Source organism: Bacillota bacterium (genome assembly GCA_013178415.1).
Taxonomy (GTDB): Bacteria; Bacillota; SHA-98; order Ch115; family Ch115; genus Ch115.
The window spans coordinates 57,672-115,342 of the sequence record JABLXA010000007.1 but is presented as its reverse complement, the minus strand read 5'-3'; the positions used below and the strand labels follow the sequence as shown (position 1 = coordinate 115,342).

Annotated in this window: 50 protein-coding genes, 2 tRNA genes, 2 pseudogenes and 1 other annotated feature (2 of these 55 cut by a window edge); of the genes and pseudogenes, 16 read left to right on the top strand and 38 right to left on the bottom strand. The window is 51.7% G+C overall.

The window, feature by feature from the left end; translation table 11 throughout:
• From HPY52_07950 to HPY52_07905, 10 genes and pseudogenes are all read left to right on the top strand, one after another.
• Window positions 1-433 carry the 3' portion of a MurR/RpiR family transcriptional regulator gene (locus HPY52_07950; GenBank protein NPV80195.1) on the top strand. Its footprint begins 449 nt before the window's first position, so 433 of the gene's 882 nt are visible here — the last part of the coding sequence; its start codon lies off the left edge, out of view; it ends in the stop codon at window positions 431-433.
• Window positions 434-606: 173 nt separating this feature from the next.
• On the top strand, window positions 607-2,493 hold the full coding sequence (locus HPY52_07945) for an ABC transporter substrate-binding protein (protein NPV80194.1): 1,887 nt from the start codon (window positions 607-609) through the stop codon (window positions 2,491-2,493).
• Between the two features lie 161 nt (window positions 2,494-2,654).
• Window positions 2,655-2,969 carry a TIGR04076 family protein gene (locus HPY52_07940; GenBank protein ID NPV80193.1) on the top strand — a complete coding sequence of 105 codons (315 nt, stop codon included), beginning with the start codon at window positions 2,655-2,657 and terminating at the stop codon, window positions 2,967-2,969.
• A complete protein-coding gene (locus HPY52_07935; protein NPV80192.1) occupies window positions 2,962-3,330 on the top strand; it encodes a hypothetical protein in 369 nt (122 codons plus the stop codon). The genes HPY52_07940 and HPY52_07935 overlap by 8 nt, the downstream gene beginning before the upstream one ends.
• A gap of 102 nt (window positions 3,331-3,432) precedes the next feature.
• Window positions 3,433-3,873: a hypothetical protein gene (locus HPY52_07930; GenBank protein NPV80191.1), complete on the top strand. Its 441-nt coding sequence runs from the start codon at window positions 3,433-3,435 to the stop codon at window positions 3,871-3,873.
• Window positions 3,874-3,899: 26 nt separating this feature from the next.
• Complete coding sequence (locus HPY52_07925) at window positions 3,900-5,366, top strand: hypothetical protein (GenBank protein NPV80190.1); 1,467 nt, start codon at window positions 3,900-3,902, stop codon at window positions 5,364-5,366.
• 17 nt (window positions 5,367-5,383) lie between these two features.
• Window positions 5,384-5,503 (top strand): hypothetical protein, encoded by a 120-nt coding sequence (locus HPY52_07920; protein NPV80189.1) that lies wholly within the window; start codon window positions 5,384-5,386, stop codon window positions 5,501-5,503.
• 409 nt (window positions 5,504-5,912) lie between these two features.
• A pseudogene (locus HPY52_07915) lies at window positions 5,913-6,148 on the top strand (ROK family protein).
• Window positions 6,149-6,356: 208 nt separating this feature from the next.
• Window positions 6,357-7,244 carry a uroporphyrinogen-III decarboxylase-like protein gene (locus HPY52_07910; protein ID NPV80188.1) on the top strand — a complete coding sequence of 296 codons (888 nt, stop codon included), beginning with the start codon at window positions 6,357-6,359 and terminating at the stop codon, window positions 7,242-7,244.
• 1,382 nt (window positions 7,245-8,626) lie between these two features.
• Window positions 8,627-8,947 (top strand): hypothetical protein, encoded by a 321-nt coding sequence (locus HPY52_07905; GenBank protein NPV80187.1) that lies wholly within the window; start codon window positions 8,627-8,629, stop codon window positions 8,945-8,947.
• A gap of 361 nt (window positions 8,948-9,308) precedes the next feature.
• Here HPY52_07905 and HPY52_07900 read toward each other — a convergent pair whose 3' ends face one another.
• From HPY52_07900 to HPY52_07815, 18 genes are all read right to left on the bottom strand, one after another.
• The gene (locus HPY52_07900; GenBank protein ID NPV80186.1) at window positions 9,309-9,698 is read right to left on the bottom strand and encodes an ImmA/IrrE family metallo-endopeptidase; all 390 of its coding nucleotides are present in this window, start codon (window positions 9,696-9,698) and stop codon (window positions 9,309-9,311) included.
• A 16-nt stretch (window positions 9,699-9,714) separates the two neighbouring features.
• Window positions 9,715-10,011, bottom strand: coding sequence for a hypothetical protein (locus HPY52_07895; protein ID NPV80185.1), 297 nt, complete (start codon window positions 10,009-10,011; stop codon window positions 9,715-9,717).
• Window positions 10,012-10,136: 125 nt separating this feature from the next.
• Window positions 10,137-10,343 carry a hypothetical protein gene (locus HPY52_07890; protein ID NPV80184.1) on the bottom strand — a complete coding sequence of 69 codons (207 nt, stop codon included), beginning with the start codon at window positions 10,341-10,343 and terminating at the stop codon, window positions 10,137-10,139.
• Between the two features lie 52 nt (window positions 10,344-10,395).
• Window positions 10,396-11,277, bottom strand: coding sequence for a hypothetical protein (locus tag HPY52_07885; protein NPV80183.1), 882 nt, complete (start codon window positions 11,275-11,277; stop codon window positions 10,396-10,398).
• Window position 11,278: 1 nt separating this feature from the next.
• A complete protein-coding gene (locus HPY52_07880) occupies window positions 11,279-11,815 on the bottom strand; it encodes a hypothetical protein (protein ID NPV80182.1) in 537 nt (178 codons plus the stop codon).
• 67 nt (window positions 11,816-11,882) lie between these two features.
• Window positions 11,883-13,553, bottom strand: a complete 1,671-nt coding sequence (locus tag HPY52_07875; protein NPV80181.1) for a phage major capsid protein — start codon at window positions 13,551-13,553, stop codon at window positions 11,883-11,885.
• Between the two features lie 10 nt (window positions 13,554-13,563).
• Window positions 13,564-15,471 (bottom strand): phage portal protein, encoded by a 1,908-nt coding sequence (locus HPY52_07870; protein ID NPV80180.1) that lies wholly within the window; start codon window positions 15,469-15,471, stop codon window positions 13,564-13,566.
• 12 nt (window positions 15,472-15,483) lie between these two features.
• Entirely contained in the window at window positions 15,484-15,804 is a 321-nt protein-coding gene (locus tag HPY52_07865; GenBank protein NPV80179.1) for a phage head closure protein, read from the bottom strand.
• Window positions 15,801-17,339: a terminase large subunit gene (locus tag HPY52_07860; GenBank protein ID NPV80178.1), complete on the bottom strand. Its 1,539-nt coding sequence runs from the start codon at window positions 17,337-17,339 to the stop codon at window positions 15,801-15,803. The genes HPY52_07865 and HPY52_07860 overlap by 4 nt, the downstream gene beginning before the upstream one ends.
• Window positions 17,329-17,793, bottom strand: a complete 465-nt coding sequence (locus HPY52_07855) for a phage terminase small subunit P27 family (GenBank protein ID NPV80177.1) — start codon at window positions 17,791-17,793, stop codon at window positions 17,329-17,331. Before HPY52_07855 ends, HPY52_07860 begins: the two co-directional genes overlap by 11 nt.
• Before the next feature lie 116 nt (window positions 17,794-17,909).
• The gene (locus tag HPY52_07850) at window positions 17,910-18,212 is read right to left on the bottom strand and encodes an HNH endonuclease (GenBank protein NPV80176.1); all 303 of its coding nucleotides are present in this window, start codon (window positions 18,210-18,212) and stop codon (window positions 17,910-17,912) included.
• 137 nt (window positions 18,213-18,349) lie between these two features.
• A complete protein-coding gene (locus HPY52_07845; protein ID NPV80175.1) occupies window positions 18,350-18,718 on the bottom strand; it encodes a hypothetical protein in 369 nt (122 codons plus the stop codon).
• Window positions 18,702-18,974 carry a hypothetical protein gene (locus tag HPY52_07840; protein ID NPV80174.1) on the bottom strand — a complete coding sequence of 91 codons (273 nt, stop codon included), beginning with the start codon at window positions 18,972-18,974 and terminating at the stop codon, window positions 18,702-18,704. The genes HPY52_07845 and HPY52_07840 overlap by 17 nt, the downstream gene beginning before the upstream one ends.
• Window positions 18,934-19,308: a hypothetical protein gene (locus HPY52_07835; protein ID NPV80173.1), complete on the bottom strand. Its 375-nt coding sequence runs from the start codon at window positions 19,306-19,308 to the stop codon at window positions 18,934-18,936. The genes HPY52_07840 and HPY52_07835 overlap by 41 nt, the downstream gene beginning before the upstream one ends.
• 14 nt (window positions 19,309-19,322) lie before the next feature.
• A complete protein-coding gene (locus HPY52_07830; GenBank protein ID NPV80172.1) occupies window positions 19,323-19,637 on the bottom strand; it encodes a hypothetical protein in 315 nt (104 codons plus the stop codon).
• On the bottom strand, window positions 19,634-21,709 hold the full coding sequence (locus HPY52_07825; protein ID NPV80171.1) for a hypothetical protein: 2,076 nt from the start codon (window positions 21,707-21,709) through the stop codon (window positions 19,634-19,636). Before HPY52_07825 ends, HPY52_07830 begins: the two co-directional genes overlap by 4 nt.
• A gap of 556 nt (window positions 21,710-22,265) precedes the next feature.
• On the bottom strand, window positions 22,266-22,484 hold the full coding sequence (locus HPY52_07820) for a helix-turn-helix domain-containing protein (protein NPV80170.1): 219 nt from the start codon (window positions 22,482-22,484) through the stop codon (window positions 22,266-22,268).
• On the bottom strand, window positions 22,481-22,681 hold the full coding sequence (locus tag HPY52_07815) for a helix-turn-helix transcriptional regulator (protein NPV80169.1): 201 nt from the start codon (window positions 22,679-22,681) through the stop codon (window positions 22,481-22,483). Before HPY52_07815 ends, HPY52_07820 begins: the two co-directional genes overlap by 4 nt.
• 62 nt (window positions 22,682-22,743) lie before the next feature.
• Between HPY52_07815 and HPY52_07810 the strand changes: the two genes are divergently transcribed.
• Together HPY52_07810 and HPY52_07805 are read left to right on the top strand one after the other, a co-directional pair.
• Window positions 22,744-23,811: a hypothetical protein gene (locus HPY52_07810; protein NPV80168.1), complete on the top strand. Its 1,068-nt coding sequence runs from the start codon at window positions 22,744-22,746 to the stop codon at window positions 23,809-23,811.
• A complete protein-coding gene (locus HPY52_07805) occupies window positions 23,795-25,036 on the top strand; it encodes a site-specific integrase (GenBank protein NPV80167.1) in 1,242 nt (413 codons plus the stop codon). The genes HPY52_07810 and HPY52_07805 overlap by 17 nt, the downstream gene beginning before the upstream one ends.
• Window positions 25,037-25,186: 150 nt before the next feature.
• Here HPY52_07805 and HPY52_07800 read toward each other — a convergent pair.
• The 5 genes from HPY52_07800 to HPY52_07780 form a co-directional block, all read right to left on the bottom strand.
• Window positions 25,187-25,262, bottom strand: a tRNA-Arg gene (locus HPY52_07800).
• 232 nt (window positions 25,263-25,494) lie between these two features.
• Complete coding sequence (locus HPY52_07795) at window positions 25,495-25,719, bottom strand: hypothetical protein (GenBank protein ID NPV80166.1); 225 nt, start codon at window positions 25,717-25,719, stop codon at window positions 25,495-25,497.
• Between the two features lie 8 nt (window positions 25,720-25,727).
• Complete coding sequence (locus HPY52_07790; GenBank protein ID NPV80165.1) at window positions 25,728-26,339, bottom strand: hypothetical protein; 612 nt, start codon at window positions 26,337-26,339, stop codon at window positions 25,728-25,730.
• A 2-nt stretch (window positions 26,340-26,341) separates the two neighbouring features.
• Complete coding sequence (locus HPY52_07785) at window positions 26,342-27,784, bottom strand: MFS transporter (GenBank protein ID NPV80164.1); 1,443 nt, start codon at window positions 27,782-27,784, stop codon at window positions 26,342-26,344.
• Window positions 27,785-28,374: 590 nt separating this feature from the next.
• Window positions 28,375-29,394, bottom strand: a complete 1,020-nt coding sequence (locus tag HPY52_07780; GenBank protein ID NPV80163.1) for a Gfo/Idh/MocA family oxidoreductase — start codon at window positions 29,392-29,394, stop codon at window positions 28,375-28,377.
• Window positions 29,395-29,687: 293 nt separating this feature from the next.
• Here HPY52_07780 and HPY52_07775 point away from each other — a divergent pair, with 293 nt between their 5' ends.
• On the top strand, window positions 29,688-29,858 hold the full coding sequence (locus tag HPY52_07775) for a hypothetical protein (protein NPV80162.1): 171 nt from the start codon (window positions 29,688-29,690) through the stop codon (window positions 29,856-29,858).
• A 27-nt stretch (window positions 29,859-29,885) separates the two neighbouring features.
• On the opposite strand, the gene HPY52_07770 is transcribed toward HPY52_07775, so the two are convergent.
• Complete coding sequence (locus tag HPY52_07770; protein NPV80161.1) at window positions 29,886-31,598, bottom strand: ABC-ATPase domain-containing protein; 1,713 nt, start codon at window positions 31,596-31,598, stop codon at window positions 29,886-29,888.
• A 12-nt stretch (window positions 31,599-31,610) separates the two neighbouring features.
• The gene (locus tag HPY52_07765) at window positions 31,611-32,093 is read right to left on the bottom strand and encodes an N-acetylmuramoyl-L-alanine amidase (protein NPV80160.1); all 483 of its coding nucleotides are present in this window, start codon (window positions 32,091-32,093) and stop codon (window positions 31,611-31,613) included.
• Between the two features lie 563 nt (window positions 32,094-32,656).
• Between HPY52_07765 and HPY52_07760 the strand changes: the two genes are divergently transcribed.
• On the top strand, window positions 32,657-33,586 hold the full coding sequence (locus HPY52_07760; GenBank protein NPV80159.1) for a prenyltransferase: 930 nt from the start codon (window positions 32,657-32,659) through the stop codon (window positions 33,584-33,586).
• A 76-nt stretch (window positions 33,587-33,662) separates the two neighbouring features.
• Here HPY52_07760 and HPY52_07755 read toward each other — a convergent pair whose 3' ends face one another.
• Entirely contained in the window at window positions 33,663-34,652 is a 990-nt protein-coding gene (locus HPY52_07755) for a hypothetical protein (protein ID NPV80158.1), read from the bottom strand.
• A 216-nt stretch (window positions 34,653-34,868) separates the two neighbouring features.
• Here HPY52_07755 and HPY52_07750 point away from each other — a divergent pair.
• Window positions 34,869-34,944, top strand: a tRNA-Arg gene (locus HPY52_07750).
• A gap of 392 nt (window positions 34,945-35,336) precedes the next feature.
• Here the strand turns inward: HPY52_07750 and HPY52_07745 are convergent.
• From HPY52_07745 to HPY52_07725, 5 genes are all read right to left on the bottom strand, one after another.
• Window positions 35,337-36,428, bottom strand: a complete 1,092-nt coding sequence (locus HPY52_07745; protein NPV80157.1) for a hypothetical protein — start codon at window positions 36,426-36,428, stop codon at window positions 35,337-35,339.
• On the bottom strand, window positions 36,425-38,224 hold the full coding sequence (locus tag HPY52_07740) for an ABC transporter ATP-binding protein (protein ID NPV80156.1): 1,800 nt from the start codon (window positions 38,222-38,224) through the stop codon (window positions 36,425-36,427). The genes HPY52_07745 and HPY52_07740 overlap by 4 nt, the downstream gene beginning before the upstream one ends.
• Before the next feature lie 879 nt (window positions 38,225-39,103).
• Window positions 39,104-40,510: a radical SAM protein gene (locus HPY52_07735; protein ID NPV80155.1), complete on the bottom strand. Its 1,407-nt coding sequence runs from the start codon at window positions 40,508-40,510 to the stop codon at window positions 39,104-39,106.
• A 942-nt stretch (window positions 40,511-41,452) separates the two neighbouring features.
• Entirely contained in the window at window positions 41,453-41,593 is a 141-nt protein-coding gene (locus tag HPY52_07730; protein NPV80154.1) for a hypothetical protein, read from the bottom strand.
• A gap of 40 nt (window positions 41,594-41,633) precedes the next feature.
• The gene (locus HPY52_07725) at window positions 41,634-41,786 is read right to left on the bottom strand and encodes a hypothetical protein (protein ID NPV80153.1); all 153 of its coding nucleotides are present in this window, start codon (window positions 41,784-41,786) and stop codon (window positions 41,634-41,636) included.
• 251 nt (window positions 41,787-42,037) lie between these two features.
• Between HPY52_07725 and HPY52_07720 the strand changes: the two are divergent.
• Window positions 42,038-43,119 (top strand): annotated as a pseudogene (locus HPY52_07720) (IS110 family transposase).
• A gap of 679 nt (window positions 43,120-43,798) precedes the next feature.
• Here HPY52_07720 and HPY52_07715 read toward each other — a convergent pair.
• From HPY52_07715 to HPY52_07685, 7 genes are all read right to left on the bottom strand, one after another.
• Window positions 43,799-48,409 (bottom strand): DEAD/DEAH box helicase, encoded by a 4,611-nt coding sequence (locus tag HPY52_07715; protein NPV80152.1) that lies wholly within the window; start codon window positions 48,407-48,409, stop codon window positions 43,799-43,801.
• Window positions 48,410-48,526: 117 nt separating this feature from the next.
• Window positions 48,527-49,828: a hypothetical protein gene (locus HPY52_07710; GenBank protein ID NPV80151.1), complete on the bottom strand. Its 1,302-nt coding sequence runs from the start codon at window positions 49,826-49,828 to the stop codon at window positions 48,527-48,529.
• A 224-nt stretch (window positions 49,829-50,052) separates the two neighbouring features.
• Window positions 50,053-50,730, bottom strand: coding sequence for an endonuclease III (locus HPY52_07705; protein NPV80150.1), 678 nt, complete (start codon window positions 50,728-50,730; stop codon window positions 50,053-50,055).
• 7 nt (window positions 50,731-50,737) lie between these two features.
• The gene (locus HPY52_07700) at window positions 50,738-53,419 is read right to left on the bottom strand and encodes a valine--tRNA ligase (protein NPV80149.1); all 2,682 of its coding nucleotides are present in this window, start codon (window positions 53,417-53,419) and stop codon (window positions 50,738-50,740) included.
• A 151-nt stretch (window positions 53,420-53,570) separates the two neighbouring features.
• Window positions 53,571-53,846 (bottom strand) — a binding site (T-box leader).
• A gap of 131 nt (window positions 53,847-53,977) precedes the next feature.
• Window positions 53,978-56,068, bottom strand: coding sequence for an elongation factor G (gene fusA, locus HPY52_07695; GenBank protein ID NPV80148.1), 2,091 nt, complete (start codon window positions 56,066-56,068; stop codon window positions 53,978-53,980).
• A 100-nt stretch (window positions 56,069-56,168) separates the two neighbouring features.
• Window positions 56,169-57,500, bottom strand: coding sequence for a GTPase (locus tag HPY52_07690; GenBank protein ID NPV80147.1), 1,332 nt, complete (start codon window positions 57,498-57,500; stop codon window positions 56,169-56,171).
• Window positions 57,439-57,671, bottom strand: the 3' portion of a protein-coding gene (locus HPY52_07685) for a hypothetical protein (protein NPV80146.1). The gene runs 46 nt beyond the window's last position; the window shows 233 of its 279 coding nt (coding positions 47-279); the start codon falls outside the window, past its right edge; its stop codon occupies window positions 57,439-57,441. Before HPY52_07685 ends, HPY52_07690 begins: the two co-directional genes overlap by 62 nt.

The following is a 57,671-nucleotide window of genomic DNA, read 5'->3' as shown; positions in this document are numbered from 1 at the left end:
AGGTGCTTCGGGTTTCACGGCAGAAGACGCCAAGTATAAATTTCTCCGAATTGGAATCTTATGCGATGCCTATAATGACTCCCACCTACAGGCCATGGCTGCTGCCACGCTTGAGCACGGAGATGTAGCAGTAGGGTTCTCTCAGACTGGTAGCACCATAGACGTCATACACTCCCTGGAAGTGGCAAAGAAGCGCGGAGCAACAATTATCTGTATCACTAGCGCTGCTAAGTCCCCCATAACCAGAGTGTCTGATATAAGACTGATCACTGCCACACGAGAAGCGCCACTCCAGAGCGGGAATCTCAAATCCAAAATTGCCCAGCTCCATGTTATGGACATCCTATTTATTGGGGTCATGATGGCAAATCATGAAAGGGCAGTCTCTACTGTGAAGGCAACAGCTGAAGCGGTATCTGATAAGCTCTACTAAATCATGGCGGGGTCTATAGATGCCATCCATGTTCGCCTGCAAGGAGGTGATAGAGCCGGTAGATACTGATGATTTGTATTGGGACTATCGGTTTGAGAGTCGACATTGGGAGAACTTGAAGATTTGAACGCTTGGGGGCCTACGAGCATATTTAGGAAAGGTAGGGAACGATAATGAGACGTTTGAATCTGGTTGCGGTTCTGCTAATATTGCTAATTTTCTCCAGTGTCGCGTTGGCCTATGGAGCGGGAAGCTATAATGATGCACCGATGCTCAAAAGCCTGGTTCAATCTGGCAAGCTACCTCCTGTAGCGCAGAGATTGCCCCAGGAACCGCTGGTGGTCGAGCCAGTCGAAGAGATAGGCGAGTATGGAGGCACCTGGCACAGAGTCTACCTGGGGCCGTCAGATCTTATGAACTTCTACACCATTACCTACGATCCGCTCTTCAGACGAAACCGAAAGGATCCATCCCAGATCGAACCCAATGTAGCAAAGGGATGGAAATTCTCAAACGATGGTAAGACGCTGATCGTGGAACTCCGTAAGGATATGAAGTGGTCCGATGGGAAGCCCTTCACAGCTGATGATATCCTCTTCTGGTATGAGGACATAATCCTCAATAACGATCTTACTCCATCCAAGCCTACCTGGCTTATGATAGATAACGCTCTCGGGAAGGTTAAAAAAATCGACAATTATACCGTATCGTTCTCCTTCGCAAAACCCCATGCTCTTATCCTAGACTATCTGTCCATGCAAACCCCCTTCGCCCCAAAGCACTATCTGATGCAGTTTCACCCGAAGTACACATCCAAAGAAAAGCTTGACAAGATGGTAAAGGAAGCAGGTTTTGAGGATTGGTATCAGCTCTTCACCGATAAGGCAACCCGCGGGACTAATCCAGAGCTCCCTGTGATCAACGCCTGGAAAGTCACTGTACCCCCAGGCCGCGGCACGAGAATGATAGTAGAGCGTAACCCCTACTATTGGAAGGTAGATCCTAAGGGCAACCAACTGCCATATATCGACCGTGTTGTATTCGACCTAGTTGAGAACACTGAGGTTGCCAATATGAAGGCCATAGCTGGGGAAGTTGATATGCAGCTGCGGCACATGCTTATCAAGAATTATCCCCTCTTTATACAGGAGAGCAAAAAGGCTGGCTACAGGGTGCTGAGATGGAAGACCGGGTCCACTCTTGGATTTATGGTAAATCTCAACAATAAGGACCTTACAATGAGGAAGATCGTCCAAGATCCGCGGTTCAGACAGGCTCTGTCCCTGGCAATAAACAGGGAGGAGATGAATGAACTTCTCTATATGGGCTTAGGTGAACCGCGGCAGGCATCCCCGTTTAATGGTAGCCCCCTCTACTCCGAAGAGTGGGAGAAGAGCTATGCCAGGTATGACCCCGAGCGGGCCAACAAACTTCTGGATGAGATGGGGCTTGACAAAAGAGGGAAAGATGGATTCAGGCTGCGTCCTGACGGCAAGACATTGACGATCACCCTTGAGAACCCCGGGTATTCCGACATAGTGGATGAGTGCGAGCTTGTGAAGAACTACTGGGAGAAGATAGGCATAAAGGCCCTGGTAAAGACAGAGGAGAGGTCCCTTTACACCACTCGCCAGCAGGCCGGGGAACAAGATATAAGCTACTGGGGTATAGGAGTAGGACTCACAAACCCCTTGCTTACACCAGATACTTGGATCCCCATGAGCCAGTCCTGTGCCTGGGCTCCCCTGTGGGGGGCGTGGTATGCGATGAAAGGAAAGGGTGGAGAAGAGCCTCCCAAGGAGATAAAAGAACTCACGGAGCTATACGAAAAGATCAGCGTTACAATTGATAAGAAAGAAAGGCAGACCCTGATAGACAAGCTGGTAGGTTTCTACGTGAAGAACATTCCCATAATAGGCGCTGTCGGAGAGTGGCCAGTAATTGGCGTAGTTAAAGATAACTTCAGGAACGTCCCGGAAGTAGCAAGGTGGGATACATCCATACTGGGAAGCCCCGGCTATACGTGTCCCGAACAGTATTTCATAAAGGGCGCGAAATAGCTGATAGGGGAGCCAAGTAGACGGGAGCGAGGTTCTCAGGGTGGCTATGACATGCTGTGGTTGCCAACTGGCCAGCCACAGCATGTTTCCTATAGGCCATGGAATGGTCTACAATTTCACTCTCGGTTCGCGAAGCGCCAAAAGGGAGGAGGCCTTTAGACATGGGACTGAAGGACCTTATGGTCGAAGTGATATCAGTTAAGGGGAAATGCCCGGTCTATTCGGTTGGTGACAGGTTTATCCTTCGGGATGGATACAGGATAGAAGCCTCTGCGAGGAAGAATATATGCGTTCACTCCTTGGGCTCCGTTATGCCCTGGGTTGTGGCCCTCAGCAGTGGTGTAAGGCCGCATGAACTCGGGCTTGCCCATCCGAATGCCTCAAGCGGCTATGTGCAGTGTTTGGATCCAAGTGCCCCCTACACGCCTGGTGAGACAGTAACCTTCTGCATAAAGGAGGTAGGGGAAAATGGGTAATTTCATGAGGGAATGTCTTCTTAAGGCAGCTCAGTGGCTGTTCAACTCTATGGATGATAGCGGGAACATCCGTATCTACAGCCAGGGCCTCAAGGATTTTATGCCCACATTGCGCGCTGATAACCAGGCTGACGTGGTCCTTGGCCTGATTGCCACCTACAGACTCACAGGCGAGGAGAGGTTTATACAACCCCTGCAGGAACTCCAGTGGTTTGAGAGTATGGAAAAGCTTCTAAGATTCGAATTCGATGAAGATCGTGCGGTCTACTTGTTCAACCAGGATTCAGATTTGATATTCATTGACGTAAAAGCCGACTTTATCTCTGGACTCTTGAAAGCTTATGAACTCCTGGGAGCCTAGAAGTTACTTGATAGGGCCGTTTCACCGGGAAATTGGCTGGTGAGCGAGCAGCTCGAGGATGGTTCCTGGTATAGACGGAAAAGCAGCCCTCATGGAGAATGGATGAAGGCGATAGAGCTTGACATGATCGGAGCCGCTACGAGCGCCCTGTTCAAGCTGCATCTTGTTACCCGGGACGGGAGGTATTTTAACGCGGCACAAAATTCCGCCAAGTTCGTCCTCAGACACCAGGACGACGGAAGCATTGTTTATATGCTCTATTCAGAGGCGCCTGCTACCCAGGCTCTCCTCTCACTTTGCCTTCTTCTGGGTGACAAAGTATTCACGGAATCATTTACCCGTAATGCAACCTGGCTAGCTCAAGTGCAGCCTCCCGCCGGAGGGTGGTGGGGAGAATATGCGCTGAGTTCCCGCGAAATGGCAGTATCAGATCCCACATACAAGGAGGGGGAGCAGATCTGGCCAGGCTGGGTCGTAGGTCCCATTATAGAAGCATTCGCCACAGCTCTCAGTTCAGCGGATGTCAAGTTAGACAGCGAATAACAAAGATTCCTAGGGAGGAACAGCGAATGAATAGAGATCATACACAGGACTGGGTGGTTATTTACGGGAGCTCCGAAGGGGTCGAGGGATATGCGTTGAGAGAAGTGAATCAGCTTGTCCAAAAGAGCCTACCCTATCTAGTCAGGGTTGTAGACGGCCGTTGCGTGACTGATGAGGTTATGCAGCACAACCTCGTTATTCTAGGAACCAGGGACACCAATCCGCTGGTGCGGCGATTTCAGGATGCTGGGATAGTCAGCACCAAAGAAGCGAAAACCGAGGCTTTCTCCGTACGCATAACAGAGAACCCAGACAGGACTGATAGACAACTGGTAATCTTAACAGGCTCCGATGAAAACGGCGTCCTTTATGCCGTCAGGGATTTCGAGCATTATATCTACGACAGATTTGCTGTGCTGAGCTCCTGCGGGGTCCCTTTGCGCCAGCCATTCATTGATAAATTCGATAAGGTCAGCCTGGAGGGAGCCCCTATCATCAAACACCGTGGGCTCTGGACCTGGGGACACGTGATCTATGATTATAAACGATATCTAGATCACCTGAGCCACTGGAAGATGAACATGGTTGTGATCTGGAATGACTTTGTTCCCCTCAATGCCCGGCAGATCATCGAATATGCTCATGAAAGAGGTATAAAGGTTATATGGGGTTACTCATGGTCGTGGGGAGAGGAAGTTGATCCAACGAAATCAGAGGAGCTCGAAAAGTGGACAGCTCGCGTTATGGAAAAATATGAGACGGAGGTTCGTGACACCCGCTGTGATGGTATCTATTTTCAAATATTTACCGAGACAGATGATATGACCATCGGATCAAGGCCAATAGCAGAGCTTGCGGCCGACTGGGTGAACCATATAGGCCGGGAGCTATTCCGAAAGTACCCAGACATCTTGGTGCAGTTCGGTGTACATGCCACATCTATAAGGGAGAATTACGTCAAGCTTGGGGCGATAGATGAGCGGATAGACCTGGTGTGGGAAAATATAGGAACTCCAGGACCTGTCTTTCCGTACTCCTACGAACCCAATGTCATCGAGGGTTATGAATCTGCGGTAGACTACACGTCGCGTGTTGCCCGTCTTAGAGGCGAAAAGGAAAAAGTAGGGATAGTGATAAAGGGTATGACAAACCTCGATTGGGCGAATTTCGAGCATCAGCCTGGGCAATTTATCCTCGGCGAAGATGATCCCGAATTCATAGCTAGGCGGGCAGAGGAGAAGATGCCCCGCTGGAGATATGTTGAAGTGGGATGGCGCAAAAACTTTAGATGTGTGCTTGAAACAATAAGAGCGATCGCGGAAGCGAAACCAGCCCGAAGCACCGTACTTGGCCTTGTGGAGGATGGAGTCTGGGAGGAGAAGATGTGGCTACCGGTCGCCCTCCTGGCCGAAGCCATGTGGAATCCATATGCCCTTTCAGGAGAGCTCTTGGAGAAGGTAGCAGCAACACATGACGCTTACAAGCTCGTGTAGGGCTACACCCAGATGGAATCCATGCCGCTTCACCTCAAAGAGCGATAAATCTGGGTGCTTACGGGGTGATAGGTGGCGGAGCCATAATGCGCCCCCAAAATATCATAAGGCGATTTGCGCAGGCGGTTGAGCTATAGATAAAACTTCATGATAAACATAACGAGAAATGCATTATAGGCGGTGGATACTGGCGGAACCAGAATAGGGGCAGGCTTTATTGCCCCTAACGGACGGGCCCTAGCCAGAGCATAGGCTGGCACCGACGCAGCCGGGGGCTCAAGAACATATCCACAAATCTTGCATTGAGCCTAAGAAAGCTTTTGGATTAACAGCCAAACATCTCCGCTAAAGGAATAGCAAGTGCGAGTCAGGTGGGCCTTAGGAACGGAACGATGATCTTCGCGACTCCGAATCTACCCGGATGGCAGGGGGTAAGCATTCCGATCTGGTCCTCGATTGTCTTGAAAGGGTCCACCAGATAGACTTGCAGATCTGGAAAAGGTCCTCAAAGAGATGCCCGGGTAATGAGGGAAGGAGCCACCTGCAATATGCACAGAGAACGATGCCAATGCCGCAGCCTTAGGGGAGCACGCCTTCGGGGCTGGACGAGGTTGTAGTGATATCGTGTGCTTTACTATAGGAACCGGGGGGTCGGCGGAGGAGTAACAACAGGGGACAGCTTGTACGAGGCGCCATTGGTGGTTCCGGGGAATTGTGGCACATGTCGATTGATTTCAATGGCCCTGTATCTAATTACGGTAACCGGGGGTGTATCGAGCTAAACCAGGAGGAGAGGAATGACAGGGTTAAAATATCGAAAGTAGTCGTGACCTTCCGAACGGCTTTCATAGACAATATGGGGGTAGTCGAATATGTCAGAGCTGAAAATCTTGGAGGATACAGTAATTAAGCCTAATCCGAACTTTGACCGCCTGCTAAAGGTCCTCAGGCGCCACGGAAGGCCCGACAGAATACCTTTCTACGAACTGTTTGGAAATCATGGAGGCAGTCACCGGGGAGAAATTCCCGGATCGCGCTTCGACGGTAAAGTTCTACTATAAGGCCGGTTATGACTATGTGCCAGCTTGGCCACGTTTGGATATGGTGAAAGGAAGTCTGATAGATACAAGGAGTGAGTATCCCATCAAGGATTGGCGGAGCTTCGAGAGTTACTCATGGCCTGCTATTACGTCCATAGACTATTCTGAGTTCGAAACGGTAATACCAATCCTCCCTGATGGCATGAAGATTATAGGGCAAATAGGAGGGATCTTTGAGACCGCTCAAAAATTGGTTGGCTATCAGCAGCTTTGCTATCTGATATTCGATGATCCGATACTTGTGGAGGCAATATTCGACCGCTTGGGGGCCCTCTATGAGGCTATGTATAAGGGCATGGCCGATATAGAGCAGGTGGGTGCTGTAGTCATAAGTGATGATATGGGCTTCAATACTCAAACCCTGATTAGTCCTGAAAGCCTGAGGAGATTCGTTCTTCCCTGGCACAAGCGGTTGGCACAGATTGCCCATGATGCAGGTAAGCCATGCATACTGCATTCTTGTGGGAATCTTGCCGCTATAATGGATGATATTATAGAAAATGTCGGCATAGATGCTAAACATTCCTACCAAGATACTATCTTACCTGTAACAGAGGCCAAGAGACAGTATGGCAATAGAATAGCTATCCTGGGGGGCTTTGATGTGGACAGGCTCTGTCGGAGCAACGAACTGGAGATAAGACATTATACACGCGTTCTAATGAATGAGATGGGGAATGAAGGGGGATATGCTTTCGGTTCGGGTAATAGCATTGCCCACTTTGTCCCGCCCGGGAACTATTTGGCCATGCTGGATGAAGCGTGGAGAATCCGTTAGCAACTCAGTTCATTCGTTCCGAAGGTAGATCTTGCGGCAATTAGGAAAGGCGTAGGGACATCCTGCGGTCACATGTGGCACATGTGCGCCGAAGGCCCCTTAGGGATATGCTCGGGAACCCCTGTTACAACTCGTGCCTTCCCCGATGGAAGAATCGTGTTTACAATAATACCCTGGTTGGATATTACAGTTTTTCACCCTCCATGATCAGAGCCCCTCTCTCGCCATGAAAACGCATGCTTCCCCCTGCTTATTTCTGCTATTTTCCATTATCTTCCTTGACAAGAGCATACTACTCCCTGAGCTGCTATGGCCCTCTTTATCTCCTTGACGTTGTCAAAATCCTGCACAAGAGAAGCTGAAACTTTACTGCAACGACCGGTAGATAATCTATCAATGGGGACGAAAGGGAAGTAAGAGACTTGAAGGGTATTAGGGCGCAGAGGTGGCTGGCGCTGTAACGGTGGTGAAGGAATGAGACACACGGATGTGGTAATGCACGGCAAATGGCCGCGGAGTTGACAGCTATGAGTCGCCCCGTATTCTCCCGCCAGCGCATCCGTAGTCAGGTGTCGATTCCGGTACAAAATGTCAGCGAGGATACCGGAATAACTGCCGATAATGGAGAAGAAAATGGTTCTCACTTAATACTGGGGACAATAGCGTCCGTATGAAGTGGAAGGGGTCTAGGGAGAAGGGGCACCGTTCTTCGGCGACTCCTTCCCCTTTTTTGTATCCGGTCGAAAGGCCAGGCTTTCCGCTGCCACCCGTTGCTTTTATCAATTAGAAAGTTAACCACCGCGATAACGAAAAAATTGACCACCCTGACAGGTGAATATTCCGATTTCAACCGTTCCCCTGGGCTCGTCGCTGGCTCTCACGAAACCGATATGATTCCCCCTTGAAGACCAGGATATGTGCACGATGCGTGTGCCAGTCTAATAAAGCCGTCGTCGATGCGGCATCGCCAGACACCTCCTCTCACCGGGAGAAGTCCAGGTTGCTCGTGATAGCCATACTCCCGGTCTCGTAACGTTCAGCCGCGAATTGAAATAAGAGGGAGACTTATGAAACTGAGGAGAAAGCCCTTAGAGAAGGTTTTATGAAACCCCACGTCATAGGAGGATGGGAATTGATATTATGGAGGCCCAGCATGTGCCGGGCCTCTTTTCATGTTTTGCTGTCATTTTGCTGTCAAACTGCGTTTTGTGATAGCTCTATAGAGCCCGGAGCCCTTGAGAATACTGACGCGCCCGGAGGGACTCGAACCCCCGCACTCAGAATGATAAATTCCGGATGTCCTGACGGCCATTGTAGGACATTCTGGTGCGTCCTGGTGGCTGCTCCTGCTGGGGCGGACGCAGGAGGCGATAGTCAGTCAAGTGAGTTGGGATCAGCGACGGGTCAGCGAAAAAGGACCGGAAATTTCAAATCTGAAAAAAGCGGTACTCGACCAATCCTCCCGTGGTCGCACCCCGGAGCAAATAGCTGAGGCGGAGGATGTCCCCGTGAAGTTGGTTGAAGTTTTGCTCCTCAATGGCAAAAGTGCGGTGCAGCAACAGACGGTAGCCGACGTGTTGAAGGATTCTACCGACTTGGGCATCTTGCCGATTTCGGTAAAGCCTCCGCCAACCACCTGGTGGACTTCGAGGCGATACAGAAAGACCCCAGCGAGTGCCGAGGCCTTTTATGTTTTGCTATAGTAATCTCTTTTGCTGTAGTCCTTTGAGCCCTGGGACCCTTGGAAATACTGGTGGGCCTGAGAGGAGTCGAACCTCCGACCAACGGTTTAGGAATGCGAAACCTACCGTTTTGTTCCATTGGTTATCATGCTGAAATGCTTGGTATTGCCAGATTTTTTCTCTCTGCCATAGGTTTCCATAGGTCGTTTTTGGGGGTAGTTTTGAATAGACTATCCCCAATTTATCCCCAATGCCATACCTGCGGTCGCCATAACCGTAGATGAAAATGAAAACAGCGTAGCGGAGAATCCGGATCCCAAACGCAAAAGAAGGCCCCGGCGTTTGCCGGGGCCTCTTCGTATCGCCTCGAAATCCACCCGCCTTAGGACCTTTTTGGAGGGAAGTAGGCCTCATCGCCCCCATAAACAGTAATAAGCCACCGCGCAAAATCATCAGCCTCAGCCTCTATCTGAACCCGCCGCTTCTTATCCTCGTCAGTCACGCTCTTTAGAAAAATATTGCCAATTTCGATATTTAGCACTTTGTCCATGAAATAATGTCCGAGCTCATGGGCAAGCACCCATACCCGCTCTCGAATCTTCAATTTCTTTTCCAGCACTATTAACCCATTTGGCCATCTATTTCTGTCACCCAGATAAAACCCATCTATGGGGCTCGGCAGAGAATATAATACCACTCTGATACCTCGGGCCTTCGCTAAGTCAAGAAAGCACCGATATAGTTCCCTGGCATTCCTGCGCCTGTATTCCATTCTCCCATTCCCCTTTCTATTCGATACGCCCTACTATGAGGGTAAGTCCCCGTCCTGTGGGAGCCAGCACGCCGCCACACGCAGGGTAAGGGCATTCATCGGGAGGCATCACATCGGCGACATCAGCCAAGATCTTTCGTCCGCACCGCTTGCAGACATATTCCAGGGCTTCTCCTGCCTTTCGTCTTGGCATATCGGCCTGCCATAGAAGGGATACCACCAGGGCATTCATAGACATGCCCGCTTTTTTCGCCAGAGAGGATAACCTGCGGGAGTCATCATCGGTGAGATAAAGCATTACCCGCTTCTTCATGGTTGCGCCTCCATACTAGTATTCTGCACTAATAGCAGTAAGATTACTAGTATCAGTATAGCATACTAGTATGAGAAGTCAACAAAAAGCCCGCAGGGGATGTAGAGTCCCCAGCGGGCTATGCGCTATTGATTCAGCGCCTGATCTTCGCCTATATAGCCTGCCGCTCTAGCTACCTTGGTAAGCAATGAGTCGCGGGCCTTCATGATCTCAAAAATATGCGCCCCTGCCGCAGTCGCGGTATCCTCTAAGGTCAGGTTGCGAAAATAATAATGGAGCAACACTACTGCCTCCAGCCAGGTTAGCTCAATTGGCCGGAGAATATCCATCAACGCCTTAGCCTTCCTAAAGTCCCGCTCATTCGCTATAACATACCGTTCTTGCTCACTGCTCGCATAAAATCGGGATTTCCTCTTCCCCGCTTGCAATACGCCGCCAGAGGTCCGCGCCCCGGCGCTCTTTCGCCTTTGCCGCAGCGCCCTTTCGAGCATAACAATCGTCCAAAGAATATCCTCTGCTCTCTCCTGCACCCGCGACGCCCGCATGTTCCCTCACCCTCTTTAACGCCGTGCATGTAACACAGCCCATGCCGATAAAGACGCTCAGCACCTCCGCTATGGTGATTCGCTCACATTTGGGAGTATGCAGACCGAAACGCAGTGATATGGCCAATTTCATCGAATGCGGCAGCCCGGCAATGATCCCTCGCAGGCGTTCAAGCTCTTCTTCGCGGGCTAGCCTGTCCAAAACCTCCGCCTCCACGTCTTCTTCAGGATCTTCAAAGAAATTACCAAAAGGTTCCTCGTCACCATCAGGGCCTTCAACCGGCACATCCAAAGACATACCAGCGTGCAGCGCAGGCACCAGGCGCCGTATTCTTCGCGCCTGATCCTCCGTCCAGCCCAGGGTCGCGGCAAGCTCCGCATCACTCATGCGGTCGTCCCCCCGCGCAATCCGCGCCGCCTCCGCCTGGTTGAAAATGCCTGCCCGTAGGTTCGCCTCCTGTGGCACATGCACCGGCAATGACTCACGAAGGGCTGTCAGCAGCGCAATCCTCATATACTTTGCGGCAAAAGTCTTGAAAGGGACGCCACTTCTGCAGGCATCGGATTCCGGAAATGCCGCCGCTGCACGCACCAAGGCAAGATTAGCTATTCCAAGCAGGTCATCGTAACTCAGATATTCGTTATTCCGGAATTTTCGGGCCATAAACCTTGCTAACCCCAGATGGTTCAAGATAAGCGCCTTTTGTTGTTCAGAGAGCATATCAATGCCCCCTCGGCACACACCATAAGGACAGCGCCGCCTTGACGCCAGGGGGGATACCGTCCGGCTCATCAGCACTATAGGAGTAATCGCCTAACTGCTCTCGCCTTATTGCCGGGTCCCGCCGGTCATAGCGGGCCTTGATCCACTCCAGCGCCGCCTGCTTCACATCCGCGGGCACTGTGGCCACATCAGCGCATATACCGGCCTGATACTCTATCCGATACCGCTGCCTGCCGGCCTCCCAGCCCCCCTCGCGATACAGCATCCCGCTGCCGCTGTATGTCAGGAAGTCTGTCACCTGCGTATTCGCGGTTAAGTCCGTCACCGTAGGGGTCCCCTGCACGGGATACCGGCTCAGGAACAGCATGCCCCCGCCGCCGGAGTCAAGGACATCCACCACGGGCCGGGTTATAAACCACCGGCCTGTATAAGTTTCGATCCGGGCAGATATGTTGGTGATCAACTGTGTTAGATCTACCGTCGCCGGTAGCTGCAGGTAGGTCAATGCCTCGCTGTTGGAAACCAGCTCATACATATTCCAGCGCCCCCTTTATGTGAAACTAGGGCGGGGGTTCTCCCGCCCTTTAACCACGGCGCCCGGGTTACGCCGCAGGTTGTTTGAGGATGCGCACAGCTTCCGGCAGCGCCACCTGGCCGTCTACACGGGCTATCACCCGGAATGCCACCTGGTCAGCCTCGAAGTACCGGTCTGCGCTCCGCTGCACGCCTAGATTCGCATGGTCCACGATTATATAGGCGTCGCGAAGGTCCCCGAAGAGGATGCTCTTCGCATTGAGCGCCACCGCCGGCATGTTGGAGCTCAGGTATACCGGCCTGCCAAGCAGGGTTATTGGCGCCGGACCGGTCAAGTCGGAGGTCAGCATCAGTCTACCAGCAGTATCCTTCAGCTTGCGAAGTAGACTCATAGTAGCAGGATTCATCACCCATACAGCGGTCCCCTGATATTGCGGGGGCACTGCATCATAGAGGTTCAGTATGTCGTCCACACTCACCGCTGCACCAGCTGCAGCCGCTACGGTCTGAATGTTGGCATCCTGCAGGATTCCCTTTGGCTGTCCTGCGACATTGCCATTGAAAAACGCTGCATCCTCCAGTTTCGCTAAGGCCTCGCCGAATAACTGCGAAAGCAGGGCCTCCACATTTATTCCGCTGTCGGCCAGGAGCTCATTGCTAACTTGGGTCAGGGCCCCCATCTTGTGAAGCGTGAAGGTCAGCTTGTCGAAGCTAGGATCTCCAGGCACGATAGCCGCATTCTCGGCAAGCCAGGTCGCGGTAACACCGGTAAGGCTCCGCGGTATCTCCACCTGCGCCGAATTTACCGGGCCAATGACACGGGCCACGCGCCGCATAACAGCCGTTTCCTGTCTGGCACGGAGCACCTCAGCTATGAATCCCTGGGGGGCCAACACGCCGCCGCCAGCATCCGTCCCGACGTTCAGGGCCCGCGTCTCACCCGTACGAAGATACACGTTAAATGCCCGCTGCTCATCAGAAGCAGGCGCAGGGACCACAGCAACAGGGGCAGCCGCAGGGGCCTCAGCAGGGGCCTCCTTCGCTATCTCCGCGATCTGCGCCTCTATGCTCCGGATCTCCTTGGCCAGGGATAGCTGCTCCGCGCGCTCCTCATCGGTCAGATTGTCCTTTCCCAGTATGGCACTATGCCGCTCCTTCAGTCCCGCCAGCTTCTGGCGGAGTTCCCGCTCTTTCTTCGTCATGTCCAATTCCTCCTCACGTTTCTGTATAGATGTTCCGGCGTATGCCGGCATACTAACTATGGATACTTCCCGCAGATCGGCCTCGATGATCTCACGGGCGACATTCTTGCCGGTCTTGTCTGGGGTCCATGCGTCCTTTTTGGCGATAAAGCCGAACGACATGTTCGTAATGTCCCGCCGTTTGACATTGGCCACTACGTCACGGCCAAAGGTGGTCTCCATGTTTGGCCGTATTTCCACCAGAAGGCCTTTATCATCCTCGCGCAGGGATAGGGTCCCATTGCTCACCCGGCCTATCACTTTTGCTCGGTCGTGGTCTACCAGCGCCAGGACATCCTGCTTCGCTTCGAGGCTCCGCTTGAATGCGCCTGGCCTGATACGCTCAGAGAAGAACAATCCCGTGCTATCTTGGTTGAATACCGCAGCATAGCCGGTCAGCACGGGTTGATTATCATCGCCGGCCAGCCGCATCTCAAAGTTCCGCAGCTCCAGCTCCTCCGGTTCGCTGCCCCTGGTCTCCAAGAGCCGTCTCTTCATGCTCTCCCTCCTAGTCCCTAACTGGAATTAAAGTGCATTCACAGCCAAGATGAATCGGCGGTCTTATCCTTGGCTGCCTTGCCGTCAGCTTCCTGCTCATGTCCCCCGCCGGGCCAGGGATGGATTCGCCCACATTCACGAAAGGTTCACCTATGCCTACCGTCTTTCCGCTCAGCCTCTTGCAGAATTCGCACGCGCTGGCATTGGCCTGCCAGGTTATCCTTGTAATACCAGCCTTTCGGTAGGTCTCCAGCGCTGCATCATTGCCGATATTGGCAACCTCCAGCGCCGCGATCTTGCCGGGCCGCGTAGCTTCCATGTCAGATAGGATGCTCTCCAGGGCCTCCAATATGGCAGCCTCAGCCCCTAGCCGAAGCGCCGGCTGAATTGTCGCCAGGCTTATTCCGGCGTGCTTAGCCGCATATGCCTCAGCATGGCCTTTGATGTAATTATCTAACTCATCATCTTTCCATGCCGAAGCATTGACTTCACTGGCGGCCTCTTTATTGCTCTCTGCGGCAAGCTCCCGGAATGCAGGAGTAAACTCATTCCCTATCCAGCCAGACTGCTTGTAATACTCAGCTATTGCGGTCTCAGCCTGCCCTATATCCCGCCGTCCAAGTGCTTTTCCCACTATGGCCAGTATGTCTTCCCGCTCCCTGGCTATCACCCGACGCGCTATCGCCTCGATCTGCGGCTTATGTCTCGCCAGGATTATCTGCTTCTTATCGGCTCGCGTCTCAAGGACCCCTATAGCCCGCACTGGGTTATTCTGCGGGGGTTCCGGCAATGGTGGTAGGTTCTCCTTCTGCCTTGCCTCATTTGCGGTCATGAATCCACTCTGAATGGCTATCTGGTAAGCCATGTACCGTGTTCGCGTATCAGTCCTTAACAGCCCGTCCGTCAGGAATTCCACAAAGTAACGGTTCCGTTCTCCTGGCAGGAACAACTTCAATGTGAAGGCCTCTTCGATCCGCGTCAGGAATGGCTGCAAGCTAAACGTCAGGAATTCCAGGCTTTGCGTCTCGACATTCGCGTAAGTGCCCCTCGCCGTCGGGTCCAGCATGTGCGGAGGGATCCTTAAAGCCGCCGCTATGGTCCTCATAGCGAATTGCCGGGATTCGATTAGCTGCGATTCTTGCGCGTTCCCGCTTATTGGCTGAAACTCGATCCCGTCCTCCAACACCGCGGTCCCGGCCTTGCCGTGTCCATAAGCAGCCTGCCAGCTCTCCCGCAGCCTCTTGGCAGCCTCGGGGGTGAGGATGCCGGCAGTCTTTAGCACCCCAGAAGGCCTTGCCGCGTTCGCGAAGTAGCCCGAAGCATGTTCTTCGGCAGCCAGCGCCGCGCCTATTGCTTCCCGCGCCAACTGCACGGGAGACCGGCCTATGATCCCGTCCAGCGCTAGCAAGGGCACGTGCAGAATGTCGTCAGGGCTGTATGGGGTCCGCTGCCCGTTAGCGCCAGTCACCTGGTAGATGATAGGGCCCCCTGCCGGCATTTCCACCTGCACCTTTGATGGGTGTAATGGCCACAACGCCACTGGTATACCGGTATCGCCCCACTGCACCAGCACATAAGCATTGCCATATAGAAGTAAGCTGGTAGCAACCGTTTCCTTGAATGTGAAAGGCGTCATTAACGGATTAGGGACCTCGTGCATCAATGCGTATATTGGATGATCCTCAGCCCGCCTGCGTCCGCTGTCTGTTCGCTCATAGACTACCAGGGGCAGGGACGCCGTAAGCTCCGCCACTAGCCGCACAGCGCCCAGGACAGCCGGATGTGTCAGCGCTGTCTCAGGGGTTACCGTTATGCCGGCATTTGTGCCCCAGCCCATAAGAGGCACCCAGCCGTCGGGGTCCCTTAGTCCGAACGCTCGTTTTTCCTCTTTGCCGAATAGCCTTCTCCAAAAGCTCATCATACCGCCCCCTTATGGCCGCGTATCGGTCTTGCCCTCGCATTCAAGATGGTGTCGTGCAAAACTCGGGTCTTTTACCGCCAGGATTTCTACCTTGGTGTCTCCCAGCTCGATCCTGTCGCCCTGGCGTATGTCCACCTCCGGGCCGCAGTAGAAGATATACTCCAGCGTTACGTTCAGGGATGCCGCCACAAAACGATCCTGCATATTTGCTATCCTCAGCCGCCCCTGGATGGTCCCTATGGTCACCCATTCGCTTATAGGCTCGTTAAACTCGTTGTAGTAGGTCGTGAATCGCTTCTGGGTGAATGTGTTATTGAATAAATGTCTCACAACACGATCACGCCCCTTTCTTCGTAAGGGTTGCGCTTCTGCGGCCTCAACATCAGACGGCTTATAGCCAGCACTAAAGCCATGATCCCATCAATCCTTTGTGTGCTTTTGGCCTTCGACGGTTTGATATTGCCCGCCGGGTCCTGCTCCACCATCACATTGTCAGCGCACCACCTCAGCACAGGATGCCCGCCATGCACCAGCTGCCGGTTCATAATCAGGGCCTCCAAGTGTTTCGTCGGAGCACTAAGGCTTGCGTAACCCATCCCTACCGGTATCATTTTGGCGCCATCCTCCTGCAGCCGCTGGATCAACATGTCAGCATTCCAGCGGTCATATGCCCATTCCACCACGCTGTATTCCTTGGCCAATTCCTTGATCTTCGCCTCGACATACGAATAATCAATGCAATTCCCAGGGGTCATGTGTACATATCCCTGTTTTGCCCATGTCAAATATGGCACGCGATCGCGTTCTTCCTTCTTCTGCGCCGTATCCCCAGGAATAAAGAAGTGCGGTATCACCCGCACCGTCCCATCCTCCATCGGGAAGGCCAACACCACAGCCGTTAAGTCTGTGGTAGTCGATAAGTCGATGCCGGCGTAACAGTCCCGGCCTTTCAGCTTCTCGGCCTCCACGGGGCCCCCGCATGCGTCCCATGCCGCCATATCTAGCCACCGTGTCTCCTGCGAAGTCCATTGATTGAGATATAGCCTGCGGAACGTGTTCTGCAAACCTGGCTGCTCCTTCGCCCGCCGGTATAGCTCGCGCATCTCCTCCAGGCTCCGAAAGTCGCCCAGGGCCGGGTTCGCCTTGCGCCAGGTTTCTTCGCTCTCCCAGTCATCGCCCTCATCAGCCGCGTAAATCACGGCATAGAAGCTAGGGTCCTCTATCACGCCGTCAAGGATCTTCTTTGCGTAGTCGTGCTGCTCATAGCAAATGCTGTTTCGGTCATACCCCGCCGTAGTTATCGTGAATATCAGGGGCTGCGTCCGGGCCCCTGTCGAAGTCGTCAGCACGTCCCACAGCCTGCGGTTCGGCCAGGCATGCAATTCATCCGCTATAATGGCATGTGCGTTAAAACCATGCGAGGAGTCCGCGTCAGCCGCTATCACCCGGTAAAAGCTCCCCATGGCCGGGTAAACTATCCGCTTCTGCGAATCCACCACCTTCAGGATCTTCTTTAACGCCGGCGCCTGCAGCACCATCTCCCGCGCTATGTCGAATGTCAACGCCGCCTGATCCCTGTCACACGCCGCCGAATATATCTCCGCGCCCTTCTCACCATCGGCCACAAGCATATACAGCGCTATAGCCGCAGCCAGGCTCGTTTTCCCGTTCTTGCGGGGTATCTCTATATATGTCGTCCGGTATCGCCGCGTCCCGTCAGGCCTCAAAGTGCCAAAGACGTCGCGAATGACCTTCTCCTGCCATGGCCGAAGGTCGAATGGCCGGCCAGCCCATTTGCCCTTGGTATGCTTGAGGAGATTTATAAACCTCACGGCATGGGCCGCCCGCGCCTCACTAAACGCCACTATCTCTGCCTGCCTTCAGGAATTCTTCCAGCTCGTCTTCGGCATTTTCTTTGGCGAGGTCCAGCCCGGCTCGGGATGCAGGATCTAGTCCGAATCTCGCCGCCCACTTCTGCGCCGCTGCCCGATATTCTCGCGCCAGCTGACATGCCGGGTTCTTGACTAATCCCCTGTCGCCAGGCACCAGCAGACCTCGGGCTTCGACATCCTTTTCCGCTGCCTCCAGCCTGGCCAGGCATAAGCAGTAGTCTGCAAGGCCTTGGCCGTCTATCTCGGTAAGCAAACCCAATTTCTCCAGCTTTGGCGCAAGCTCATTCCAATATCGCACAGCTGCTGTTGGCAGCCAGTCAGGGCATCCAGGAGCCACCGGCTTTGGCTTCGGCTCCCCTTTTGGCAAGGGACGCCGCCCAGGGTTGCCTTCCAGCACCTTTAGGGCCGTCGGTTTCCGCCTGCTCATGGCATATCCTCCCTCCGCAAAAACCAGATTTTAACTGCACTCGTTCAGAAAAGGCCCCGCACCCGGTCCCCAGGGGATGGGTCTAGAAAAAATGGCCATCTAGAAGGGACGACAGCTTATCCCCCCTCCTTAGAGTGCATGCGTTCATGGCAGGCCTCACATAAGGGAAGAAGGTTATCTGCGCTATTGCTCCCACCTTCTGCCAATGGCTTGATATGGTGAGTGACAGTCGCCGCAGTCAGCCGGCCTTCAGCCTTGCACAGCACGCATAGGGGCTGCCGTTTGAGGGCCCACATTCGTGCTTTCTCATAGCGCCTGGTGTAGCCTCGTTGCCTTGCGCTTCCCCTGCGTCTTGCATCCTCGCGCCGGTATTCCCTGACATGCTCTTCACAGTAGCCATGCCCGCCAGGTATCTGCAAATTAGGGCACCCAGGATACCGGCAAGGGCCTAATGGCTTCATCGGCATGGTATCACCCCAAATGAAAGAGCCCGCCTTTCGACGGGCCCCCATAGCTTAATTTTCCATCTTAACCGTATCATAGGGTTTTCGCTAAATCAACTGACATTTTCCTGCCATCCCAATACTGCCGCCGCTTTGCCAAATACCTGATCCCTCAGCCTGTATACGCTCCGTTCGCTTATCCCCAACTCCCGCGCCACTCCAGCTATGGAAAACCCTTCGTCATACCTCAATCGGACGAATATCCTCTCGATCCGGTTCAGCGCCATGAATACCGCCTCGTATGCGTCCAGCTCCCGGCTTATGTCCGCAAGGTCTGCAAGTCCGTCCTCATACTTACTCTCACCTTTGGGGATTCTGAGGATGATGCTCCCGCCTGTGCGCTCCAGCCGGGACATTAGCAGCGCCGCCCTCGCCTGGTTCAGCCGATATCTTGTAAAGATTCGTTCAATGGCTTGCTTCATAGTCGGCGATAGCTTGCTCAATTTCCTGCCTCATCTCCTCGTCCGCCCATGCTTCACAGACTCCATTCTCCAGCCAGGGGTCCCGACAGTCATTGAACACCGCACAGCCACCAACATTGTGCGTCCGCCAGGCGCACTCATTGCACCAGGCGGGATGCTTGCCGCTTGACGGCTCCTCTACATGATGCGTCTGTCTAATTGCCCCACGGGCCCGCTTATACGCAGGCGCGTCCATCAACTTTTGTGTTATTGCCATGTCTCTTCGCCTCCCTGTTCTGCCGCAACTCTTCCCAGTCCGGGGGCTCTATGCCGGGGAATTCATAGCCCAATACTTCGCATTTGCCCGCGCCGTCTATCACGCCCCACACCTGATAAATCCCAGGAGCAGCCGGGATTATGCCGATAACCCGTTCTGGTTCATGCAATTGATCTGCGCCTGCAAGTTCAAGTTCCTCATCGTTTGCTAACCCCTCATAATTCATGGAAATTGGCTGCACCGTTACAAATGCGCCCTCACGAACGTCCTTACGCCTTATTTCTGTAACCATAAATCCAATTACCGGGTCACGAAAGATCTTCTCGCCGTCCATCTTAAAGCTCCCCCTCATTGATTTATCTCCTCTTGCTTGTAAAACCTCACCTTACCGCCTATAACAACCCCAACACGATCCGCAAATACTTGCCACAGGATCCCCTCCCCGGAAGGAACCTTCACTGCCTTCCCCAGGTAGGGGTAGAGACGCGCCGTAGGTATCCCATAGCGCAGCATGGCTAAGAGTTCCTGCTTATGCGTCTTCATCTCTTGCAGCAATTCTGGAGTGAGGGCCCCCTTTGGCGCATTGAAATGGAGTTCATCACCACAGGGGGTCAGTTCTATGTCCAGCGATTGCAGCCTCCTCAGAAGGACGTCTGATCTCATACGCTTCCTTCCTCCCGTTCAGAATCATCCTTTACTCCATTTGGAGAGTGTGGGGAGTGTGGGGAGTGTGGGGAGTGATTTTCGGTATAATTGCGTACGCGAGACTGCCCCTTAGAGTTAAACCAGTTCTCACTCCCCTCCCTCCCACCATTTTTTTCCTCTTCGCGGTTACTTTTCAAACCAATACCTAACCAGAACAAAACACTTCTCTTATGGCTTGCGAATCCACGCTCCGCTAGTCGTTGCCCTAAGATTTTTTGGCTCAAAGGTCTTTCTCCATTTTCCCCGCACCATCCGAGGTATGCTTGATAGAGCTCGCTCGATTTAACTTTGGCCAGAGGATTCACGATGCAGCAATCACCGATAAACGCCGCCAACACGTCATTTTCTTCCTTATAACTATCTGTCGCCGTCTTGACTTCTTCGGGTACTCCTAGCCCGCCGCGCTGCCATGCTAGGCATCCCTCAACACACCAGCGCAAGATACCCGGCAACTCCTCCTGCAATTTCTTCGGCAATTGCCTATCCTCGCGTCCAGCAAAGGATACAGTGAATGGGATAAGTTTAAGGCGGTTCCATATGGCCGGGTCCATACCCCGTATTGCTGGCTTATAGTTTGTAGCCATCCATAGCTTGTGAGTCGGCTTAAATTCCCAAGAATCCTCACGCATTCGTCGCGCGCTTATCCTGTCAGCGCCGGTTAGATATTTGACGCGTGATTCCGCTAGCCGCGCGCCATCCTCGCTTTCATTCACGATGGCCATTCGCAGTCCAAAGAGGTCGGCAAGCTCTGTCGGATGCTGCTCATTATTCTTTTTTATCAATATGTCAGGCAAAGTCGTTCTCGCATAGTCGCCCAGGGCCGCCAGCAGGGTATTCAGGAATGTGCTCTTCCCGTTCCGGCCTGTCCCGTAAAGGATGAATAACACATGCTCTGAAACATCGCCCGTCAGACTAAACCCCGCCGCACGTTGTAAAAACTCCACCAGGTTCTTATTTCCGTCCATAATCTCATGCAAGAATTGCATCCATCGGGGGCACTCTGCTTTCGGGTCATATTCGACAGGCGCCAGCTTGGTTATGAAATCTTCGCGTCTATGAGGTCTCAGTTCACCCGTTCGGAGGTCGATGGTCCCATTCTTGACATTCAGAAGCCAAGGGTCACGATCCATTTCCTCATGCAGAATTGGGATCCCCGGCTCGCTCTTGGCAAGCTCGATCATCGCGCTGATTTTGTAGCTTGCTTCACACTGTATGGCGAATTTCGCCAGCGCCGCCGCACGTTCTTTCGTATCTGCATTACGCGCTTCTATATAGATGCTTCTCACTGTATCCCGCGCCCGCCGCGCAACCTCAGCGGTATCATCAATTTTCCACCGCCGCCCGTCCCATGTGAGCCATTTTTTCCATGGATGGCAGTATCGCAGGTCTTTGCCGTGTAGCCTCACAAGTCGCCGCGCATTCCCCAAGTCAGTTTCGTGAATGAAGTCCCCCGCAATATCCCCCTGCGCCGCATCTGGGGCTTTATTGCTACTACGCGCCCGCGATTTCTTCTCTTTCCAGCCCGGCTCCAGTAGATCTCTTAGTGCGTGCCAGTCCTTGCCCGCGCAGCTATTATGAAAGCACCCAAATGCCAGGGCACCGCTCGCCGATTGAATGATATGCGCCGTCCGCCTATGATCAGGGTTAAACGGGCACTCCCCCAACTCGTAGACAGTCCCGCCGTTCCAAGGCTTTTCTTTCGTCACGCTCAGTCCGTGCTCGCGGATCCAGCTTTGCAGGTCGAAGGGCTTATACCCCGTCCGATACTGATTTTGTTCCGGCTTCGGCTCCTCGGGCAGCATTTTTGCCAGTTTGGCCAGCAGTTCCTTTGATGCAAGCCCCAGCTTCTCCGGGGTCTCCAGGACAGCCGCCATCCGGTGAGGTCTCTCCGGCAGACTGTCGCCCTTGCAGCAGAGGGTCCCATAGAGTTTCCATATGCGCGCCGCATTGAATGGCTTTTGGTCTACGGTCACTGCATCATCAGTAAACTTGAATGCCAGAGCGTCAATGCAGTTCTTGACGAGTCGCATCGCGGCCTCGTCATTAGGGAGGTCTATGCGATATAAGAGATGCGCGCCGTTCCCACTATCGGCGAGAATAGGCTCTGGCCAGCCTTGGCCGCGCAGCCATTCCCGCACCTCTCGCGCACGGGTAAGGGCTGCTTCGTGTTCAGCATCAGTGCTTGATATGCCAGCTGGCCTCACCGGGTCGAAGTCCAAAGGCAGCCAGCGCCGGGCGATGATGTCTCGGTCTGCGGTCGTCTCGCGTGCATATACTTTTACTTTGTTTGCGCTCCTCGCCAGCAGGTCCGGGTTTACCGGGTTTAGAGTCACATATACTGCAGGCACTTTCCCGCTTAATTTCGCGGCCTCCTTCGCCAGCTTGTTAAAGTCATTGAAGTATCCTGAAATCGTGCCCTTGTGGGTATTGAGACAGCGCAACTCTACAACATCCCCCGGCTCGAAGAGAATATCCAGCGCTCGCTTGATCTGCGCTACTTTGTCTTCTATCGCCTTTTGTTCTACAATTGATTCAGACAAGTGCTTCACCTGCCTTCCGCTCGGGGCCCGGTTCGCGCCGGGTCTTCTATCTTAGCTGCCTGATTTTTCCCACAGGGGCCGATTCTCGCTGCACGCTCGCCTGCTCTTGCTCTTCAAGCCAGCGCTCTAGACTCTCTCGGCGGAAAAGGATCCGGCCTGGAAGTCGGATATGGGGCACCTTTCCTGCCTTCGCAAGCTCTAGCAGTTTCCAGTAGCTTATCCCCAGGAATTCCGCCGCTTCTGGCGGTTTAATTGTGCTCGTCATTTCTCCTCACCCACCAGCTTGAAAAGTTCCTCCTCGGCCATCCCGAAAGCCTCAGCGATTCTCCGTCGCCAGGCGGGACCGCAGGGCCACCTTCCCCGTTCGATCTTCGATAGCGCAGCAGTATCAATAGCCGTACGCATGGTCAATTGCGTTAGACTCCATCCGCGCTTTAGCCGTTCTTCTCTTAGCCGCAGCATTTTTTGCACCCCCTCTTGACTCTGGTTTAATTATAAAGTATCATTGTAATTGGGTGATTTTAATGCCACAAAAAAGACTGACAGAAGAACAAATCCGCCGCAAGCTCGCCGCGGCCATTGGCCACCAGGTGAGAGACGATATATGGCAGGCCTTATTGGATGATGATCTTATTCAGGGATTTATCGTCGGAGAGTTTGAGTTCGAGGACCTTATAGAGAGATATCGTCATTACGATTCGCATTTCTCTCTCACAGCGCACGCCCAAAGGAAGGAGGAACGAAAAGAGATACCACCTGACAGGCGATTGGACACCCTGGCTCAGATTTGGGCCATTGAAGCCTCTCGGCTCCCAGAAGTCATTTCCTTTCGTCAAGAGATATTACAGGGTAGACTCCTCCAGCTCGAGGAGATTGACACCTGGGTCAAACAACAATTAGCGCAAAAGCAGGGCGGGGCCCGCTGGGTGAAGGTCGCCCTTCCCGCGAATGTAGAACCCAAAAATTCAAGAGATTTTAGCTGCCTTCAGAGCATATTATCCCTGCCAGAGAAAGCAAAGGCAGCATGGCCGATTGAATGGAGTGTCGACATCCTCGAATATCCGGGGACAGACAAATGGGTAAATAAGGTCCCTGTCCCGCATTTCGGGCCATTGCGACGCCTTAAAGATCTTGCTTCATGTCTCCAGGGAATAGCTCCCTTATGGCAGGAAGCTCAGGCGGTCGCATTTGTTCTTTGTGATGTTGTCCCGGCGCTCCCAAAAGCTAGAGGCACCCTGCATTTCTCGTCAATAGGACCGGCGAGGGTCACTCTTGAGTTAGACCCGCGGCTTTCGTCTCAGGAGGTAGCCAAGCTGTATGTAAGAGTTAGAAGGGATGTCTTTGACGGATGGGACAGGCCCATGACAGAAAAGCATTTATCATTGTCCATCTTCCTTGCTGAAAATCCAGGCATCGCCTGGAGGGAGTTAATGGCCATATGGAACAGAAAATTCCCGGAGTGGATTTACTCAGATTGGCGGGTTTTCTCGCGGGATGCCCGCGCCGCATGGCAACGCATCACAGGCAGGGAATATCCGCGCAGGCCTTCGGGAAAGAAGAAAGGGGAGACATCTAATGCTAGGGAGTCTTGAAAAGAGGGGTAAGAATTCATGGCGCCTGATAGTCTCCTGCGGTATGGGGCCGGACGGCAAGCAGGAGAAGAAGACAAAAACGGTTAGCGTAGACACTCCCTGCCTGGAAAAGTCCTGCAGAGGCTGCGACAAGCTAACACGCTGCAAGGCTAGGAAGGAAGCAGACAAGCTCTTGGCTGAATTTTCATTGGAAGTAGAGAAGGGCCTCTACATCGCGCCGTCAAAGCTAACGTTCAAAGATTTTATGGAACGTTGGATACGGGACTATGGGGAAACTAACCTCGCGCCAAAGACGCTGTTCCGATACAAGGAAATGCTCGATTCTCGGATACTGCCCGCTATGGGGCATATTCCCATAGAGAAGCTAAAGCCCATGCACCTGTTGGAATTCTACAAGAATCTCCAGGAAGACGGCGTTCGGGAAGACGGCAAACCTGGAGGGTTATCAGAAAGGACCATCCTTCATCATCACCGCCTGATTTCGGCTATACTTCAGGATGCCGTAGACTGGGAGGTGATCCCCTCCAACCCGGCCAGTAAGGTTAAGCCGCCAAAAGTCAAGAAGACGCAGGCACCGTGTTATGACGAAGAGCAGACCGCGCGAATGCTTGCTGCCCTTGATACGGAGCCCCTAAAATACAAGGTCATGGTCGTTCTTGCCCTTGCTACAGGAGCCAGAAGGGGAGAGCTAATGGGTCTGGAATGGCAGGATGTAGATTTTGAAAATAGCACCATAGATATTCACCAGGCCAGTCAGTATCTACCAGGGCGGGGGGTCTTCACAAAGGAGCCCAAAACGGAAACCTCTAGCAGGGCTATAGCGATTCCACCCTCAGTAATAGCTCTACTCAAGCAGTATAAAGCGCAGCAAGCAGAGGAGCGCTTAAAAGTAGGGGACTTGTGGCAAGAGTCTAACCGCATATTTACTACGTGGGACGGCCGGCCGATGTTCCCTGATACTATCAGTAATTGGTTTTCTAAGTTCTTAAAACGCCATGGGTTGCCTCATATCGCATTCAAGAATCTTCGCCACACTTCGGGCACCCTGCTAATAGCAGAAGGAGTCCCCTTAAAGAATGTAAGTAGACGCCTGGGGCACTCTAACATTAGCACCACCGCCGATATTTACGCCCATGCCTTAAGAAGCGTAGACCAAGCAGCCGCCGCAAAGCTCGACAGCCTCTTCACCAAGCACACAGGACTACAGAAGCAAGGGCAGGCCTGAAACCTGCCCTTCTAGTTTCATGATGGTTCTTTCGGTTTTGCAGGGAACCATTTTAGAAAAACTATCCCCAAATTATCCCCAAAAGGCCTTTTCGAGGTATCTTACAAAAAAAGTAAGGGGTCGAAACCCCTTGTGATTCCTGATCTTTTTTGGTGGGCCTGAGAGGAGTCGAACCTCCGACCAACGGTTTAGGAAACCGCTGCTCTATCCACTGAGCTACAGGCCCACGAAACCTATGCATCACCGGCGCCTCATCTATCAAAGACAGTCCAGCCGGCGATATCGCGTCACTTTCAATCCAATCTCTCAATGTATCTATAAGTATAGCGCAATGTCGGCCAGAATGCAATATAAAAATGATCATTTGATCACTCAATGATGGCCACGCGTAGACGGAGGGGGAGGCGGACCGACATTCTTCTACAGGCAGATTGTGAGACCTTCCTGTCCGCATTTTGTCACACTTCCCCTCGTTTTCCCATATCATATAGCGGCTGCCGGATATCAGACACAGAGCCGGTGAGAGCCCGAACCTTTCTCGGGAAGGAGGGATTTGAATGCCGGAACGTCCGACGTTTGATGGTTGGTGGTGGTGGTGGATCATCATCATCCTTATAATCTTCTTTTTCTTTTTCTTCTTCATTCCCAACTAATGCCATGACAGCGTAAAAAGAAAGGTCCATGACCGCCATTATAGGATTTCGGAATTCTGGAGAGCCTCTTTAAGGCTCTCAAACATCTGAACCCCGCCCGATTCCCGGGACGGGGTTTTTCTCATTTCATTGTAAATAAGCGGCGCGATGGTCCGCTTCTTCCACGGACCTGCCGCTGGGTCGGCGGGGATCTCGAAAATCTCCGGGTAGTCTGCTTGCCCACTGTTGGCGCTATGATAAGTGGCGATCGGGGCCAGTCCACCACCGGGTAAGACCGGCGCGATCAGCGTCCCATGTGGCCAATCCCCGGCGCTTTCCCCGATACAGTGGAGCTGCCAGTCGCCTCTTTCAGGTTTGTACCAGACCAAGACTGAGCCTTCGGTCGTGTATCCCACAACCAGTCCTGGATGGCCATCCACATCCAGATCTTGTAAGGCCATACCTACATAGATAGTGACATCGGTGTCTATGGTCCCCTCCTCCAGGGTTTTCGGACGGTACCAGAACAATACTCCGACCCCTCCGACAACCACCTCCACCCTGCCATCACCATCGATGTCTCCCGCGACCGAAGATGTCAGTCCTTTGGCATTCTCGACCACAGAATCAATGACCGTGAGCTCCCAGTACTCTTTCCTCGCCTGGCCCATGGTTAGCTTGATTCCTCTTTCTTCACTGTATATGCAATTGATGAAGGGCGTGGCTCTGCCATGCCCGCAAACCAGTATCCCACTGCTGCGAGCGCACGCGCTACCGCCGTGATTCCCATAGATACTACCCAGCCCCACCTGTCATAACCAGCGGTCCAAAGCACCGGTGCGACTGTCGCTGCAAGCTGGACAGTTATATTATAATAAGCCACGTCTGTAGTATGATGCTCTTTGGAAGCCACTTCCAGAAGGCGATTTAGCAGGCCAAGATTGATACCCGCAGTTACCGCTCCGCCCCAAAAATCCAGAAAAGTCGCAAGCCAAAGGTCTTTCACGAAGATCCATATCACTACTGTCAGTGCCAGCCCTGCCGCACTCCATGAGAGGGCGGCTTTATATCCCCTCCGTTTGCTAAACCTAGACCACAAACGAAAGAACACGACCGATCCCAAGGATCCTGCCATCACTGATAGGCTCATCCAGACATTATCAGCATGAAGATACTCCACTCGATAGATTGTAAAGAGGGGCCAGGCGCCCATCCATGCAAAATGGAAATATAAGGTTGCCAGAAGAAACCGAAAATAAGGCTGGTTAGAACGCACTCTGTGCCATTCTTCGACGACCGAGATGATAATTCCCCGGCGCTGATGAATCCCCTTACTCCTGCAATAGGCTCTATCCCGATGATCTTCTTCTTTGTCAGTGGAGAATGGCCTGAGACTATTCAGAAAGTAAGCTTCCGCGACACCCGCGAAGAATGCGGTCACAAAAGCCAACTGGTATCCGATGGGAAACCTGAGTGCATCCATTACCCAACCGCCAAAGAGCGCTGCCGCCATACCGCTTAGAGTCATCCATATGCTGCGTTCGGCGAAAGCATCAGCTCTCACCTCTGGTGGAATGACAGATCCTATCAGGCTTTGCCAGGCAACATTGAGGAGGGCCTGCGGTATTGTCATGACGCCAACCATGAGAAGCAATACTGTTGGCCGCCATTCGGACGCAAACAAGGGAACTAGCGCAAGCGGCACGTATAAGAAACGGGCGAGCAAGATGGTCTGCACGGTAAAGTGCTTATGGTCTGGACAGCGGTCAACAAGGGTTGCCGCAGGTAGGGCGAGGACGAGGCTCACCAGAGCAGGCAGAGCAGAAAGGAGCCCAACTTCGGTATTCGTGGCTCCTATGCGCAACGCAAAGATCCCTAAGAAAGGCGTGACGAGGTTTATTGAGATGAGCGCCGCAACCCCATTATATATATTATAGCGTACATTCTCCTCAACTGGAGATCTTCGAGCTCGACTGTATATCCGCCAGGAAGGAGATAGCCTCCGCCGGTCTTGGAGCAGACGCGAGAAATGCAAGGTAAACAATTCCTCCAGTTCAAAGGTAAGGTGGCAGGATTTTCGGCACTTGAGGGCAGAGGCTGCCGAAATCTCAGCCACCTCTGCGTCCAAGCGGGCTAAAATCTCGCCACTCCAGGCCAATATATGCTACAAAATCCCTTATTATGGATAATCATAACCTATAATCTTCCAATCTAAGGGCGAGCTGGCGGGAAATTCTCCACTCTGGACCAGGGGCTGGCGAAATCTCGGTCACCCCTGTGCAAAACCTGCCTAAATTCTAGCCAGCTCAAGATGATGTAGGCCCAGATTTTGCCAAAACTATCCCATCGTGACGAGAATGTCGCCATCCCGGCGAGGAAACTGACGAATTTTTAACCACTTCTGCGGGGAACCTGCCTAAAAACTCGCCACCATTGGTCTGGGGTGCCTAGAATCTCGCCATCCTTGGTCTAAGCTGACGAATTCTCAGCCAGCTGCGCGCGCAACCTGCCTGAAAATTCGCCACCCTTGATCTAGTGGGACCAAAAACTCGTCACTAGCAATTGGATGGATGACCAACAACTCGCCACCCGCCCCAAAAACCTGATCAAAATATCGACAGCTGACTCAAGTCCGGCCCCCGCTGGGAAACCCCACGAGATAGTACGATCGGCCGGCCTTTATTGGCCCTTTAAGATCGACTGACCTCAACGACCATATGCCTCAGGCCTCGATAGGACATGATCGACTGCGACAGGTTGATGTCTTCTCGCCGATTCCCAGACAGCCTCGGTGAGTTCGATCACCTTAAGGGCATCCTCTGCCGTGGATTGAACCTCCTCCCTGCCGCGAATCGCAGCTATGAAATTCGCGTCAGGAATGGAGCCTGCGGGTAGTTCGGCTTCATCTGGCGTGCGCGGATCAGGATCACGAAGGATGAGTGATCCATGCCCTGCTCCCCTTATCTCGATCATCCCATTTTCACACCAGATATTGATACCTTCATCGAAACCAGTATTACTATCGCCAACGACGGAAAGATTCCCAATGGCCCCTTCTTGGAATGATACGGAAATTGCTGAAAGTACATCTACTGGCGTTCCACAGTTATCGATATAGGCAAAGACTTCCTTAGGGGTAAGTCCCGTCATCCAAAGCACGATGTCAAGAAGGTGACTGCCAGAATCGTTCAACTGGCCGCCACCCGAAAGGGCAGGGTCCTGCCGCCACTTGCCGACAGTAGCCCGCTTCCAATTCTGGCACTGCCACGCAGTGATAAACTGCACTTTGCCCCATTTCCCCGACTGAATAAGCTCTCTCGCGTAGCGATAGCTCGGAGCATAGTGACGTTGATAAGACACAAGGACTACCTTGCCCATCTCCTCCTTCAGAGCGATTACCTTTAAGGCATCCTCGACAGAACAGACCATTGGCTTCTCCACGAGAACATGGAGTCCGGACCTGAGAGAATCGCAGATCTGTCTTGCATGGAGGGTATGAGGAGAAGATATAACAACAGCGTCAAGACCTACCCTGGCTAGCATATCTGTATAATCAGAAAAACGCTTTACTCGCCCTAGTTCGAGCGTATCTATAGCTTCCTGTATGTTTTCCTCCAATGGGTCTGATATTGCCGTGATCTTGACTTCTGGAATGCCCATGAGCCTCTTTATATGTCCACGCATATTCCCCCCACAGCCGATGAGACCAACCCGAATTTCCTGCAAAGCGCACTCCTCCTTCACAGAAATCTAATGCTTCCCTGTGCGCATGATCCAGCCAGTATTTCCCGAGGCATGCCATCTGCTGCAGCGTCTCACGCCGAATAGCCATCCTCACCCCAAATGCGCATCTTCTCTCAATGACCATCTTTCGCTGCAGGATAGCAAATCCCTGCCTTCAAAGTCACATCCCTTTAAAATCCATGAAGTACATGAATCCGTATACCGCTGTCATGGAAGGAAAATCCCGTCGAAACGAGTACCTATAGTACGACAATACGACCTCTTCATTATCGCCAATGACCGCCACAGGTATGCATGGAGCACTGCGCGAGATGCTCAACTACCTGCGCACAGGTGAGAAGCCCCAGACCGAATGCCATGATAATATCAAGTCTCTGGCAATGGTGTTTTCAGCGATAGAAAGCGCCCGCAAGGGTCAGCGCGTCATGGTAGAGTACGCCATATAGCCGGTGCATCGTCGCGACAGCGCTATATCAGCGATTCTGCCTGATTTCAAGGGTCCGCACCCTGTTTAGCGCCGCCGCAATCTCGAGAGGCCGTGCGAGGCAGTATTCACCATGAAGATAGGGGGCAACAAGGTCCATGCCATTTTCCTCGATATCCCGCCGAAGTCTTGCGAGTAATTCCGGTATATTGGATTTGCCATCAAGCAGTCGGCTCCCAATATATCGCAATGTATCAGCTATGAAGCGGGTCTGGCCAGGGTCCACTACCTGTTCCACACTGCTGAGGTCGATTTCTTCATGGCCCAGCATGATGGTATCAGTGCCCCTGGCTTTTGTTTTAGTCCTGCGATCACCTGGTCTCATGAAGCCAAGCGAAGTTGGAATTCTGGCGCCAAGACGAAGATCTACTCGAGTCCCTTCTGTTTTGCGCCCCGTTTTGAAAAGCGCGGCGATCTCCCTGGCTTTCGCAGTGACATCTATGGGCCGATATTCATCCATCATGATCACGGTGTCGGCAACGTCAAGATAGTCGCCGGATCCGCCCAGGACCAATATCGTTGATATGCCCTTTTCACTGAGAAGACGGACCCTGTCTATGAAGGGGGTTATAGGCTCCTTTTCCTTCGCTACTAAGGCCTGCATACGTCTATCTCTTATCATAAAATTAGTCGCTGATGTATCTTCATCCACCAGGAGGACTCTTGCGCCCGATTCGAGAGCCTCAACGATATTAGCCGCCTGTGAAGTGCTGCCGCTCGCATTTTGCGTGGAAAAGCCGCTAGTGTCGGCGCCAAATGGGAGGTTACTGATGAAAAAGCTTATGTCGGTGTTTGTTATGGCTCGTCCATCTTCGGCACGGATTTTAACAGCAACTGGAGAGGTCACCACAAATTCCCGCCCGTCGCCAGGAATATGATCATAGATCCCACGCTCTATGGCGCGCAGGAGAGTGGATTTTCCATGATATCCTCCGCCGACGATAAGGGTTACCCCTTCCGGGATCCCCATCCCCCGCACCTTACCTCGGTTAGGTGCCTCTAATTCCACTTCTAATGATGGGGGAGAGGTGAATGGTATCACCTCGCCTTGATCAAGCGGCCTATCATCGACTCCGCTGCGGCGCGGCAGGATAGATCCATTGGCGACAAAAGCCACAAGCCGATGTTCCTGCAAAAGCCCGCGTAAGGCCTCGCTGTCCTCTGCAACCATAATGTGGAGATCGAGGTCGTCAACCCTCAGGGACTGATACATCAAAACCTCATGCACTAATTTGGGCAGAAGGCTACAGCAGATCTCCTCCGCCACCTTTCCCAATATCCTGCGCCCTGCCGCGGGAAGGCCTACCGCAAATCTGGCCTCGATTCCATCTTCACTGATCAGTACAGAATTCCTCATGAGAATCTCCTGACCCGGACGGGGCATGAATATGCGCCCGCTCTTACCGGTCCCGTGGCCGTGCGCCGACCTGGCGGCCGCGGAGCTGAAAGTGCGCGTCAGATAGTCAGCAAGGGCAATTCGCCTTATTGCACTTTCTAAATAACGGCTGGGAAATTTGGCTATCTCCTGAGGAACACGGATTCTAAATCTGCTCGGAGGAGCAAATGGGTCAGCCTGAACATGATCTATGAAAAGACGGAAACCAGGAAATACGTATTCGCCGCGTATCTCTTCATAAGCCTTGTATCCTCTCGAATCGATGCGGCTCAGAGTTGCCGCAAGGTCTTGCCGTGTCTTAGCCAATTCGCGCCCCCCTCAAAAACTATGATTGATGATTCCTTCCGCTATTGCCTTCGCTGTTTTCTGTTGAAATTCCTCACTTTTAAGTAGCTTTTCCTCATCTTTGTTTGATATGAACGCCAATTCCACGAGTGTAGCCGGCATTTTTGTCCGTCTCAAGACATAGAACTTGGCTTCTTTCACTCCTCGATCGAACAGACCTGCAGCTTTCACCAGGGACTGGTGTATGGTCTCCGCGAGAATCTTACCCGGTTTGCTGCCCACGCTGTGGTATGTTTCGGTACCATGAGCCCCTTCATCCTCTGCAGAGTTGCAGTGTATCGAGACGAAGATCGCGGCATCAGCGGCATTCGCCATGTTTACCCTATCCTTGAGGCTGACGAACACATCATCTGTCCTCGTAAGCAAAACTGAGATGCCGTGTCGTTTCAACTCATCCCCTATCCTTTGCGTCACGCTAAGGTTGATATCAGCTTCACGGGTCCCCGTCCGGCCCACCGCTCCTGGATCCTTCCCCCCGGGCTAATGGCCGGGGTCAAGACAAACCAAAGCCTTTATCCCCAGCACGTGACACCACTCCCTTCCAGCTACCCATGCCTCCTCGGAACTACTTTGAAAATAGCTGAGCGGCATTTTCATTTTTCGTAGGCGCCGCTCTCGCGGCATGGCCGACTACCCAGAAAACAGCGTCGCCCGCCCCGCGGGTCTTCATCCTTCCGCTGGTGCTGCCGAAGCAGCATGGGCGTCTGCCATGAAGATAATATGACAGTAATTAGATCTTTTCACCAGGGAACGCTTCTTCCCTGCCTTTGTTCTAACATAAATTATGCCAAGATAGATATCAGGGTTCCAGGCCAACCCACTCCTGACTTCAGCACATGATAAATACTTGCTTCAATAGACAAATAGCGGTATAGTCAATTCTGGGCATAATCAGGCCTATGGTTCTCATCGCTCATATCATATGTAATCTCGTCGCTCTTGCATAGAATCTCGCCATCAGCAAAGCGCGGTCATCGGACTTTGTCATACGTATTCCTTATCAATGGGAGGGAGGATACTTGATCTTCACATTTCTATCCGCACGCCAGCAACGCGGATTGATCCAACTGGCAGATCCAAAGATCTGGATAGCCTCCACAGTGCCAATGCTCACAGCTGTGACACTGGCTTATGTAGATGCAGCATCCTTTTCCATTGGATGGTTTCTCCTCACCCTCATTGGAATATATGCTGTGGAGGTGGGCAAAAACGCCGTCAATGAGGTCGTAGATTGGCGTTCCGGCGCTGATAGATTTGTCTCTCCGGAAAATCTGACTCCCTTTTCAGGAGGGAAAAAGACGATAACAGGGGGGCTTCTCTCCGAAAATGAGGTCATCATCATCGCCATAGCAAGCTTCACGGTTGCCGCGCTTATCGGTATTCTCATCTGGATCTTCAGGACCTGGCACGCCTTCTGGATCGCTGCCATCGGCGGGCTTCTCGCCATTGGCTACAGCATGTGGCCATTATCCCTTGCATATCGCGGCTTTGGCGAAGTCACCGTGGGCTTTACCTTTGGTCCATTATTGATGCTAGGAACTTATGTAGTTCAAACTGGCCAATTATCACTAAGACCGATACTCATCAGCATTCCGCTCGGCATCCTCATCGCGGCAGTCCTGTGGATCAATGAATTCCCAGACTTTGAGGCAGACTTGCACGCCAACAAACGCAATTTGGTTGTCCGGATGGGGCGAGGCAAGGCGCGAACAGTCTTCGCTATATTGATGGCATTGGCGGAGATCTCCATAGTGGGACTAGCTGTCTACTTTCGTAGCCCATGGTTGCTTCTAGGTCTCATCGGAGGCCTTGAAGCATACCGCGCTACGAAGGTATGCTGGTCTTTCTATGAAGCCACCGCGCAGCTCATCCCCGCCAATGCTGGCACAATCAAGACCTATATCCTTACAGGCCTAGGACTTATACTCGGCCTCCTCCTCGGGCGCTAGATATTCATCTCTTTTACGGAACGCTCCCCGCCCCAGGATTGCCGTGCTATCGCACCATTCGGCCGGTACTGCTGTATCACTGCTGAGGAGGCTGGGGCTGCCGGGATGGGAACCACGGCTTATTTGTCCCAAACCTGGTTTCCAACACGCCCCCAAGGCCAATTACACCCACGACGACAGCCACTAACGCTCCCAGCCCCGGGACCCAGCCCAGAAGCGCAATGATGAGGGCGCCCACAAGCACCTTGACAAGCTGCGTCATAGTGGCATTGGCCAGCTTTGCAACTCTATCCCCCACTAAGATCGAGACAGCTGCATGCCCGAACATCGCTGCTACTATATAGAATAAGACCCAGAGCGGGATGAGCGGGATACCTATCAGGGTAATAGCCAGGATTATGATGGAGGGCACAAGAAGCAGCCACGCCACCAGTCCAACAAGTGTAATCCGCCCCAGCTTCGCCTCGATGGCTGAAGCCACGGCGGCTGTATGATTCGGCCAGATGGCAACGATGGCCAGAGATAAGACCAATGCGCCTATGAGCCTGATGATCCACATGGCTCCGAAGAATTCCCATGGCATATGCCTGGGTGCCCAGCGCATATGGGGCCAAATCATATTACCGAATCTGAACGTGAATGGGAAGCCCGAAGTTGTGACATCGCCCTGCACAACGGCGCCGGGCGACCTTTCGATAGAACCGCCCACGCTTGTGACATCCCCTGTTACCCTAGCTTTCTCGCCTAGATAAATCCTTGATCCGACAGAAACTACATCTCCCTCGACCGTGCCATTTACCTCAACCGGTCCGCCGATGGATACTGCATCTCCTATCACACGCCCATCTACCGTGACCTTTCCACCCATGGACACCACGCCGCCTTCAACAACTTCGTCGGCGTCAACATGAATAGAACCCCCGAAGACGAATGAGCCACCGCTCCTCTTGCTTTCAGCAAAGGTCACTGAAGATACGGTCAGAATCAAAATCAACGCTGATATGACAATAGCCCTCGCGCTCAATCTGAATCCCAAGGGTCCTTTTCTTATACTCATCGCATTCATCGGATAACGCCTCCTATAATATGATATGCCAATGGATATTGGCCCCAACCTCTTTCAACTGATTTGTCTCATTTGTTATCTAGACTGACCGATCTCACCTGCCTCAGACCTAATTGGTCTGAAGGGAAATCGATCTAAATGAAAAAAATGGAGATTTGACAGAGCTGCGCCAAGCTGTTATTATTACAGTGTAACCACAAAAGGGATAGAAGAAGTGCGCCTATAGCTCAGAGGATCAGAGCGCCGGCCTCCGGAGCCGGGTGCGCAGGTTCGAGTCCTGCTAGGCGCACCATTTATATCCTTTGCGGCCTCCGATAGCTCGCTGTTCAGTTCCTTTATCTCCATCTTTGCTTTTTCAACCCGTTGGTTCCCGTTCTCCTTCCTCGTGACGCGAAGTTCCGGGTTAAAAATGACTATATACCGGGTCTTGCACCTCTTGTATGTCCTATAGAATATCCTCGCATTCCCATGAAGGCTGAACCCATCCAATTTCCGGGGGATGCTCACTTTCGTTGAATTATCAGCCTCTGCGAGGTCAAAGGCCAATTTCCTGCACCTGTCGAGGTCTATACCCGCAAGTTGGGCAAGCTCTGGGAACTGCTCTGACCTTAAAGTAAAGGTGGAATCATTGCAAAGCCCCATGCGTTTCAGAGCATGATACAGGTATGTCATTCAGTCCTGTGATCATCTCCCTTTTGCCCAACAATGGGTATCGAAATGGGCCATTATGGCTTGAGCTGCTCTGGGGACGCCCCACTCTATATGCAGGTTGGCGAAGTTGCTCCTTACCCTATTTCTATAATCAGGACCTTGTATTTCTTGCATAACCGTCAATAGTTTCTCTACTGTTAGGTCTTGTTGGGAAATGTATATCGTGAGTCCTCGCTTGGCCATAATCTGGACATATAGTTCTTCAAACATGTTGATGCTAGGAGGATATGGGATAGCCAAGGTTGGTACCCCGATATCCGCCATCTCCCATAATGTATTTATGCCTCCTCTTGTTATGACTAGATGGCTGATAGCAGCCAATTTCAATATGTCTGGTGTATTATCTATAATTCTTATACATTCATCTACTGAAGAAGCATATGAGAAAAACTTACCCAGAGAGCCACATACTAAACAAAGACTCTCAGCAGCCTGTGACTGCAGGAATGCTTCAATTATGATTTCCAGGAGAGATATATTAGCCGCCATGGTAGTTATGCTCCCACTGCCGCCCAGCGTTACCAAGATAATTCTCTCCTCCACCCCGATGCCCAAAGACTCTCTGGCAGCCTGTAGATCCTGCGCTGTATACGCATTTCGCCTATATATGGGTCCCGTATACAGGATTGGGGATGTTATTCTTCTGTTAGCCCTGGGGAAGCCAGATTGTTCTGCAAGTAGAATCATGTCCGCCTGATTGAACATATCAATTCCTTCTTCGTCCCCAGGTGGGGGGAACCAATTAGTTATAAGGATGCAAGGTATGCCAAGGCCTCGCGATAGCGGTAGCGCGAATAATTCCTCATCCGAGACTATTAACATAGGGGCAACCTCTCGAATGTATTTGGCCAATCTGCATATGCGTCTCCCTACTGATCCAGCAGCTGGTAGGTCAAGGTTGAAGCAGCACCTACCAAAAGCCTCATATGCTCTATACCCCGAATCGTAAGATGAAAACCCCAGAGATATTTCTGGTCTATTCCTGAATATCTCTTCCGCTATGAGTATGTCTCTTATGCTATGACCCCATCCTAGGCCACGGGAAATGAAAAGAATCTCGCTCATGTCGGTAATACTCCCCCCGCAATGCCGTCCTGACACTCGTCTGATGGAAGAGTCTCATCCCTTCCATCCCTGAATTGTAAGTCATAAAGGTGCTTATAAAGGCCATTTTCGTCAAGCAATTCTCTGTGCTTTCCTTGCTCTACGACTTTACCCTCATCTATGACATATATTATATCTGCATTTTCTATGGTGCTCAGTCTATGGGCTATCACGAGGGTCGTTTTCCCTTTCATCAGCGATTTCAATGCTTCTTGGACCAGTCTCTCAGATTCTGAGTCCAACGAAGATGTAGCCTCATCTAATAGCAGTATTGGAGCATCCTTGAGTATCGCTCTTGCTATCGCTATCCTCTGTCTTTGTCCCCCCGAGAGTTTGGCTCCCCTTTCGCCCACCAATGTGTTATACCCTTCGGGTAATTGAACTATAAACTCATGAGCATTTGCGGCCTGAGCTGCCTTGATTATTTCCTCCAGACTCGCCCCCGGCCTTCCATAGGCTATATTCTCAGCGATGGTAGTCGGGAACAAGTAGGGGTCCTGAGATACCAAGGATATATAGGATCTTGCACATTGAAGGTTCCATTCCTTCAGGTTATGTCCATATAGCAGGATCTCCCCCCTATGAGGTTCGTAAAACCCACATATGAGTTTGATCACAGTTGTCTTTCCGCTACCGCTTGGTCCAACGAGCGCTATGGTAGATCCCGCAGGCAACTCAAAAGAGAGATCTATCAATACTTCTGCCTTGCCATCATAGGAGAAAGACACATTCCTTAGGGCGATGGGGGGAATTGTGCTGTCAGGTTCGAGTGGAATGCCGTCGGTACGCTCCATTGGTTGTTCAAATAATTCGAATATTCGAAGACCAGCTGCCATGGATCCCTTCAGACTGCCCATCAATTGGGGCATCATAGATAATGGCTGTACCAGATAATTAAGCAAATTCAGGAAGGCAATCAGACTCCCCATTGTTAATTCATTCGCTATAACAAGGTATCCGCCATAGGCCATACACAGGATGAAAGGTAAGACAGATAGAAATATGCCCAGGGAGAATACCTTAGCCTGAGCTCTTGCTATGTTGACCCCCTCACCGATCGTTTTCTCGTTTGCTGCCTTATAATTCCTGATCAAAAGGTCTCCGAGGTTAAATGATTTGGCTATTTGTATACCGCCAATAGCATCCTGAAGCAGCGAATTCAATTTTCCTAGATTTTCCTGAAATTGATTGGTATGCTTTGCTATCGGCCCGGCCAGCATATTCGCCCAAAACGTGAATAATGGCATTGTGACGACGCTGAATAGCGCTAATCTCCAGTTTGTGAGCACAAGGTAAGTGAAGGAACCCAAGAACAGCAGTGGTTGAAGGATGCATTGGGAGAAATCCCTTTGCAAGAAATCCTGCAAAACACCTATATCATTGGTAAGGCGGGAAACGATATCGCCAGAGTGGCCAGAATCTAAGTATGAAGTCGATATCCCTGCTATATGGCGTCCGGCACGCCATCGTATATCGCGGAGGCCATATGCGGTGAATCGCCCGGTAGAATACCGGGCAAGATATTCGGCTGGAAAGTTGAGCGCAATCAAGATCAATAGGATTAGCACGTTAGATAGGAAGGCATCCCGGTTGGCACTGAGAGACATATCTATGGTATGTCTCATGAAGTGGGCGATGAATACAGTTAAGGCCGCACCAAGGGCAACACTAAATAGATTGATCGCCATCCAGGGCCATTGCGGCCTTAAGAAGCCAAATACCCGTCTGAGCCCTAACCAAGTATCGGAATCCTTCATAGAATTCCCTCCCTGGGCTGAAATAGCAAGTCTGCATTGATCTGTGAGACAATCCTAGATCGCACTGCAATTCTAGATTCCCGCCCACCCCTAGCTATAGTCACATAGCGCCGACCATATTCCCAGTCTACATGTCAATCGACACCAGGATAGATAGGCTTATATAGAGCTATCGTGGGTTCCATTATGCATATTTAAATTGATGGTCTATACAATGCAACTCATACAATATGGTATCGGATCGATCATCCGTGATATACACATGATCTAAGGGAACCCACCTTAAAGGTGTATCTAACCATATTCTCCCCCATATACATCTCATGCCAATAATAATCGTTGCATGAAAACTATTGGGTATTCTTTCAAGGACCTTTCGCATTATACCTTCTTCCGCTATTTCATCTGCACGCGAAGGAACTGCAGTGTCATAGGGATGGGAATGCATGAAGACAAACGAAAAACCATTTTTTTGGCAAAATTTTATGGCGCGTAAGAGAAATTCAGGGTTAACACAAATGTGGCTATGCTCACGAATTAAGAGTGCAGTATCAGGCACGGATATGATTTTGCTTATTGACAAGGTACTAATAGCGCTATTCAAATTCGGTTTCGCTAGACCTATTATCGAATTCTCTATTTTCCACTCACTTTTATCTAAGATTTCCCTTATTTTCTCAAGAACACCTGTTTTCATTGATAGAGAGTGGCTGCGTATGGAATCAATACTTAGCCTTTTCAATGTTAACCTCCTCTCCGAAACAAAATCCAAATGATATGGCCAGTTCCTGCACTCGCCCCTTGACTTTGTAAGAATATCTGGAAAAATTGGCGTAAAAGACCCCCCTCATGCCCCAGCTATGTCCTTTTGCAGGCTTTTCATACATATACCCAGTTTGCAATTTTGTAAATGCTCGAGATAAAGTCTTTCCAGATCTTTTCATTTGTCCTCATGCTAAACAAAGTGTCAATAGCGACCTCTACGGTCCTTCTTGTCCTATCGCAGTACGCCTCATCTATGGGAATCAAGACATTCGTTTTATCGTATTGATAAGCAATACATGCATGGCAATACGGTTTCACAAAGCAATTTCTGCATAGGGCGTTATGATCCTTCTTCATATCTAGCAAATATCCCTGGACTTGCCCGAAATGTGCATTATCAAAAATGCCATCTCTTAGGCAATTCCCCATGTAGAATTTCTCTTTACCACAAAATAACTGGCATGGGTACATATCTCCATTTGGCATCACAGATATTGTGTTAATGCCAGCGGTACAATAGTATTCTGAACCCCAATTCAATGCCAAATATATCAGAATCTTGAGGGGCTCGAAATCCAATATCCCCTCATGTAACAACCCTAGCGATTCCTGTAGCCTCTCACCGAAGTAATCCTCCCCCTGCTCAACGAGAAGCTGTGATCTTATTTGGGATCCTTCTGGGTTTCCCATGTCACCGACATTTGAGATCAATATGGTGGTGACCCCGAATTTGTCACGCAGAAACCGAGCTACATCCCTGCGGGTCAAGCCTGCTTTCACATGCTCCATTGTATATGTAACCTCGAGCGCATCCGGCTGACCGGTAGCCTCCTTGAGTCGGCAGATGTTTTTGGCGACCGTCTTGAATGTCCCCTTGCCGCTTCTATGAATCCGCAACATATCATTTATTTCCTGCGGCCCGTCTAAGCTTACGCAGAGATGTATATCATGTTGCCCTATGATCTCAATCATCCTCGCAGGCAAAATGCTAAGGTTTGTATTCATTCCTATTTTAGGAACATCTTTTTTACTGCACTTCTGCTCTAGATAATTGCATATGAAATCTATTATTCTCCAATTTAAGAGTGGTTCACCCCCGAAAATCTGAATCGCCTTTATCCGATGGTAGACTGCATAGAACTGCTCGAATACCTCGCGTACAACCTCGGGAGTCATTTGGCCCCGGACCTGTTGGTGGTACATGCCACCATCTGCGTAGCAGTATCTGCACTTAAAATTACAGTAATTAGTTACTATTAGCTGCAGCTTGCCCAGTACCGACTCCTTGGTGGGACTCGCTATTTGTTCTTTGTGGATTATATTGGATACTGAGTTAATAACCCCCTTAATCTCCCTATATGAGCCGCGCAATCTTTCGGCTATCTCAAACTCGTCTCCCCCCTTCACCAATAATCTCAGTATATGATAAGAACGCTCATTGAGCTTAAGCATAATGCCTGAAAGAAGGCTAAATGCCCCATACCGCCCATCGCCGCAATCAATGAGTTTTAGATTGTCCAATATATGGCGCTCCCTCATTCTTATCACCTCGGCGAGATTATTAGAAATACAAGCCCAATACTGCCCAAACCTAGAGATTGCGCCACTTCATCATAGCTGAGGCCGCAGAGAGTAAATCCATGCCTCAAGTAATCTATGATGCCCCTGGCTTCAGCTATGGAGTCCAGAAATCACCTACATCTACCAAAGTGATCTGCCCTTCGCCCTTTTGGCGTGTCTTAGAATTAATAATGGACCATCACAGATTTGTGTGAGGTTGGCTACTTAAATGTGAATCTGTTCGCGTGAATACAGATATACGAACATTTACTCCGATCTATACGGGTTATTCTCATATTACTTAATTTTCTTGCATGTTAGCTAATTCTTATCGCCAAAATCATGAGTGTGCTAGCCCAGTTTCACAGTAAGCCCCGATAAGCCTTAATAATTGTACAGTCATTTTATGCGCGTCCTAATCAGCATCCCCTCCGCCTAGAAAACCGCCGATCGCTCGGTAGCGATTGTTGTCGTCTGCCAAGCGACCGGCAGTCGACGATGGCCGAAGGTAACTCGTGGCTACAGGAGGACATATCCCCCGCTGGGATTACCACTTTATGTTATGCGCCTCTAGATCAGGAATAGAAATTCTCATCGCTTCAAGTTTGGGGGCAAAAATGTACCGGTTATTTGTAATGACCGACTTAGGAGATTGATCAAAGACACTTGCAGTCTCCACATATTGTGACCATGCTCAGACATTGTCCCAATATATCGTGGGATGTAGCCCATTCAGGAGAATTTCCAAGCATATTCCTGGTACTATTCTGCCAGATAGGTAGCACATGGCAACTTAATCGCAGAAGCGGCCGCCTGTCGCCCTTCAGACACAGATTACAGGGCGGGTCAGCCACGCTACCGACCGCCGAATTGGATGGCAGCTGCCTACATAACAAAGTAGTACTAGCAGCATCCTCCGCACCAGATTAAAGCGCCACAACCAGCATCTAGGGTATAGCACAACTCGGCCAGATCGTTCAGCTCCGAAAGGTCTAGTTCCTCCATCTCTAGCTCTCGTAAGAGAACCTGATCCTCATTAGCCACTTCTAATCCACCCTCCTTTTACATTAATCATCGGATAGTCTCAGCAAATTCTACAACCACCACAGACAATAACGGCACCACAACCGGCATCTAGGGTGAAGCAGAGTTCTCCTAGTGTTTCTAAGTCGCTCAGGTCTAGTTCCTCAATATCTAAGGCATTTTCGTCAACAAGTATCGTCTCCTGGTCTACCATTGGAGACTCACCTCCTTATCTGCTAAACTCAACTTAGGCAGCAGGAATACCCTCCTAAGTTGGCAAAGATAGTTAAAAGGTTTCCGGGAAAAGGATTCCACCTCCTGGCAATTCGACTGCTTACGAAAGAGCTACCTTTCCCGGATCAAATTTGCAGACTGCGGTTCATAGAAGGGTTGTGCTTCGAGCACCGTGTTAGATAAGGCCCACTGCCAGTCTGCAGCAGAATTCTTTCTGGGGAGGTTCTGAACATGTACTTTGTAGGGATTGACTGGGCTGACCTGCATCATGACGTAGCCGTGCTCGATGAAAAAGGTCAAGACCTAAAATGCTTCACCATTCCCCATAAAAGGGAAGGCTTAGAGCAGTTGAAACAAAAACTATTGAGTATCAACCCCGATCCGGAAAGCTTCGCCTGCCTGGTGGAAACCAAAAACGGCCTTCTGGTGCAGTTTCTTTTAGAAGCCGGTTTTCCGGTTTACCCCTTGAATCCAAAGGTTGTGGATTACCGGCGAAAGCCCTCCGGGGCAAAGAGCGACCCCATCGATGCCCGGCTTCTGGCCAACATTGGCCGGTCCGATCTGGCGCAACTGAAGAGACTTAAGCCAGATACTGAACTAATAGCGGAACTAAAGATGCTTACCCGCGACCAGGACAGCCTCATCCAGGAATCCACCCGGCTGACCAATAAACTCATTGCCTGCCTGAAGGAGTATTATCCGGTTGCCCCGGAGTTCTTCTCGAAGCCAACCCTATCTGGCAGAAAGCGCAGGAGCCTCAGCTTCGAGCCAGCGCCCCCACTGTGCGGGCAAAGTGCCGCTTAATGCTCGCTCTGGTGGGTCAGCTGGAAGTAGTCAAAGAGCAGATAGCTGCTTATGATGAGGAGATCAACCGCCTTTTTCAATTGCACTCCGACAGCAAAATCTTCGCTAGCCTTCCAGGAGCGGCCGGGAGGCTGGCGCCAAGATTGTTGGCGGAGTGGGACGATGATAGGGAACGCTACGAGAACGCAGCTGTGGTTCAGGCTTTAGCTGACACCTCGCCGGTAATCTTTCAGAGCGGCAAGTACCGCTTTGCCCGGCAACGCAAATCCTGCGTCAAACCTTTCCGACGAGCCATGCACCTATTTGCCTTCCAGAGCATCAGGCAGGTCTCCTGGGCACGGGAATATTACGACACCAAGAGAAGCCAGGGCGAAACCCACCATGAAGCCTTGCGGGCATTAGCAAATATCTGGGTACGGATTGTTTTTGCCATGTGGAAAAACCGTACTTGCTATGACGAAGCCATGTTTATCACACCCCGCGCCAGGCATCTTAGTCGGGCAGCATAATATTAGATATTTGGTTTTCAATGTTCTTTAACCGCCGGTAAGGATTGGATTTTAATCTGCCCATTGCCGGTGGAAGGGGAGAATCCCGTCCCTTCAAAGAGCACGAACATTTGTACTACCTAAAATCTCTTGATAAACCTATTGACATAGAAGGTCTTTCGCGATGGTTTGCATCCTATATACACCAAAAACCTTATCTATCGAAACGTTGAGATGCTAAACACCTATTGCTATCTCCCGCTGGATCTAATATAACAAATTCAGCTTCAGCTAAGGTTCTAAGAAGTGATTTATACTTCCGTTGAGTAAGGTAATCTCGCCTTTTTTACAGTCCTCCTTCAGGCTTGGATTCAGATTGAGAGGCGATTGTCGTAATAAATAATGGCGAGGACTGTATTTTATCTACAAGTCGATAGCAGAAACACTCTTTCGTGAACAGAATACCGATGATGGGCATTATGATAGATTCCTCGATCATATTTTACTACCCCCCCACCGCAAATCGCGTCGAATGGTGCCGAGGAAAAAACGAGAAATTTCAATAAAGCTCATGATGTATAAATAATTATATACATGTTCTGCTTATAAGGTTATAGAGGCCCTATTGAAAATAATAGGGGTGAGTTCTGATGAATCGTTCGATGTAGAACCAATGACTAGACTGAGGATCGCAATGCTATCATCCGCACCACTTGATCATGGTCCGCGGTCCCCGCTCAAACCCTAGTTCAGCAAGGTAATGCGCCGCCGGAGTTCCGAGGACCGGACCGCCATTCCATTCCGCTATTTCTATCCGTCGCCTGCCATTCATCTTGGATAGAATATTCATCAGGGCCTGAAGCGCAGGAATCATTTCGTCATCCGGCAAATCAGAAAGAGTGCGAATTCTGGCTTTTGCTCCATCTGCGGCCAAAACTGGTCGTCCTGAGCGCATCACTATCGCTGACAAAGAAGAGGGATGCAGAGGAGAACTGAGGCCATTGCCGCATTCCGACTGTTTGTTGCCACATGCCAACTGCCATGGAAGGATACTGCCCCAGGGGTTGGACGGATCCCCGCCGACCAGCCCGAGGAAACACTTGGCCTTCTCATCGCGGGTCTTTCTCAGTTCTTCGATGACATCCGGCCGTGCATACTGGATACCAGATAGACCCTGGACGAAATACCCTCTTCTTATCCTGCCAGAAGCCTCCCATGCATCTAGAATATTATGTAGGATACCCCAGGAGATTCCCTCCGACATGGCCACTTCACGCGTGACAATGCCATACCTGTCGAAAAACATGTCGCATAGCATCTCGGAAAGGTTCTCCGCATGGTCATCACCAGGACCTTCGACTAGAAACCATCTTCCCATCCTATCTATGACCTTGTTCATCATCCATCTTCGTTCCACGATCTGCCTGACCGGCTCAAATGTATCATTTGCCACATAACCCATGGTAACCAACTCGATTATGGCAGCTATAAGCCGCTCCGGAGGAAGATCAGTTCTCTGCCATATCTGGTTTAGGAACATGGCGCCCCCTGAACGCAGGGCAGAGATGACCTGGCGGGCATCGTCCGATAGTCGCCCCAGATCTATTGCGGCATCGTTGGTTTGACCCGGTAGCGAACGGGCCTGCTGAAGCACGAAATGTGGCATGCCCGGAGGGAGATCGCGGTCTGCCGGCCAGAAGGCTACATTCAAAGATGCGATCCTGCCTCCAGCGCCCACCCACGTAAGCTGTCCTCTGCTAATGAGATGATCCAGCATAGATGGCGAGTAGTCCTGTATACGCGCCTGTAGAATGCCACCTTCCCATTTTCTGGCGGGCAGGAAAACCCCCCTGAGCTGAGCAAGGACTCCGCCCAATGCCTCCTGCCCCATGCCTGGCGAATCTATCCGATGATACCGGGCGAGAAACAACGCATAGGTCTCGGGATCGCATGGTTCTATTTCACGCCGGGCCTTGGCCAGGCTGGTCCTGTGAATCCGCTGCAAAATGGATGTACAGCACCATTCCCTCTCATTTCCCCATGGCAAGAACTCCCCAGATTGGATCAGCCCTTCCGCTTCGAGCCTCCCGAGAGAACCGGCTGATTCCACTTCACCAAGTCCATAACGATTCCTTAGATCCCGGATATTGAAAGGACCATGGGTTTGAGCAAACCTCCGGACGATTCTGTCCAGCGCTTCTTCCCGGGATGGTTCAGCCTGTCCGGTGCTATTCAATGGTTTCAACCCAGCATCCCCTATAGACCCCGTTCCAAAGTGGCAGAGCATTGATCCCATGGTGTCAGAGTAAGCAGCTGCCAGATCGCCACCATCTACCGAAATTCGCCCAGCCAGTGCCACACGATAGTCGTTCAGGTTTTCCATCGAGACCCAGGCGTCTACCTTCCTTGCAAGGTCGGGAATTGTCCATGTAACTTGAGTCGCGCGCCCTAGAGCCTTGAGTCTTGACATAGTTTGTTCTAACTCGCGACTACGATGGCTATATGATTCTTTCTCGCTCTCAGCAGGTATGTAGTCCCCGATCTTAAGAAGCCAGGCATGCACTTCATCTGGATCATCAAAATGCTTTATGGAATGAATCCCACTCGCGGCCCTTTCTGCTTCTCTGATAGCCTCAGTGTCCAGGAGCCCCCGGATCTCCTCCTGAGAAAGCAGAGCCCGGAGCGTTTCCCTATTTATCCCCATGGAATGCACTTTGCGCTCAGCCTTTGGGGTGTCAAGTTCATACATATACGCTGCCATAAGGCCAAAGACCATTGGTTGCGCAAAAGGTGACGGTGTCTTTCTCCTCACGTGGTGTATCTGGATGGAACTATCATGAATGCGAGAGATTAGAAGGCGCAAGCTCTGAAGGTCGAATATGTCCTCCAGGATCTCCCTGTAGGTTTCCAGGACTATTGGAAATGAAGGGTACCTGTCGATTACCTGGAGGAGATCCTTCGCTTTGAGACGCGATAGCCACAGCGGCGTGCGTTTCTTGCCATATGCATGCCTCGGCAGCAGGAGCGCGCGCGTGGCTGAATGACGAAAAACAAGTCCGAAAAGAGGGGCGGTCTTGATGAGCCGGGCAAGCCGCTCATCGAGGCTCTCCACATCGAGAGACATAAAATCTAATAATGGCGGCCTATCGGCGGCGGGACAAAGGAAGATTATACCATCATCCTGGCAGACACACTCCAGCAATAGACCATATTTCTCATGGATAGCATCGGCTAGCAGCATGGCCAGAGGCTCATTCACCCTGCGGCCGAAAATGGAATGAATAGCTACACGCCAGTTGCCGAGTTCATCCTGAAATTCTTCCAGGACAATACAATTTCGTGATGGCAGACGATCTGTAGCCTCTTTCTGCGCTTTGAGAAATTCATACAGATTCCGGGCTGCTATGGAGCCTATGGGGAAATCACGGCAAATCCAGTCCATGAAATCAGTACTATCAAGCCTCTTTTCAGCTTCCTCCAGGAATTCGCCCATGATACAGCCAAGCTCGTAGGGCCTACCGACCCCTTCGCCCCTCCAGAAAGGAACAGTCGGGGCCCCCTTTCCGGGCGATACTATAACCCTGTCATTATGTATTTCATCGATCTGCCATATGCTGGTTCCAAGGATGAAACGGTCGCCAATACGACGCTCAAAGACAAACTCCTCGTCAAGTTCCCCGAGCCGCTCTCCGGATCCCGACAGATAAACACCATAATACCCGCGGTCAGGAATGGTCCCGCCATTGGCGTAGATAAGGTGCTTGCCGCTTTCACTAGCATTGACCCTGCCATTTATCCGGTCCCAAAAAACGCGCGGTTTCACGCCGAGAAATTCATCATCCCTGACCCTCCCAGAAAGCATTTCAAGGACGGATTCAAAGGCCGATCGGGGCAATGTGGAATAACCATAGGCTTGTCTTACCAGATTGAAAAGCTCGTCCACAGGAAGGGGCCCCTCTAGGGCGAATCCGACAACATGCTGGGCCAGGACATCCAGGCAGTTGCGGGGAGCATGGCATTCCTCTATCCGACCCATCGTCATTTCCCGTGCAATGACAGCAGCTTCCAGGAGATCCTGACGCGTCTTGACCAGGATGCGCCCTTTGCTAGGCAGGTTCAAAAGGTGTCCTGCGCGGCCTACCCTTTGGAGCCCGCGCGCTACCTCATGGGGGGATTCGACCTGGATTACAAGATCGATTGACCCAATATCAATGCCCAGCTCAAGTGAGGAAGTAGCCACAAGACACCGGAGCTGGCCTGCCTTGAGAAGGGATTCCACCTCATATCGAACCTCGCGCGAAATGCTTCCATGATGAACACGAGCCACCCGTTGTCCTGACAATTCGTTTATATTGGCCGCGATACGCTCCGCCAGAGCGCGATTATTGACGAAAATGAGGGTCGAACGATGTGTAAGCACCTGAAATGTCAGCTCTTGATATATGCTTGGCCATATGGTCTTCTCCGGGAGTTCCCTTAGATTCTCCACCGGGGTCTCTACCCTCAGATCCAGCTCTTTCCTCTGTCCAGTATCTATGATCTTTACAGGGCGGGGAATCCAGACGGGGCGCCGGTCATTGAGATCGCCGGGAGTTCCCCCGCCAAAGGCGGGAATTCCCCCACCAAGGAATCGAGCCACTTCATCCAGAGGTCGTATAGTGGCGGAAAGCCCGATTCTCTGGGGCGAACTCAAACCGCGCCGGCGGATCAGCGTATCGAGATGCTCGAGACTCAATGAAAGATGGACCCCTCGTTTGGTCGGGAAAAGGGAATGTATTTCATCAATGATCACGAATCTGGCGGTGGAGAGAATATCACGTGATTTGGAACAGAGCATGAGAAACAAGGATTCTGGGGTCGTGATGAGAATATGTGGGGGATGCCTCAACATTCTCTGGCGCTGGCTGGCAGGAGTATCTCCGGTGCGGACGGCAGCTATCAACCGAGGCAAATCCATTCCCAGACGGGATCCTGTTTTTTTGATCCCATCTAGTGGCAGCTCGAGGTTGCGGTGAATATCATTGTCCAGAGCTTTGAGCGGAGAGATATAAATGACCTGCACTCCGGAATCAATGTCTTTGCCGGATTCAAACTGGGAAAAGAGCCAGCTGAGACACTGGAGAAACGCCGCAAGGGTTTTCCCTGACCCGGTGGGTGCCAAGATAAGGACATTTTCGCCGGAAGCGATGGCAGGCCAACCCAATGCCTGCGGCGGACTCGGTTCTCCAAAGGTCTCCTCGAACCAGGCGGCCACAGCTGGGTGAAAATACGGAAAGCGACTGCTGGGTGATGAGATATTCCCGGCTTGCATCTTCACGAAACAAGGAAAGCTCCCTTTTCCAAGAGTGGTAGTCCGTATATTATGTTACCACTTCTACCCATACACATTCAAGACAGGGATATCCCGACGTGACTTGGTGTAAATTCTTCAATCCGACGGGAAGACTTCGTCCTGACGCGCGTTGAAATTTGAAAGGCACCACCTTGACGGAAAGACTTCAACCTTTCCATATTCGCCATCAAACCCTGGCATTATGTTGACTTCACCCGTCCTAGCACGCCGGACACCCTCAGCTATATCGGGGCCGGCGATGCGCTCTATCTCCTCGATAGGCGTTTCTCTCAGGATCGTCAGCTCCGGTCCCAGTTCCTTTAGAAGGTCGAAGTAGTGACGCTGAACCCCTTTGGTCTTCTCCCCAACATCAAGCGCTGAAGATATGATCTTGGCGAGGGGAATGAGGCTCTCGAAATGACGCGCCGATGGCGGTTTTGTCCCCTCAGGTCGATCTGCGAGCTCCTCAACGCGATGCAGGACACCGACGGTGACCCTCCGGCCGCATACCGGGCATATCCCCCCGGCGGCCCGGGTTTGAGCCGGAGTCCAGCGGATCCCGCAGGCTCTATGGCCATCATAATGATATTTGCCTTCTTCCGGATAGAACTCCAGGGTTCCTATGAACTTGTCGCGATCCTTTCTCTTTAGTGCATCATAAATCGCTGGAAATGATATCTCAGTATCAAAAATATTGGCTTCCCGCCCGAGATTTGCGGTGGAATGGGCATCTGAATTAGATGTGAGGACAAACCGATCGAGGCTTGAGAGCCTCCAATTCATTGGAGGATCAGATGAAAGCCCGGTTTCCAGGGTGTAGATTTTGTTTACCAGATCCCCGTAACACTCATCTATGCTATCAAATCCCGAATGTGCGCCAAATACAGAGAAATGTGGCGTCCAGATGTGGGCCGGGACGAAAATCGCATCACCGCATTCATCAAGGACGATCTTGAGAAGCTCGGCGCTATCGATGGAAAGCACCGGCCTCCCATCCGCATCGAGATTGCCAATCGTCCCAAGTCGCCGGCTTAACCTCTCGGCGTCATCGAGGCTCGGGAGGATAATGAGATTATGCAGCTTGCGAACCCTTCCATTCTTCTTATATATTGTGCTGATTTCACCGGTAACCATAAAAAAGACTTGAGCCCTGGCGGCCCATGGAATTACATCACCGCCCTCGGCCCTAAATTCGTTCTTGAGTTCATAAACCCCATCCCCTGCCGGTCGCAGCTTCGTCTTGAGTTCTTCTCGCCATATGGGATGGGTAAAATCCCCGGTTCCCAAAAGAGAGATGCCCTTATACGCTGCCCAAAGGTGAAGCTCATCAGGGCGACAGTCCCGACTCGTAGCCCTCGAGTAATGAGAATGAATATGCAGATCAGCGATAAATCTCATGTCTACTGAACTGACTCACCCGCAATTCATCGTGACAATGGCGCCGCCTCGGCGGCATAGGTGCCTCATAGAGGCGGCCATTGTCCTATATGTCCATATTCTTTCCACTGCCTTGAAAATAGATGGCTACCATTTTCATCCATCTGATGGTGTTGCGATAGCAGCATGGTGGTCTACGCAGCATGGGCATCTATCATAAATAAACTACAACCATTTTGATCCTCTTAGCCGGGCGGCGCCCGACGACGGGAAAATGGGCACAGAGAAGCCAGCTCACACTCCCCGCAGCGAGGATTTCTCGGCCTGCACCTCTTTCGCCCATGCTCGATCATATTCACGTGTGTTTCATAGGCAAGATGCGGGGGGATCATTTCTCCAAGGATCTTGTGCGCCAGAGGCAAATCCGCTTTCTCAGGAATCAACCCAAGGCGGCGGGAAACCCTATAAATGTGGGTATCCACCGGGAATGCCCCATAGCCATAACCGAAAAGCAGGACGCATCTTGCTGTCTTTTCCCCCACCCCATCCAGTGACAGAAGATACTCCAACCGGCGTTCAGGAGTCACCCTCTCCAAGCCCCTGAGACTACATTCCCCGAAATTCGCCTTGATCCTCTCGAGCGCCTGCCTGATCCGGGCGGCCTTGATCCTGGCAAGGCCGCCCATCCTTATGGCATTTTCCACAAGAGAAGGATCCGCTTTACGCACCTCATCCCATGAGCTAAAGCGAGCCCGGAGTGATTCAAACGCCCGGTCCCTGTTGACATCACTGGTATTCTGGGACAGTATGGTGAGCACCAGCACGTCCAATGGATCCCTTGTTTCATTCTTTTTGGGCCCGTACATCTGGCGAAGGGCCGCCCAGATCTCATAGATCCGCTCCTCGTTTGAAATCCGGCTCATATCCCAGTTATTCACCGCTGAGCTCCGAAATCCGCCTGGAGAGCTTGGCCTGCATATCAAGATATTCCTGATATTTCGCTTTCTCCTTCTCCACAACCTCGGGTTTGGCCTTTTCGATAAATGCCTTATTATTCAATTTGCGACGGCTCGTCTCCAGCGCCCTGGCTACCTCATCTAGTTCACCAGATAAGCGCTTCTGCTCCTTTTCAATGTCAATGACACCCTCAACTGGAACAAAGATCTCGACGCCCTTTGCTACAGCCGAGATAGAACGTTTACGCCTCGCCTGTCCCGCAGGCTCAATGGCTAGATTCTCTAATCCGGCCAGGCGGGTGATTATATCCTGCCCCTCATGCAAAATCTCCGCCTGCTCCGGGGAAGCCCCCAGTGCCGCATTTATCCGCTGCGCCGGATGTATATTGATCTCAGCCCTTATATTGCGGATAGCTCGTGTGACCTCCATTATTACCTGCATCTTTTCAATACTTGAATCGCCATCAGTTTCCTCGCGCCATTCAGGCCACTTCGACACCATGAGCGCTCCAGCGTGCCATGGCATCTTTTGCCATATAGCCTCTGTGACAAACGGCATGAATGGATGAAGGAGCTTCAAAGACTTCGTCAGGGTATCCAGCAACACGAGCCGGGCTGCCCGTCTGGCAGGCTCATCCCATTTAGAACCGTCATAAAGTCGCGGTTTCACTATCTCCAGGTACCAATCACAGAATTCATCCCATATGAAATCGTAAACCGCCCTGGCGGCCTCGCCAGTATCATATTTCTCAAGCCTATCCGTGACCTCTTTGACCACTTGATTCAGGCGGCTTCTTATCCACCTGTCAGGTAGGAGCATATAAGGCTCTAGCTCTTCCAGGATGGACTCGGCCTTATCCTCATCGCCAGAAAATGCCGCAATTTCATCAACATATGGAGATAGATTCGTAATGGCAAACCTGGAAGCATTCCATACTTTGTTTGCGAAATTTCTACTTCCTTCGACTTTATCGGGTCGATATCTCATGTCATTACCGGCAGTGTTCCCGATGACCAGCGCAAACCGCAAGCTGTCAGCGCCGTATTCATCCACGACGACAAGAGGATCCACACCTGTCCCCAGGGACTTGCTCATCTTCTTGCCTTCAGGATTTCGGACAAGGCCATGAATATATACATCCCTAAAAGGCACTTCTTCCATGAACTCGAGTCCCATGACAATCATCCTCGCCACCCAGAAGAAGATGATGTCATATGCCGTAACCAAGAGTGATGTGGGGTACCACTTCTCGAGCTCAGGGGTCCTGTCAGGCCATCCCATTGTGGAAAATGGCCAAAGGGCTGAGCTGAACCAGGTGTCGAGAACATCTGGATCCTGTTCAATATTGCTGCCGCATCTAGAGCAGGATGCCGGGTCTTCACGGGACACGATCACCTCACCACAATCACGGCAATACCATGCAGGAATCCTGTGTCCCCACCATAGTTGCCTGGAAATACACCAGTCATGGACATTTTCCATCCAATCAAGATATATCTTGGTGAACCTCTCGGGTATGAACCTGATCCTGCCGTCCTGCACCGCTTTGATGGCCGGGCCGGCCAGCGGCTTCATCTTCACGAACCATTGCTTAGAAACTAATGGTTCTACCACTGTGTCACATCGCTGGCAGTGACCAATGGCATGAAGGTGTGGATCGACACGCTCCAGGAGGCCTAGACCCCTTAGCTCATCTATCACCTTTTCCCGGCACTCATACCGGTCAAGCCCCTCATACTTGCCTGCATCATGAGACATTCGGCCATCCTCTCCAATAACGGAGATGATTGGGAGCTCATGTCGCCTCCCTATTTCGAAGTCATTGGGATCATGGCCCGGCGTGACCTTCACAGCACCTGTCCCGAATTCCGGATCAGCATATTCATCTGCAATAACCGGGATTTCCCGGTTCATGATGGGAAGGATAACGGTCTTGCCGGCTATGCCCCTATAACGATCATCTCCCGGGTTAACTGCTACGGCCACATCACCCAGCATGGTCTCCGGCCTCGTGGTTGCCACTGTTATATGTCCTGAACCATCCTTGAAAGGATATTTGATGTAATAGAGGTTCCCATCCGCATCCTCATGCTCTACCTCCAGATCTGAAAGGGAAGTCTTGCAGCGGGGGCACCAATTTATGATGTATTCGCCCCTGTAGATCAGGCCCTTCTCAAATAATCTTACAAAGACTTCCCTTACAGCCCTGGAGCACCCTTCGTCCATGGTGAATCTTTCCCTCTGCCAGTCACAGGAGGCCCCTAGACGTTGGAGCTGCCTTATAATCTCCGAGCCATATTTTTGCTTCCACTTCCACACTTCTTCTAAGAAACGTTCCCGCCCCAGATCATGTCTGGTGATCCCGGATTTGGCAAGATACGCCTCGACTTTGACTTGAGTGGCAATGCCAGCATGATCAGTGCCCGGAATCCACACCGTATTGTATCCTTGCATCCGGCGCCACCGGACCATGATATCCTGCAGTGTCTCATCGAGGGCATGGCCGATGTGCAGGGACCCTGTGACATTAGGCGGCGGAATCACAATCGAAAAGGATTCTTTATCCCTGTCTACCTCTGCGTGGAAGAAGCCATTTGACAGCCAATACCGGTAGGTCTTCTCGTCCTCTTCTTGAGGCCTGTATACCGGCGGCATATCCCATGCTCCGCCTGCATGATCGCCCGTTCTTTGCGGTTCGGCGAAATCGGTTTTTATAGCTGGATCGTGATCCAGACTCATTCCCAAAACCCCCCCATATCAATATCCCCTAAAATATCCACTGAAAACCGAAAGCTCCTTCCGTCACTCAAAGGACGAAAGGAGCTCGCTCCTCCGCGGTACCACCTTGCTTCCCGGCGAACTCTCCGCCGGGCGCTCTCTGCGCTATAACAGGCGCACCTGATGCCCCTACAAAGCCATTCCCGCGCGCTCCGCGTGAAAACCGAGTCCTTCGCGAAATCAGCCCTTCGAGAGCATGGCTCCAGAGCGACCTTCAGGGGAATCAAATCCAGAAGACCTTTCACCCGGTGAGTCTTCCTCTCTTGGGATGATGCCCCCTACTCCTCTCCTTCAATGCCTTATTCAAACCCATGGCCATCTAAGCCCCAGTTGGGTATATTTTAATTCAGAATATCACAACCCGGATGCACAGTGCAATAGCTGCGAGCTATTTTATTGCGGCGACGCGGCAGCCATCGCCAACCGCCGCGCTGTTTATTCCTTTTCCCTTTCCTTTTCTTTCTTTGCAGCTTCGATTATCTGCTGACTTATTTGCGCCGGCACTTCTTCGTAATGCGAGAATTCCATGCTGAAATGCCCGCGGCCTCCAGTTATGGACCGGAGATCAATGGCGTATTTGAACATCTCGGCCATCGGGACCTGAGCCTTGATGACCTGAGTATGGCCCTGCGGCTCCATTCCCAGGATCTTGCCTCTTCTCTTGTTGAGATCTCCCATGATGTCACCCATGTAGGCTTCCGGCACCACGACCTCAACATTCATGATTGGCTCAAGGAGCACCGGTTTCGCATCAGCGGCGCCCTTTTTCAAAGCCATGGAGGCAGCGATCTTGAAGGCCATTTCTGACGAATCAACAGGGTGGTATGAGCCATCGTAAAGTGTGGCCCTGAAATCTACCATCGGGTAACCCGCCAGGACTCCTTCAGACATGGTCTCCCTGATGCCTTTCTCGACGGCGGGGATATACTGCCTCGGCACCGCGCCTCCAAAGATCTTGTCCACAAATTCAAATCCGGAGCCAGGAGGCAGAGGTTCGAGCTCCAGCCATACATGGCCATACTGCCCGCGGCCGCCGGTTTGCTTTTTATGCTTGCCTTCCACTTTGACAGTCCCACGTATGGTCTCCCTGTAAGGTATCTTCGGATTGTCCAGCGTTACTTCAGCGCCAAATTTCCTCTTCAAGCGGTCAGCCACAACCTCAAGGTGCTGCTCCCCCATCCCGGAAACCAGCACTTCACCAGTCTCCGCATCCTTGCGAACTACAAATGTAGGATCCTCTTCAGCGAGCCTTGCAAGCCCGGCTCCTATCTTATCCTCGTCGCCTTTGCTCTTGGGACGGACCGCCAGGGAAAGCGTCGGTCTTGGGAATGCTATGGGGTCAAGCACAACAGGGAATTCCTTATCACACAGTGTATCACTTGTGGATGTCTCTTGAAGTTTGGCGACGGCCGCTATGTCACCGGCAGTAACCTCATCGGTCGCTTCCTGTTGTTTGCCTCTCATGAAGAAAATCTGACCTATACGCTCCTGGACGCCCTTTGTAACGTTGAAGACCTGGCTATCCGAACGTATAACCCCGGAATAGACCCTAAAGTATGTGAGTTTCCCCACGAAAGGATCAGCCATGGTTTTGAAAACCAAGGCGCAAGCCGGCGCATCTACACTGTTGGGAACCTTCCGTCTGGAGCCTGTTGACTTATCTGTCCCTTCCACTTCAGGCCTGTCGGCCGGCGATGGCAGGAAAGCTGTTATTGAGTCGAGAAGAGGCTGCACTCCAATATTCTTGAGGCCGGACCCGCATAAAATGGGTACAGTCTTCCCCGAGACGACTGTTTTCCGCAGGCCGCGTCTGATCTCTTCGTCTGTAAGCTCCTCATCACCAAGATACTTCATAATGAGCTCGTCATCATCGCCGACAGCAGCCTCTATCAGCATCTTGCGATATTCCTGAGCCCTTTCTGCCAAATCCTGAGGAATCTCGCCTACCATGGTCTTCTTGCCGCCGCCATCGAAGAATATGGCCTTCATGGCAATCAGATCAACGACACCTTTAAATGACTCCTGAGCCCCGATAGGCAGCTGAATAGGTACGACATGGGTCCCGAACTTTGCTCTTATAGCATCTGTAACTTTGTAAAAGTCAGCATTTTCCCTATCCATCTTGTTAATGAGGACCAATCTTGGAAGATTTCTCTCATCAGCGACCTGCCAGAGGGTCTCGGTGCCAACTTCCACGCCGGAAGACGCGCAAACCAACATTACTGCAGCATCCGATACTCGTAGAGCGCCGATCGTATCGCCTAAAAAGTCAGCGTATCCTGGCGCATCCAGGATGTTGATCTTGCATCCGTTCCAATCGCATGGAGCCAAGGCTACGTTGATAGATATCTTCCGCTTGACTTCCTCCGGATCATAGTCGGTTGTGGTGGTACCCTCGTCGACGCGCCCAAGCCTGTCTATCTTCCCACAATCAAATAGAATGGCTTCTGTAAGGCTAGTTTTCCCGGCCCCCCCGTGGGAGATCAGGGCGACGTTCCGTATTTGCTCGCATGTCAGTTTCCCCAACCAGATCTCCTCCTCAAAACAAGCACCTTGTTATTTTGCAGGCTACCCACATTATTTTATACTTGTCAGCCCGCAAGTTCAAGGATATTCTGTGAAAGCCTCACCAAAGGCGAAGTCTTTCCCCGATGAGATCCTCAAGGGTCCTTCCCCCTGTCTCAACGAGTTCGTATCTCGCCCGGGCAGTTGGTTTGTCAATCCTTATAACCCGCCTCAGATCTATAGGGGTGCCTATCACCACCACGTCACACGGGGTCTTCCTTATAGTCTCCTCGAGTTCGGAGATCTGGGTCGCGCTATAACCCATAGCTGGAAGAAGAGGTTCAAGGTCAGGATATTTGCGCAGCGTATCCTTGATGCTTCCGACAGCATATTCTTCAGGGTCCACCAAGGTGGTGGCTCCTGCCTTTTTCGCGGCTATTACCCCAGCCCCATAGGCCATACCACCATGGGTTAGCGTAGGGCCATCCTCGACCACTAGCGCTCTCTTGCCAGCCACTGCGGCCTCGTTATCTAGTGTGATAGGTGAATCGGCGGTTATAACTGCAGCCTTGGGGTTTGCAGCTTTGACATTTGCCAGAGTCTTCTCAATATTTCCAGGGTCTGTCGTGTCTACCTTGTTTACGATAACGATATCAGCCATCCTGAGGTTAGTCTCGCCGGGGTGATAGGACACCTCATGTCCCGGCCGATGTGGGTCCACTAGGACGATATGAAGATCCGGCTCATAGAATGGCAGATCATTGTTCCCCCCATCCCACAGTATGATCTGCGCCTCAGACTGAGCCTTTTCTAGAATCTCACCATAATCAACGCCTGCGTAGACTATGTGTCCCTGCGCGATGTGAGGCTCGTATTCCTCCCTTTCTTCAATGGTACATTCATGCCGGTCGAGATCCTCATAATTCTCAAACCTCTGGCACACCTGCTCATCGAGTCTCCCGTAAGGCATGGGATGTCTCACGACCACTGTTTTCACGCCATGTGCCCTGAGTATCTGGGACACCCTTCGGGTTGTTTGACTTTTCCCTACCCCTGTGCGGACGGCGCAAACCGAAATGACGGGCACTTCGGCTTTGAGCATCGTGGTTTTAGGCCCCATAAGCAAGAAATCAGGACCTTGACTTAACACCAGTGACGCCCTGTGCATCACATATTGATGAGAGACATCACTGTACGCAAAGACTACCTTATCCACAGCCTTTTCCTTTATGAGCTTAGGTAGATCTTCCTCAGGAAGGATTTCGATGCCTTCTGGATACCTGGGCCCTGCAAGCACAGGCGGGTAGCGGCGACCCTCTATGTTCGGAATCTGCGTAGCCGTAAACGCAACAACTTCATAATCCGGATTGTCTCTGAAAAATGTGTTAAAATTATGGAAATCTCGTCCGGCAGCTCCCATTATCACCACTTTCTCTGGCTTTCGCAAGATGATCCTCCTCCTCTTTTGAATCATTAAAACGCCTTGATAAACCATCTCTCCCGGAGCCCGTGGTCATATTAGGCCGAATGACGCTGATCAGGATGGCAGATGCCCCTATCTCGATGGCAGCGTCAACTGCTTTCTCCACAGGCACTGAAGTGCCAAGGTAATGGCACTCTATCC

Bases quoted from the DNA above. Each gene is read 5' to 3' on its own strand.
- HPY52_07945 (NPV80194.1), top strand. From the start codon at position 607: ATGAGACGTTTGAATCTGGTTGCGGTTCTGCTAATATTGCTAATTTTC.
- HPY52_07940 (NPV80193.1), top strand. From the start codon at position 2,655: ATGGGACTGAAGGACCTTATGGTCGAAGTGATATCAGTTAAGGGGAAA.
- HPY52_07935 (NPV80192.1), top strand. From the start codon at position 2,962: ATGGGTAATTTCATGAGGGAATGTCTTCTTAAGGCAGCTCAGTGGCTG.
- HPY52_07930 (NPV80191.1), top strand. From the start codon at position 3,433: ATGAAGGCGATAGAGCTTGACATGATCGGAGCCGCTACGAGCGCCCTG.
- HPY52_07925 (NPV80190.1), top strand. From the start codon at position 3,900: ATGAATAGAGATCATACACAGGACTGGGTGGTTATTTACGGGAGCTCC.
- HPY52_07900 (NPV80186.1), bottom strand. From the start codon at position 9,698: ATGGAATACAGGCGCAGGAATGCCAGGGAACTATATCGGTGCTTTCTT.
- HPY52_07895 (NPV80185.1), bottom strand. From the start codon at position 10,011: ATGAAGAAGCGGGTAATGCTTTATCTCACCGATGATGACTCCCGCAGG.
- HPY52_07885 (NPV80183.1), bottom strand. From the start codon at position 11,277: ATGCTCTCTGAACAACAAAAGGCGCTTATCTTGAACCATCTGGGGTTA.
- HPY52_07880 (NPV80182.1), bottom strand. From the start codon at position 11,815: ATGTATGAGCTGGTTTCCAACAGCGAGGCATTGACCTACCTGCAGCTA.
- HPY52_07875 (NPV80181.1), bottom strand. From the start codon at position 13,553: ATGAAGAGACGGCTCTTGGAGACCAGGGGCAGCGAACCGGAGGAGCTG.
- HPY52_07870 (NPV80180.1), bottom strand. From the start codon at position 15,471: ATGAGCTTTTGGAGAAGGCTATTCGGCAAAGAGGAAAAACGAGCGTTC.
- HPY52_07855 (NPV80177.1), bottom strand. From the start codon at position 17,793: ATGAGCAGGCGGAAACCGACGGCCCTAAAGGTGCTGGAAGGCAACCCT.
- HPY52_07845 (NPV80175.1), bottom strand. From the start codon at position 18,718: ATGAAGCAAGCCATTGAACGAATCTTTACAAGATATCGGCTGAACCAG.
- HPY52_07840 (NPV80174.1), bottom strand. From the start codon at position 18,974: ATGGCAATAACACAAAAGTTGATGGACGCGCCTGCGTATAAGCGGGCC.
- HPY52_07835 (NPV80173.1), bottom strand. From the start codon at position 19,308: ATGGACGGCGAGAAGATCTTTCGTGACCCGGTAATTGGATTTATGGTT.
- HPY52_07830 (NPV80172.1), bottom strand. From the start codon at position 19,637: ATGAGATCAGACGTCCTTCTGAGGAGGCTGCAATCGCTGGACATAGAA.
- HPY52_07825 (NPV80171.1), bottom strand. From the start codon at position 21,709: ATGCGACTCGTCAAGAACTGCATTGACGCTCTGGCATTCAAGTTTACT.
- HPY52_07820 (NPV80170.1), bottom strand. From the start codon at position 22,484: ATGACGAGCACAATTAAACCGCCAGAAGCGGCGGAATTCCTGGGGATA.
- HPY52_07815 (NPV80169.1), bottom strand. From the start codon at position 22,681: ATGCTGCGGCTAAGAGAAGAACGGCTAAAGCGCGGATGGAGTCTAACG.
- HPY52_07810 (NPV80168.1), top strand. From the start codon at position 22,744: ATGCCACAAAAAAGACTGACAGAAGAACAAATCCGCCGCAAGCTCGCC.
- HPY52_07805 (NPV80167.1), top strand. From the start codon at position 23,795: ATGCTAGGGAGTCTTGAAAAGAGGGGTAAGAATTCATGGCGCCTGATA.
- HPY52_07795 (NPV80166.1), bottom strand. From the start codon at position 25,719: ATGGACCTTTCTTTTTACGCTGTCATGGCATTAGTTGGGAATGAAGAA.
- HPY52_07790 (NPV80165.1), bottom strand. From the start codon at position 26,339: ATGGGCCAGGCGAGGAAAGAGTACTGGGAGCTCACGGTCATTGATTCT.
- HPY52_07775 (NPV80162.1), top strand. From the start codon at position 29,688: ATGACCGCCACAGGTATGCATGGAGCACTGCGCGAGATGCTCAACTAC.
- HPY52_07755 (NPV80158.1), bottom strand. From the start codon at position 34,652: ATGAATGCGATGAGTATAAGAAAAGGACCCTTGGGATTCAGATTGAGC.
- HPY52_07745 (NPV80157.1), bottom strand. From the start codon at position 36,428: ATGAGCGAGATTCTTTTCATTTCCCGTGGCCTAGGATGGGGTCATAGC.
- HPY52_07740 (NPV80156.1), bottom strand. From the start codon at position 38,224: ATGAAGGATTCCGATACTTGGTTAGGGCTCAGACGGGTATTTGGCTTC.
- HPY52_07725 (NPV80153.1), bottom strand. From the start codon at position 41,786: ATGGTAGACCAGGAGACGATACTTGTTGACGAAAATGCCTTAGATATT.
- HPY52_07715 (NPV80152.1), bottom strand. From the start codon at position 48,409: ATGCAAGCCGGGAATATCTCATCACCCAGCAGTCGCTTTCCGTATTTT.
- HPY52_07710 (NPV80151.1), bottom strand. From the start codon at position 49,828: ATGAGATTTATCGCTGATCTGCATATTCATTCTCATTACTCGAGGGCT.
- HPY52_07705 (NPV80150.1), bottom strand. From the start codon at position 50,730: ATGAGCCGGATTTCAAACGAGGAGCGGATCTATGAGATCTGGGCGGCC.
- HPY52_07700 (NPV80149.1), bottom strand. From the start codon at position 53,419: ATGCCGCCGGTATACAGGCCTCAAGAAGAGGACGAGAAGACCTACCGG.